The organism is Streptomyces sp. NPDC048270 (genome assembly GCF_040652335.1).
GTDB lineage: Bacteria > Actinomycetota > Actinomycetes > Streptomycetales > Streptomycetaceae > Streptomyces.
This window is the reverse complement of sequence record NZ_JBEZLV010000002.1, coordinates 171537-227186: the sequence shown is the minus strand read 5'-3', so window position 1 is coordinate 227186 and position 55650 is coordinate 171537. Positions and strand designations below refer to the sequence as shown.

Below are 55650 nucleotides of genomic sequence, written 5' to 3'. Positions count from 1 at the left end.
GGAGGGCTTCCGTGCGGCGCTGACGGGTCTGGTCAACCGGTACGCGCGGGACAAGAAGCTGCTGCGCGAGAAGGACGACAACCTCGCCGGCGAGGACATCCGCGAGGGTCTGACGGCGATCATCTCGGTGAAGCTGGGCGAGCCGCAGTTCGAGGGCCAGACGAAGACCAAGCTGGGCAACACGGAGGCGAAGACCTTCGTGCAGAAGGTCGTGCACGAGCACCTCAACGACTGGTTCGACCGCAACCCGAACGAGGCCGCGGACATCATCCGCAAGTCGATCCAGGCCGCCACCGCGCGCGTCGCGGCCCGCAAGGCCCGTGACCTGACGCGCCGCAAGGGCCTGCTGGAGAGCGCCTCGCTGCCGGGCAAGCTGTCCGACTGCCAGTCGAACGACCCGACCAAGTGCGAGATCTTCATCGTCGAGGGTGACTCAGCCGGTGGCTCCGCGAAGTCCGGCCGCAACCCGATGTACCAGGCCATCCTGCCCATCCGCGGCAAGATCCTGAACGTCGAGAAGGCCCGGATCGACAAGATCCTGCAGAACACCGAGGTCCAGGCGCTGATCAGTGCCTTCGGCACGGGCGTGCACGAGGACTTCGACATCGAGAAGCTCCGCTATCACAAGATCATCTTGATGGCGGACGCCGACGTCGACGGCCAGCACATCAACACCCTGCTGCTGACCTTCCTGTTCCGCTTCATGCGGCCGCTGGTCGAGGCGGGTCACGTGTACCTGTCCCGCCCGCCGCTGTACAAGATCAAGTGGGGCCGCGACGACTTCGAGTACGCGTACTCGGACCGCGAGCGCGACGCCCTGGTCGAGCTCGGCAAGCAGAACGGCAAGCGGATCAAGGAAGACTCGATCCAGCGCTTCAAGGGTCTGGGCGAGATGAACGCCGAGGAGCTGCGCGTCACCACCATGGACGTGGACCACCGCGTGCTCGGCCAGGTCACCCTGGACGACGCGGCGCAGGCCGACGACCTGTTCTCGGTGCTGATGGGTGAGGACGTCGAGGCCCGGCGCTCCTTCATCCAGCGCAACGCCAAGGACGTTCGGTTCCTCGACATCTGAGTCGGCTCAGCTGACCGCCTGAAAGGATTTCTGACCAGCAATGGCCGACGAAACCACCCCCACCGCAGAGAACGCCGAGAACACCGCGGAGGAGCAGCCCGTGCTGCGCATCGAGCCCGTCGGGCTCGAGACGGAGATGCAGCGCTCCTACCTCGACTACGCGATGTCCGTCATCGTCTCGCGTGCGCTGCCCGACGTGCGGGACGGCCTCAAGCCGGTCCACCGCCGCGTGCTGTACGCGATGTACGACGGCGGTTACCGGCCCGAGAAGGGCTTCTACAAGTGCGCCCGCGTCGTCGGCGACGTCATGGGCACCTACCACCCGCACGGCGACTCCTCGATCTACGACGCCCTGGTCCGCCTGGCCCAGCCGTGGTCGATGCGCATGCCGCTGGTGGACAGCAACGGCAACTTCGGCTCTCCGGGCAACGACCCGGCGGCCGCGATGCGCTACACCGAGTGCAAGCTGATGCCGCTGGCCATGGAGATGCTCCGGGACATCGACGAGGAGACCGTCGACTTCACGGACAACTACGACGGCCGCAACCAGGAGCCGACGGTCCTTCCGGCGCGCTTCCCGAACCTGCTGGTCAACGGCAGCGCCGGCATCGCGGTCGGCATGGCGACGAACATCCCGCCGCACAACCTGCGCGAGGTCGCGGCGGGCGCGCAGTGGGCGCTGGAGCACCCGGAGGCCACGCACGAGGAGCTGCTCGAGGCGCTCCTGGAGCGGATCAAGGGTCCTGACTTCCCGTCGGGCGCCCTGGTCGTGGGCCGCAAGGGCATCGAGGAGGCGTACCGGACCGGTCGCGGCTCCATCACGATGCGCGCGGTGGTGGAGGTCGAGGAGATCCAGAACCGCCAGTGCCTGGTGGTGACGGAGCTTCCGTACCAGACCAACCCCGACAACCTCGCGCAGAAGATCGCGGACCTGGTGAAGGACGGGAAGGTCGGCGGCATCGCCGACGTCCGTGACGAGACCTCGTCGCGCACCGGTCAGCGCCTGGTGATCGTCCTGAAGCGCGACGCCGTCGCCAAGGTCGTGCTGAACAACCTGTACAAGCACACCGACCTGCAGACGAACTTCGGCGCGAACATGCTGGCGCTGGTGGACGGCGTGCCGCGCACGCTGTCGGTCGACGCGTTCATCCGGCACTGGGTGCAGCATCAGATCGAGGTCATCGTCCGCCGTACGCGCTTCCGCCTGCGCAAGGCGGAGGAGCGCGCGCACATCCTGCGCGGCCTGCTCAAGGCGCTGGACGCCATCGACGAGGTCATCGCGCTGATCCGGCGCAGCAACACGGTCGAGATCGCGCGCGAGGGCCTGATGGGCCTGCTGGAGATCGACGAGATCCAGGCGAACGCGATCCTGGAGATGCAGCTGCGCCGCCTGGCGGCCCTGGAGCGGCAGAAGATCGTCGCCGAGCACGACGAGCTGCAGGCCAAGATCAACGAGTACAACGCGATCCTCGCCTCGCCGGAGAAGCAGCGCTCGATCGTCAGCGACGAGCTGGCGGCGATCGTCGAGAAGTACGGCGACGACCGGCGCTCCAAGCTGGTGCCCTTCGACGGTGACATGTCCATCGAGGACCTGATCGCCGAAGAGGACATCGTCGTCACGATCACGCACGGCGGCTACGTCAAGCGCACCAAGACCGAGGACTACCGCTCGCAGAAGCGCGGCGGCAAGGGTGTGCGCGGCACGAAGCTGAAGCAGGACGACCTGGTCGACCACTTCTTCGTCTCCACCACGCACCACTGGCTGCTGTTCTTCACGAACAAGGGCCGGGTCTACCGGTCCAAGGCGTACGAGCTCCCGGACGCCGGCCGGGACGCACGCGGGCAGCACGTGGCGAACCTGATGGCCTTCCAGCCGGACGAGAAGATCGCGCAGATCCTCGCCATCCGCGACTACGAGGCGGCTCCGTACCTGATCCTGGCCACCAAGGGCGGCCTGGTGAAGAAGACGGCGCTCAAGGACTACGACTCGCCCCGTTCGGGTGGTGTCATCGCGATCAACCTCCGGGAGACCGAGGACGGCAGCGACGACGAGCTGATTGGCGCCGAGCTGGTGTCCGCCGAGGACGACCTGCTGCTGATCAGCAAGAAGGCGCAGTCGATCCGCTTCACGGCGACCGACGACGCGCTGCGCCCGATGGGCCGCGCCACCTCGGGCGTGAAGGGCATGAGTTTCCGCGAAGGTGACGAGCTGCTGTCCATGAGCGTGGTGCGGCCGGGTACGTTCGTCTTCACCGCGACCGACGGCGGCTACGCCAAGCGGACGCCGGTCGACGAGTACCGCGTCCAGGGTCGTGGCGGTCTGGGCATCAAGGCCGCGAAGATCGTGGAGGACCGCGGGTCGCTCGTCGGGGCGCTCGTGGTGGACGAAACGGACGAGATTCTCGCCATCACGCTCGGCGGTGGTGTGATTCGTACGCGCGTCAACGAAGTCAGGGAGACCGGCCGTGACACCATGGGCGTCCAGCTGATCAACCTGGGGAAGCGCGATGCCGTGGTGGGCATCGCCCGTAACGCCGAGGCCGGTCAGGAAGCTGACGAGGTCGTGGGCGACGAGACCGAGACCGAGGCGGCCGAAGGACAGGCCGCCGAGGCCGCCGAGGGCACGCAGCCCTCGGCCGGGGAGCACGAGGAGTAAGTCGTGAGTGGAGCCACGGGCGCCGGACCGGCCAAGACTGGAGAGAACGGTGCCCGTGGCCCTGCCGCGGACTCCCAGGGGGGGACTGTGACGGATACCCGAGAACCGCAGCCGCAGCCGCAGGCCGGCGCGGCCCCCGCGCAGCCGTACCACCCGCCGCAGGCCTACTCGGCGCCCTCGGGCCCGGGTGCGCCGCGCGGCGGCGGGACGGCCACCGCGCAGCGCAAGCCGCGTACGGGGGCCCGGATGGCGCCCAGGACGCGCAAGGCGCGCCTGCGGGTGGCCAAGGCCGACCCGTGGTCGGTCATGAAGGTCAGCTTCCTGCTGTCGATCGCGCTGGGCATCTGCACGATCGTGGCGGCGGCGGTGCTGTGGATGGTCATGGACGCCATGGGCGTCTTCTCGACCGTCGGCGGCACGATCAGCGAGGCGACCGGCTCGAACGAGAGCAACGGGTTCGACCTCCAGTCGTTCCTCTCGCTGCCGCGCGTCCTGATCTTCACGTCGGTCATCGCGGTGATCGACGTGGTGCTGGCGACGGCTCTGGCGACGCTGGGCGCGTTCATCTACAACCTGTCGGCGGGCTTCGTCGGCGGTGTGGAGCTCACGCTCGCCGAGGACGAGTGACCTGCGCAGACGTCTCCCGCAGCGTCCAGGGGGGCTTCGCCCCGGGCGATTTTGGAGCTCCCGGGTCTGTGCGCTAACCTTCAGGAGTCAGCGCGCAGCGCGGATGGGGCTATAGCTCAGTTGGTTAGAGCGCATCCCTGATAAGGATGAGGCCACAGGTTCAAATCCTGTTAGCCCCACAGTGTCGAAGACCCCCAGGCCCAAGGCCTGGGGGTCTTCGTCGTAGGGCCAGTTGGCCGGTTCCCAGATAACCGATCGGTATCGGTCGGTGTGTATTGTTGGCTGCCAGAAGTCCCCTACGTCAACGAAAGACGAGGTCGCGCGGTGAAGAAGCTGCTCCTGGTCGCACTGGCCGCCATCGGCGGGCTCCTCGTGTACCGCCAGATCCAGGCGGACCGCGCCGAGCAGGACCTGTGGACGGAGGCAACCGACTCCGTGCCCTCTGGTTCCGGTGTGTGAGACCCAAGGCTGATCGCATGAAGCCCCGGCTGCCGCTGCGGCCGGGGCTTTGTGCTGTTCTGTGACGAAAAGTTACGTTATGCAAAGATTTGGCTTGCGCTAGCAAACTCGGGGTGGGCGTGATGGGTCGGGTACGGACGACAGTGCGGACGGGGGCCGCGGCGGGGGTGGCGGCCCTGGCCGTGGCGGCGGGGCTGCCGGGGGCCGCGCAGGCGGCGACGGCGCCGCAGCCGGTCCCGACGTACCGCGCTGCGGACGGCGCCAAGGCCGTGGCCGGCAAGCCCTCCACGGCGGACGCCCCGCTCCTGGAGGCGGGCGGCGTCTACCAGGACGAGATCGCCCCCGGAGAGCGCGTGTACCGGCTCGTCCTGGAGAAGGACCGGTCGAACGTCTACGTCTCCGCCGTGGTCCGGCCCGGGCCGGGAGCCAAGGTCACGGGCAGTGACGGCATCGAGGTGGAGATCATGACCACCGCGGGCCGGTCCTGCCAGGGCAGCACCGGGCGGGCGAACTTCGGCTACGACCCGGTGCCCCTCGGTGCCGCGGGCGTCCGCTGGGGCTCGGAGGACGCCGAGTGCGCGCCGGGCGGGGTCTACTACGCCAAGGTCACCCGAACGTCCGCCAAGGGCTCCGACCAGAGCCCCTGGCCGGTCGAGCTCAAGGTGCAGCGCGAGCCCGGCCGTACGTCCGGCGGGCCCACCGCGGCCCCCGGAGGCTGGGCGTCGGGCGCCCCGACCCTCCCGGGCACCGAGGCGGTCGCCCGGACCGGCGGGACGGGCTTCAACGACGCCCGCGCCCTGGGCGGCGGGGTGTGGCGCGACGAACTGCGGCCGGGGCAGACCCGCTTCTACCGGGTGCCGCTGGACTGGGGGCAGCAGCTGGGCCTCAGCGCCGAACTGTCCGCCGCCAAGCTGACCAAGGAGTACGGGTCCGCCTCCAACGGGCTCACCGTCTCGCTCTACAGCCCCTACCGGCGCCTGGTCTCCTACGAGGACGTCTCCTACGACGGCAAGCAGGCCGGGGCCACGCTGGAGAAGACCCCGCCCGTCGCCTACGAGAACCGCTTCGCGAGCGACGCGGAGGTCAAGTCCGCGGGCCTCGCCGGCTGGTACTACATCGCCGTGACCATGGGCGCGAAGGTCGCCGACTTCACCGAGGACGCGACCCCCGTGCCGCTGACCCTGCGCACGGAGGTGAGCGGCACCCCCAAGAAGGCGCCCGCCTACGCCGAGAGCCTGACCGCGGCCGGGTTCGGGGTCGGCGGCGAGGACCGGGCCGCGGCCCAGGAGGGGCTCACCGCCCCCGAGGCCGCCGACGCCGCCAGGAACGGCTCGGTGATGCGCGTGGTGGCGGGCGCCGGGTTCGGCACCGGGACCCTGCTGCTGCTCGTGCTGGGCGGCTGGATCCTGCTCGCCCGGCGGGGCCGGGGCGCCGCTACAGCCGGGTGAGGGCCCAGACCCCGACGGCGAAGCAGAGCAGCGCGGCGGCGAGGAGCCCGGCCTTCACCCCGGCCGGGGGCGGGGCGATCGGGCCGCCGGCCCGCGCGGGCGCCTGGGGCGGGGCCTGGGGCGCCGGCGGGGCGAGGTGGAAACTGCCGGTCTCCAGGGGGCCGTACGCGGCCACGGGGGCGGTCCGGCCGGTGCCGCGCGGATCCGTACGGGCGGCCTCCGCCACGGTCGCCGCGGAGGCGTACGGGGTCGCGTACGGGCCGGTGTGCGGGGGACCGTACGGGGACGGGGCCTGCGCGGGGGGCGGGGTCTGCGCCGGCGTCGGGTACGGGGTCGTGGACGGCGTCGTGGACGGGGTCGCGGGTCCGGTCGGGGTCGTGGCGGCCGTGGGCGCCTCCGTGCCCGCCGGCCCGCCCGCCGCCGCCGTCGGCGCCGAGGGCCCCTGGGGTCCGAAACCGGCCGGGAGCGGGCCGAGTTGGTCGGACACCTCCACCGCGGCCTCGTCCGGCGTGGGCGGGGCGAGCAGCTCCACGGCCTCGGCAAGGGCCTTGCGCGCCCCTGTGGCGGTCTTGAACCGGCTGTGCGGGTCCGGCTGCAGCAGACTCGCGATGACGTCCCACAGCGGCGCGGGGACGCCTTCCGGTGCGCTGGGCGTGCCGTGCGCCAGGAAGTGCTCCACCAGGGCCCGGGAGTCGGGCTTGCGCCCCTGGAGCAGGTACAGGGCGACCAGACCGACGGCGAAGAGGTCCGCGGGGAAGTCCGGCTCGGCACCCAGCAGTTGTTCGGGGGCGAAATAACCCGGCGTGCCGACCACGTAGTCGGTCTCGGTCAGCCGCGGCTCGCCCTTGCGCATGGAGATGCCGAAGTCGGACAGCCGCAGGTGCGGCCGCCCGGTCCCGGTGGCCTCCATCAGGATGTTGGCCGGTTTGATGTCGCGGTGGACGACGCCCTCCGCGTGCACCGCGGCCAGCCCCGACAGGAGCTGGTCGAGCAGCGTGCACACGAACCGGGGCGGGAGCGGACCGTAGTCCCCGATCACGTGGGCGAGGGAGCCGCCGCTGACCAGGTCCATGGTGAACAGGACCTTGTCGTCGTCGGCCGCCCAGCTGGCGGGGGCCAGTACGTGCGGGTGATCGATCCGCAGGGCCTGCTCCCGCACGAAGCGCAGGAGCGTGTGGGCGTCGCTCTGCAGCAGCACCTTCGCGGCGACGTACCGGCGGCGCCGGTGGTCCCAGGCACGCCACACGGCGCCCGCGCCCCCGCGCCCGATCGGATCGACCAACTCGTACCGACCGGCGAAGACCTCACCCATCGCTGTGCCCGTCCCCCGTCACCCGTAGTCGCCCCGGCCCGCCTTCGCGCGCGTCAGTTCTGGTGGGCCTCGTAATGGGCCACCGCGTCCGCGGTGCGGCCCGCGCCGTACACCCGGAGGAACTCTGCCAGTTCCGGGTGGCTGGGGGCGAGCGAGTCCGCCGCGTCGATGATGTCGCCCGCCGCGGAGACCGAGCGCAGCAGCGACTGGATCTCGCGGACGACGCGCTTGACGGTGGGTGCGCCCGAACTGATGGGGGTCTGGCCGCTGTTGCTGAGGACGGAGCCTCCCTGGGTCTTCTTGATCTCGTCCATCCGGTCGGTGGCCTCCGCCGCGCTGACGCTCCCGTCGGCCACCTGGCCGGCGAGGTCCTGGAGGGCCTGGACGCGCTGCACCACGGCAGGGTTACCGATCTTGGCGCGCTGGCCGCTCATCAGCTGGGACAGCATGGGCGCCGACAGTCCGAGGACGGCAGCGAGGCGAGCCTGGTTGAGGCCGAGGTCATCTATGAGCCGGCGGAAGAGCGCTCCCAAAGGCTCCCCGTACCAACTGCGCTGAAGCTCTCTGGCTCTGGCCGTGGCCTCTTGCTGTACTGCGTCCACTCTTCCTACTCCCCTTCGCTGGTGCGAACCTCGCGAGCATCTTACGGAGCGTGGTCGCGGGGCGGGAGTCCCTATCATTTTGCGGGATGAGGGGGTACACCCGGTACTCTGTTCTGCGGAACACCCGCTCCCCGCAAGGGGACAGGCGCGTCCGTACCCATGGGGCCTTAGCTCAGTTGGTAGAGCGCTGCCTTTGCAAGGCAGATGTCAGGAGTTCGAATCTCCTAGGCTCCACAAGCAAGACCCCCCTTGACCTGCGAAAACGCGGGCGAGGGGGGTCTTTTTGCGTCCAGTGTCAGGGAGCCCTGCGGCCCTTGGGGGAGGTCGGCCAGAGGTCGATCCAGTAGCGGCGCTTGGGCCCGATCAGGGTCTCGCGGACGTCTTCCAGGACGCCGCCGCCGCGCTCGATCGTGCGGACCGAGGCGGTGTTGCCGGGGTCGCAGGTCAGCAGGACCCGGTCCATGCCCATGACCCGCGCCTCGTGGAGCACCGATCCGAGCGCCCGTCCGGCCAGTCCGCGCCCTCGCGCCGAGGGCCGCACGCTGTAGCCGATGTGGCCGCCGGCGTCGAGGAGGAAGGCGTTCAGGTGGTGGCGCAGGTCTATCGCGCCCAGGTAGGTGTCGCCGTCGGCGATCCACCAGTACGTCGCGTGCACCCGGCCCTGCTCGACCGGCAGGGTGCGGTCCGCGCGGCGGTGCAGCGTGTCCACCCAGGCGGCGAAGCCCTCCGGGCTGTCCACGTCGTCCTCCGAGCCGAGGCCGGCGCCGTCCATGTCCCCCCCGTCCCCCCACTCCTCGCGGGCGGCGAGCCAGGAGGAGCGCAGGCGGGGGGTGGGCGCGATCAGCTCGGACATGCCCGGACGCTATCAGCCGGGCCGGAGCGGGCCGGGGGCCCGACGTCAGCGGCGTTCGGAGCGGGCCCCCTCGCCGACGCGGACCGCACCGCCCTGCTGCGGGTCCTCGGGCTGCTCGTCCGGGGCGACCTGGCCGCCCCCTCCGACAGCCCCCGTCCGGCACGCCGCGCGCGTCGGTGCCGGGCGGGGCCGGGTGCGCGGGTCCCCCGGATGGCCCCGTCACAGGGCCGCCCGGAGCCCCGTGTCCGAGAGTGGGGGAAGGCGCCGCGCCCCGAGGGCGCCGCCCAGGGGGAAACACCACGCCGGAGGCGTACGCACATGGGACTCTTCGACTTCCTGAAGTCCGACAAGAAGAAGGCACACGAGGCCGCCGAGAAGGCGAGGGAGCAGGTCCAGCAGCAGGCCTCGGCGGGGCCCGCCACGAGCCAGGCCGCCGACGCCGCCTCGGCCACCCGGGCGGCCGCCGAGCGGATGGCGGCGGCCGCGCCGCCCAAGCCCGCCCCCGCGACCCCGACGCCCGGCTCGGCCGCGCACAAGGCGGTGCCCGCGCCCCCCAGGCCCGCGCCGATGCCCAAGCCCGGCGCGGCGGCCCTGGCCTCGCCCGGCGCCGCGCACACCCCGACGCCCGGCTCGGCCGCGCACAAGGCCGTTCCGGCGGCGCCGGCGCCCGCGCCGAAGTCGGCGCCGAAGCCGGCGCCCGCCGCCAAGAAGCGCACCTACACGGTCAGGCCCGGTGACTCGCTCTCCGCGATCGCCCGCCGCGAGCTCGGCAACGAGGCCCGCTGGCGCGAGCTCTACGCCATGAACAAGGGCGTCGTCGGCTCCAACCCCGACCTCATCCGCCCGGGCATGGTGCTGACGCTCCCCCACTGACACCCGCCCCGCCCGCAGGGCGGACCCGGACAGGCGCAAGGGCCCGGATCCTGCTGGATCCGGGCCCTTCCACCGCTCACCCGCCTGCCGGTCAGGGCTGCTTGTCGTCGGCCGCCGAGCCCGTTTCGCGCTCCTTGGCCGCGAGCTCGTCGTCGAAGCTCGCCGGCTCCGCCGGCACCTCCGTGGCCGCCGGCGGCTCGACCAGCCAGTCCGGGTTCGACTGCTGGTCCCACCACTTCCACGCGGCGAAGGCGGCGCCCGCCAGGACACCGACCACGGCGATCCCGCGCAGCGCCCGGCCGCAGCGCGCCCGCCGCTCGTGTCGCCGGGTGAGCCGCTGGATCTCCTCGGGCGTCACCTGGCCGCGCAGCGCCGCGAAGGCGGCCACCGACCGCGAGGCGGCCTCCTCGGCCACCGGCGTGGCCGCGGCGATCGCGCTCTCGATCCGCGGCTGCGTGTAGTCGGCCGCCTGGCGCGCGGCCCGGCGCGTCTGCTTCACCGCCTTAGTGGCCGCCCGGTCCACGTTCGGCGGCACATGCGCACGCGCCGCCTTCACACGGGGATGCAGGTGGGTGTCGTACGTGGTCCGTGCCTGCCGTGCGGCCTCGTTGGCCGCATGGGAGACCTTCGGCGCGAGCACCTGATTGGCCTCATGCGCGTAGTGCGACACGGCGTCCTTGGCGGTCCCTGCGTACGGTGCCACCACTTCCGACGCGTGCCGCACGGTCTCCCTGGCGCTTTCCGCAGCCGCGAGCACGCTGTCCTTGCGGGTCACAGGATTCCTCCTTCTCGGTGGCGGACACAGTTCACCTTTCCACCCTTTGTCGGATCATGCCTGGCAAGACACCGCCGGGCATGCGTGACAGTGCATACGGGTGGAGCATTTCCGTCCGCTGCTTCCCCCCGTGGGAGGATCTGAACCGACAGTGATGACTATGGAAGGCAGAACTGTGGCCGAGAAGCTCTACGCCACCCTGAAGACCAGCCACGGCGACATCGAGATCGAGCTGCTGCCGAACTTCGCTCCGAAGACCGTCCGGAACTTCACCGAGCTCGCCACCGGCGCCCGTGAGTGGACCCGTCCCACCGACGGCCAGAAGACCACGGACCCGCTGTACGACGGCACCGTCTTCCACCGCGTCATCAGCGGCTTCATGATCCAGGGCGGGGACCCGCTGGGCAACGGCACCGGCGGCCCGGGCTACCAGTTCGGCGACGAGTTCCACCCCGACCTGGCCTTCACCAAGCCCTACCTGCTCGCCATGGCCAACGCCGGCCCGGGCACCAACGGCTCGCAGTTCTTCATCACCGTCGCCCCCACCGCCTGGCTGACCCGCAAGCACACGATCTTCGGCGAGGTCACCGACAAGGCCAGCCGGGCGGTCGTGGACGAGATCGCCTCGCTCCCCACCAACGCGCGCACCGAGCGCCCGGTGCAGGACGTGATCATCAAGTCGGTCGTCGTCGAGAAGCGCTGACCCCCGCGCTCCCACCCCCGCGCTCCGACCCCCGCGCTCCGACCCCCGCGCTCCGACCCCCGCGGTCCGACCCCCGCGCCCGGAAGCCCGCGCCCGCCGCCGGCGCCCCGCGTGCCCCGGCCGGGAACCTTTCCGCCCCGCTCGTCCGTCCTGGATACATACCGGACCGGCGGGGCGTCCCCCTGCCCCGCCGCCGATCGAGGGGACCGATGGACACCGAACGTCTGCCGGGCTGCTACCGCCACCCGGACCGCGACACGGGGATCCGCTGCGCCCGCTGCGAGCGCCCCATCTGCCCCGAGTGCATGATCAGCGCCTCGGTCGGCTTCCGGTGCCCCGAATGCGTCCGCTCCGGTTCCGGCACCGGACACCGGCCGGCCGCGAACGCGCCGCGCACCCTCGCGGGCGGGGTGGTCGCCGCCGACCCCCAGCTGGTCACCAAGATCCTGATCGGCCTCAACGCCGCCGTGTTCCTGGTGGGGCTGCTGGCTCCGGCGGTCGTGGTGCAGCTGGAGCTGCTCGGCCGGTACGTGGAGTTCTACGGGGCCCCCGTCGAGGGCGTGTCCACCGGCCAGTACCACCGCCTGCTGACCTCGGTGTTCCTGCACGTCGAGTGGTGGCACATCATCGGCAACATGATCGGCCTGTGGGTGATCGGCGGCCCGCTGGAAGCGGCGCTGGGCCGCGCCCGGTACCTCGCCGTCTACCTGCTCTCGGGGCTCGGCGGCAGCGCCCTCGTCTACCTGCTGACCGCACCGAACACCCCGACCCTCGGCGCGTCCGGCGCCGTCTTCGGCCTGCTCGGCGCCACCGTCGTCCTCGCGCGCCGGCTGCGCTACGAGATGCGGCCGGTGATCGTGATGGTCGTGCTGATGCTGTTCCTGACCTTCGTGCCGCTCGGCGGCAGCCTCAACGTGTCCTGGCAGGCGCACGTGGGAGGCCTGGTCACCGGCGCCCTGGTGGGCCTGGGCATGCTCCAGCCCAACGCCGGCAAGCACCGCACGCTCGTCCAGGCGGGGACCTGTGTGGTGGTGTTCCTGCTGGCGGCAGCGGTGGTCATGCTCCGGACCGCGGAACTCACCTGATCACACCGGCGTCAACTCTCCACAGAGTTATCCACAGATCTTCTGTCTTTTCCTCAGGTGTGGATGACGCTGTGGATAACTCATGGGGAGAGCTTTTATCCGGGAGGGTTTAGTGCTACTTCCACTGCGTCGAGACGCCGAATCCCGCCGCGATGAAGCCGAAACCGACCACAATGTTCCAATTGCCCAGCGCTTCGATCGGCAGCTGGGTCTCGGTCACGTAGAAGACGACGATCCACGCGAGACCGATCAGGAAGAGTGCCAGCATGACCGGGGCGACCCAGCTGCGGTTGGTCAGCCTGATGGACTGCGGCTGCCGCGTGGGCGGCGGCGTGTAGTCGTCCTTCTTGCGGATACGTGACTTCGGCACGAGGGGCTCTCCTGTCGATGCGCTGGGGACCTTGCCTGCCCCGGGCGTCCGTTAGCGTAGTGGACCTGTGGCGTTGAAGGAGAAGGGTACGTTGAGCAATTCCGACGACTCCTCCGCGGGTCCCCGTCGCCGGGCCAGGCCGGTCCGGCTGCTGACGGCCGCCGTCTTCGCCCTGGCCGGGCTGCTCTTCGTCACCAGTTTCAACACCTCCAAGGGTACGAACATCCGGACCGATGCGTCGCTCCTGAAACTGTCCGACCTCATCGAGGAACGCAGTCAGAGCAACGCGGCGCTCGAGGAGAGCCTCGGACCGGTGCGCAGCCGCGTCGACGCGCTCGCCGACCGGGACGACGGCAGCACCAAGGCCGAGGACGCCAAGCTGGCCGCCCTGCGCGTGGCCTCGGGCACCGAGGAGCTGACCGGCAAGGGCCTGACCGTCACCCTCAACGACGCCCCGCCGGGCGCCACCGCCCGGATCCCCAACGTCCCCGAGCCGCAGCCCAACGACTTGGTGATCCACCAGCAGGACCTCCAGGCCGTGGTGAACGCCCTGTGGCAGGGCGGCGCCCAGGGCATCCAGGTCATGGACCAGCGGCTCATCTCCACCAGCGCGGTCCGCTGCGTCGGCAACACCCTGATCCTCCAGGGCCGGGTGTACTCGCCGCCGTACAAGGTCTCGGCGGTCGGCGACCCGGGCGCGTTGCGCAAGGCCCTCGCCGCCTCCCCGGCCCTGCAGAACTACCAGCTGTACGTGAACGCCTACGGGCTCGGCTGGAAAGTGGACGAGCACAAGGCGCTGACACTTCCCGGCTACTCCGGCACAGTGGACCTCCACTATGCGAAGCCGGTGGATCCCTCGTCCTGAGGCATGGCGGCCCGACGTCGTACTGCGCCTGGTGGTACGGACGTTCAGCGAGCTGTGCCTGACGGCGGGCACCCTCATCGTGCTCTTCGTGGCCTACGTCCTGCTGTGGACCGGGGTCAAGGCCGACCGGGCCATGGACGGCGAGATGACCCGGCTGCGCGACGACTGGGCGGCGGCCGGCGCGCCGGCCGCGGCGCCGGAACGGGCCGCGGCTCCCCGGCCCGCCGAGCCCCCCGAACCGGTCGGCCACCCCCCGGGCCGCGCCTTCGCCGAGATGTACGTCCCGCGCTTCGGCAAGGACTGGAAGAAGCCCGTCCTGGAGGGCACCGGTACCGAGCTGCTGAAGAAGGGCCTGGGCCACTACCGCGGCACCGCGGCCCTCGGAGCCACCGGGAACTTCGCGGTGGCGGGCCACCGGCGCACGTACGGGGACCCCTTCAAGGACTTCCCCGAGCTGCGCCCCGGAGACGCCGTGATCCTCAAGGACGCGGCCGCCTGGTACACGTACACGGTGCGCGGCGGGCCGCTGCGCACGCTGCCCACGGACATCGGGGTCGTGGACCCGGTGCCCCGGAAGTCGCCGTTCACCGTGCCCGGCCGGTACCTGACGCTGACGACCTGCGATCCCGAGTGGGGCCACAGCCACCGGCTGGTCGTCTGGGCGGAACTGACCGGCACCCGAGCCGCGGGGCAGGGCAGGCCGGAGGGTTTGCCGAGCTGACCCACCCGGCCGGGCCGCTGCCTTTAGTCTGTTGGCGTACCGCCCCTGCGGTGCGTGGAACGAACGTGGACGAAAAGGAAACAGGCGGCATGTACGGCTGGATCTGGCGGCATCTGCCGGGCAACGCGTGGGTACGCGCGCTGATCTCACTCGTACTGGTCCTCGCGGTGGTGTTCGTGCTGTTCCAGTACGTCTTCCCGTGGGCCGAGCCGCTCCTGCCGTTCAACGATGTGACCGTGGACGAGGGATCGGGAGCCACTCCGTGAGCGCGCGCATTCTGGTTGTGGACAACTACGACAGCTTTGTCTTCAACCTGGTCCAGTACCTCTACCAGCTCGGTGCCGAATGCGAGGTGCTGCGCAACGACGAGGTCGAGCTCTCGCACGCGCAGGACGGCTTCGACGGCGTGCTGCTCTCCCCCGGGCCCGGGACGCCGGAGGAGGCGGGGGTCTGCGTCGACATGGTCCGGCACTGCGCCGACACGGGCGTGCCCGTCTTCGGCGTGTGCCTCGGCATGCAGTCGATGGCGGTCGCGTACGGAGGGGTCGTGGGCCGGGCGCCCGAGCTGCTGCACGGCAAGACCTCGCCCGTGGTCCACGCGGGCCTCGGGGTCTTCGAGGGCCTGCCCTCCCCCTTCACCGCGACCCGTTACCACTCCCTGGCCGCCGAGCCCCAGACCCTGCCCGGGGTGCTGGAGGTCACGGCGCGCACGGAGGACGGGATCATCATGGGCCTGCGCCACCGGGAGCACGACGTCGAGGGTGTGCAGTTCCACCCCGAGTCGGTGCTCACCGAGTGGGGGCACCGGATGCTCGCCAACTGGCTCGTGCGCTGCGGTGACGCGGGTGCGGTGGAGCGCTCGGTGGGGCTGGCCCCGGTGGTGGGCAAGGCCGTCGCGTGACCGCGCTCGCGCCGTCCGCGCCCACGGGGGGCCGGGCCGCGCGGCGCAGGGCGGCGCAGGAGGCCGCGAAGCGGGCCGCCAGGAACTCCCGGCGCCGGGGCGGGCGGCGGCGCAGGCGGCCGGCCTCGGGCGGACCGCTGGTCGTGGCGAGCCGGCTGGGCGGGGAGCTGTTCATCACGGCGGGCCTGGTGATGCTGCTGTTCGTCGCCTACCAGCTCTGGTACACGAACATCGTCGCGGAGCGGGCCGCGGACGGCGCCGCGGGCACGCTCCAGCAGACCTGGCAGCGCGACGCGGGCACGGACGGCGGCGCGGCGGCCGAGCCGCCCGTCACGGCCTTCGAACCCGGCCAGGGCTTCGCCATCCTGCACATCCCCAAGCTGGACGTGAAGGTTCCGGTGGCGGAGGGGATCAGCAAGCCGAAGGTGCTCGACCGGGGCATGGTCGGGCACTACGCCGAGGGCGCGCTGAAGACGGCGATGCCGGCGGACGCGCAGGGCAACTTCGCGGTGGCGGGCCACCGCAACACCCACGGGGAGCCCTTCCGCTACATCAACCGGCTCGTGCCGGGGGATCCCGTCGTGGTCGAGACGAGGGACGCGTACTACACGTACGAGATGACCTCGGCGCTGGCGCAGACGCCGCCGACGAACGTGGCGGTGATCAAACCGGTGCCGGAGGGCTCGGGGTTCACCGCACCCGGCCGGTACATCACGCTGACGACCTGCACCCCGGAGTTCACCAGCACCTACCGGATGATCGTATGGGGCAGGATGACCGACGAACGCCCCCGCGGCGAGGGCCCTCCGCCCGCGCTGACCAGTTAAGGACGAAACAGCAGTGTCACGTGCCCGCCGCCGCTCCGCGGCGCCGCCCGCCCCCGCCGGCAGCCGCAGTGTGCTCGCCGGGTTCCTGAGCCTGCTGGGCGAGCTCCTGATCACGGTCGGGCTCGTGCTGGGCCTGTTCGTGGCGTACTCGCTGTGGTGGACGAACGTGCTCGCGGACCGGCAGGCGTCGGCGCGGGGCGACCAGATCCGCCGGCAGTGGCAGGCGCCGGGCACGGAGACGAAGCCCGCGGAGCCGGGTGCGCTGGACACCGGGGACGGCGTCGGCTTCCTGCACGTGCCCGCGATGAAGAACGGCGAGGTGCTGGTCAAGCGGGGCACCGACCCGCAGACCCTGGACGACGGGGTCGCGGGCTACTACACGGAGCCGGTGAAGTCGGCGCTGCCGTGGGACGAGAAGGGCAACTTCTCGCTGGCCGCGCACCGGGACGGCCACGGCGCGAAGTTCCACGACATCGACAAGGTGAACAGCGGCGACGCGATCGTCTTCGAGACCAAGGACACCTGGTACGTGTACAAGGTCTTCGCCGAGCTGCGCCAGACGTCGAAGTACAACGTGGACGTGATCAGCCCGGTCCCGAAGGAGTCGGGCAAGACGGCCCCGGGCCGCTACATCACGCTGACCACCTGCACGCCCGTGTACACCTCGAAGTACCGGTACATCGTGTGGGGCGAGCTGGTCCGGACGGAGAAGGTGGACGCGCAGCGGACCCCGCCGGCCGAGCTGCGCTGACCGAGCGCCCGCAGCCTCGCCCCGCAGCCCGCCCCCCAGCCCGCCCTCCAGGCCCCCAGGAGCCCCTGTGGACGGCTGGGACGCCCCGGCGGGCGCCCCTGGCCGAGGATGCACGGCTGAACCCGCAGGCGGCCGCGTGGCCGCCCGGGAGAAACGGGTCCGGCCCCTCTCCCGCGGGAGAGGGGCCGGACCCGTATCGCGTGCCGGTGGGCGTCAGCCGCCGAGGCCTCCGATGAAGCCGCGGCCGCCGCCGTTGTTGTTGCCGCCGTCCTGCTGGCCGCCGCCCTGCATGGTCATCACGTTGACCACCGTGCCCGTCGGGACCTGCTTGCCGGCCGGCGGGTCGGTGAACACCACGCGGGCGTTCTCGTCGGCCGGTCCGGAGACGACGGCGCCGAAGGTCAGGCCCTTGGAAGCCAGTTCCGCCCTGGCCTGGGCGACCGTCTTGTTCCCCAGGTTGGGCACCTGGACCTGCTGCGCGGCCTTGGCGATGGTGATGTTGACCGTCTTGCCGACCTCCAGCTGCGATCCCGCCTGCGGCTGGTGGTCGATGACCGTCTTCGGCGGGGCTCCGGGGGAGTCGACCTCGGTCACGCTGCCGAGCTTGAGGTTGACGGCCTTGAGGGCCTTCTCGGCGTCTTCCTTGGTCTTGCCCTTGAGGTCCGGGACGATCGCCTTGGACTGCTCCTTGGCCACCGTCAGGGTGATGACGGAGTTCTTCTCCGCCTCCCCGCCGGCCTTCGGGTTCTGCTCGAGGACGGTCCCGGCGGCCCGCTCGGACTCCTGGGCCTTGCGGTCGACCTGGAAGCCCTTGTCCTTCAGGGCCTTCTCGGCGTCCTCGTACGTCAGGTTCACCACGCTGGGGATCGGCACCTTGGCCGCGCCCGTGGAGATGGTCACCGTGACCGTGGAGTCCCGCGCGACCTTGGTGTCGGGCGCCGGGTCCTGCTTGCAGACATTGCCCTTGGGCTGGTCCTCGCAGGGTGCCTCGGTTCCCTTGACCACCTTGAGCCCGACGTTCTCGCCGCTCCTGACCGCCTGCTCGAGGGTGGAGCCGATGAGCTTGGGCACGGCGGGGCGGTTGTCGGCGGTGCCGCTGAACAGGGAGCGGCCGATCAGGATCGCGCCGACCAGGACGAGGACGCCGGCCGCCACGAGCAGGATCGTGGACGCCTTGCTCTTCTTCTGGCGGCGGCCCTGCCCCTGGTCGTAGCCGCCGTGGCCCTGGTCGCCGTACCCGTAGCCGCCGTCGCCCGGGGGCATCGGCGGCATCATCGAGGTCTGGCCGGCGTCGGCGGTGCGCAGTGCGGTGGTGGGCTGGTCGTAGCCCTGGTGTCCGTAGCCGCTGTTCTGGTCGTGCGGGTAGCCGTAGCCGGCCGCGCCCATGGCGGCGGTGGCGGCGACGGGCTGGCCGTCGAGGCAGGCCTCGATGTCGGCGCGCATCTCGTCCGCGGACTGGTAGCGGTAGTCGGGGTCCTTGACCAGCGCCTTGAGGACGATCGCGTCCATCTCGGGCGTGATCTCGGGGTCGAAGTTCGACGGCGGCTGCGGTTCTTCCCGTACGTGCTGGTAGGCGACGGCCACGGGGGAGTCGCCGACGAACGGGGGCCGGACGCTGAGGAGCTCGTACAGCAGGCAGCCGGCGGAGTAGAGGTCGGAGCGGGCGTCGACCTGCTCGCCCTTGGCCTGCTCCGGGGAGAGGTACTGGGCGGTGCCGATGACGGCGGCGGTCTGCGTCATGGTCATGCCGGAGTCGCCCATGGCGCGGGCGATGCCGAAGTCCATCACCTTGACCTGGCCGGTGCGGGTCAGCATCACGTTGGCGGGCTTGATGTCACGGTGCACGATGCCGGCGCGGTGCGAGTACTCGAGGGCCTGGAGGATGCCGATGGTCATTTCCAGGGTGCGCTCGGGCAGCAGCTTGCGCCCGGAGTGCAGCAGCTCGCGCAGGGTGGATCCGTCGACGTACTCCATCACGATGTACGGGATGGAGATGTTGTCGACGTAGTCCTCGCCGGTGTCGTAGACGGCGACGATCGCCGGGTGGTTCAGCGACGCGGCCGACTGGGCCTCGCGGCGGAACCGGGCCTGGAAGGACGGGTCGCGGGCGAGATCGGCGCGCAGGGTCTTGACGGCGACGGTACGGCCGAGCCGGGTGTCGTGGGCGAGGTAGACCTCGGCCATGCCACCGCGGCCGAGCACGTGGCTCAGCTCGTACCGGCCGCCGAGGCGACGCGGCTCTTCCATAACGTTGCAGCCCTCTCCGTCAGTCCCGACCGCACCTGTGTGTGGTCCGGCGGTGTGCTGTTCGCGCAAAGGCTACCGGCCGATCGTCTGTGATCGGTTCGCGGCCACAGGCTGATACAGGACCGGTACCGTACGCTCGGACCCGGCCGGGACCAGTGGCGGGGATCACGTCACTGCGGCCGTCCGTCATCTCCGGCTCATCCCTGGGTCTTGAGGACCGCTTCCATGACGGCCTTCGCGACGGGGGCGGCGAGGCCGCCGCCGCTGATGTCCTCGCGGTCCGCTTCGCTGTCCTCGATGACGACGGCGACGGCGACCGGGGAGCTGCCGTCCTTGCCCTCGGCGTAGGAGATGAACCAGGCGTAGGGGCGCTTCTTGTTGCCCTCGCCGTGCTGGGCGGTGCCGGTCTTGCCGCCGACCTTCACGTTGTTGATCTTCGCCTTGGTGCCGGTGCCCTTCTCGACGACGTTGACCATCATCTCCTGCACCTTCTGCGCGTTGGCGGCGGAGAGCGGCCGGCTCATCTCCTGCGGCGAGTGCTTCTCGATGACGTCGAGGTTCGGCGAGGCGACGTGGTCGACCATGTACGGCTTCATCAGCTTGCCGTCGTTGGCGATCGCGGCGGTGACCATGGCCATCTGCAGCGGAGTGGCGGCGGTGTTGAACTGCCCGATGGAGCTCTGGGCGTTGCCGTCCTTGCCCATCTTCTTGTCATAGACGCTGGCGAAGGCGCGGACCGGGATGTCGATCTTGTCGTTGTTGAAGCCGAACTTCTCGGCGGTCTCCACCATCTTGTCGCGGGTGACCTTGTCGCCGAGGTTCGCGAAGACGGAGTTGCAGGAGACGCGCAGGGCGTCGTTGAGGCTCGCCTCCTTGCAGCCGCTGGCGTGGTTGACCATCTCGGTCTTGGTGCCGGGCAGGAAGTACGGGTCCGGGGTGTCCGTCGGGTCGTTGATCTCCTTGACCACGCCGTGTTCGAGGGCGGCGGCCGCGGTGACCACCTTGAAGGTGGAGCCCGGCGGGTAGGTCTCGCGCAGGGCGCGGTTGACCAGGTTCTTGTCCTCGCTGTCCTTGAGCTCGACCCAGGCCTTCTCGTCGTCCTTGGAGTTGCCGGCGAAGCGGGAGGGGTCGTACGAGGGGGTGGAGACGAGGGCCAGGACGGCGCCGGTGCGCGGGTCGATCGCGGCGGCCGCGCCCTTGTTGTTGCCGAGCGCCTTGAAGGCGGCCTTCTGGGCCTCGGGGTTGAGCGTGGTGACGACGTTGCCGCCCTGCTTCTTCTCCCCGGTGAACATGCCGATGGTGCGGTCGAAGAACAGCCGGTCGTCGTTGCCGGTGAGGATGCCGTCCTCGAGCGATTCGAGCTGGGTGGACCCGAAGGCCTGCGAGGCGTAGCCGGTGACGGGGGCCCACAGGGGGCCGTCCGTGTAGGTCCGCTTGAACTTGTAGTCGCTGCCGTCGGTGACCGCGGAGCCGGTGATGGGCTGCCCCGCCACGATGATGTTGCCGCGCTCGGTGGCGTACTGGGCGATCTGGACCCGGCGGTTCTCCTTGCGGGTGCTGAGTTCCTCGGCCTGGACGTACTGCAGCCAGTTGGTCCGGATCAGCAGCGCGAGGACGAGCAGCCCGCAGAACAGCGAGATGCGGCGCAGGGGCTTGTTCATGACGGGCGGACCACCTGGGTCATCTCGGAGTCGGGGGACGGGGCGGGGGCCGGGGCAGGTCGGCGTGCGGTGTCGCTGATCCGGATGAGTACGGCGATGAGGATCCAGTTCGCGAGGACGGAGGAGCCGCCGGACGCGAGGAAGGGCATCGTCATGCCGGTGAGGGGGATGAGGCCCATGACGCCGCCGGCGACGACGAAGATCTGGAGGGCGAAGGCGCCGGACAGGCCGATGGCGAAGAGCTTGCCGAACGGGTCGCGGGCGGCCAGGGCGGTGCGGACGCCCCGCTCGATGATGAGGCCGTAGAGCAGCAGGAAGGCCATCACACCGGTGAGGCCGAGTTCCTCGCCGACGGTGGAGAAGATGAAGTCGGAGTTGGCGGCGAAGCCGATGAGGTCGGAGTTGCCCTGGCCCCATCCGGCGCCGAGCACGCCGCCGGAGCCGAAGCTCATGATCGACTGGCCGACCTGCTCGCAGGCGCCGGAGGTGGTGTAGCAGCCGAAGGGGTCGAGCCAGGCGTTGACGCGGGCCTGTACGTGGCTGGCGAAGGAGGCGACGACGACGGCGCCGCCGACCGACATGAGCAGGCCGATGACGATCCAGCTGGTCCGCTCGGTGGCCACGTACAGCATGATCACGAACATGCCGAAGAAGAGCAGCGAGGTACCGAGGTCGTTCTCGAAGACGAGGACGAGCAGGCTCATCGCCCAGATCATCAGGATCGGGCCGAGGTCGCGGCCGCGCGGCAGGTAGAGGCCCATGAAGCGGCGGCTGGCCAGGGCCAGGGCGTCACGTTTCACCATGAGGTAGCCCGCGAAGAAGATGGCGATGACGATCTTCGCGAACTCGCCGGGCTGGATGGAGAAGCCGCCGACGCTGATCCAGATCTTGGCGCCGAAGACGTCGGCGCCGAGGCCCGGGATGACCGGCAGGATCAGCAGGACCAGGGCTCCGGCCATGGAGATGTACGTGAAGCGCTGCAGGACGCGGTGGTCCTTGAGGATGAGCAGGACCGCGGCGAACAGGGCGATGGCGAGCGCCGTGTACATCATCTGGCGGGGCGCGGAGGGGGTGAAGGCACCGAAGGAGCGTTTGGCGAGGTTCTGCAGCCGGTCCGACTGGTCGAGCCGCCAGATCAGCACGAGGCCGAGCCCGTTGAGCAGGGTGGCCAGCGGCAGCAGCAGCGGGTCGGCGTACTTGGCGTAGCGGCGTACGACGAGGTGCGCGACCCCGGCGAGGGCGCCGAGGCCCAGGCCGTAGAGCACCATGCCGGGCGGCAGGCTGCCGTTGATCGCGAGGCCCACGTTGGCGTAGGCGAACATCGGGATGACCACGGCGAAGCCGAGCAGCATCAGCTCGGTGTTCCGCCGGCTCGGCAGCTCGATGGCGCCGATGGTGGTCGTGTTGGTGACAACGCTCATGGTGTGGCAGGCCCCCTGTGCCCGCGGGTGTCTACTGCTTTCCGCACAGGCTGACCACTTGCTGCTCCGCGGGAGTCAGCGTGGCGCCGGGTGGCTGGTTCTGCGCCTCGGCGTTGCGGCGCTCTTCGTCCTTCTTGCAGGCGGAGACCTGGACGCCGAGGTCGTCGAGCTTCTCGCGGGCACCGTCGAGGCTGCCTTCGCTGATGGTGGCCTCGACCTGCTTGCGCTTGAAGGGCGGGAGGTACTTCAGTTCGATGTCGGGGCGGTCGGTCTCCACCTTGGAGAGCTCCAGCGGTCCGAGCTTCTGGCTGATGCCGCGGAAGAGCGCGACGTGCTCGCCCTTGACGCCCACGTAGTACTGGGTCTGGGTCCAGCGCCAGCCCGCGTAGAGGCCGCCGCCGACGACGCCGGCGACCAGGAGCAGGGTCAGCGTGCGGGTGGCCCACTTGCGCCCTTTGCCCCGGTGCCTGCGGGGGTGGTCGTACGTGTCCTCGTACTCGGCGTCGCCGTCGTAGGCCTCGGCTTCGCCGAAGCTGCCGTACGCGCCGCCGCCCTGGCCCTGGTCGGAGTACCCGTAGCCGTTCGCCTCGCCGCTGCCGGGGGGCCCGAAGGCGCCGGCGGGCGGGCCGCCCTGGCGGCCGAGGCCCGAGGCGCGGCCGGCCGGGGTCTGCATGGCGTTGCCGCCGTCGAAGAGCTGGTGCTGGTTCTCGGCGACCGCGCCGACGACGACCGGGGTGTCGTTGACCTGGGCGGCGAGGGTGTCGCCGCTGTCGGTGTCGAGGACGTCGGCGACGATGCAGGTGATGTTGTCGGGTCCGCCGCCGCGCAGGGCGAGCTGGATCAGCGACTGCACGGTCTCGCGGGGGCCGTGGTAGTCGGCGAGGGTCTCCTCGAGGGTCTGGTGGGAGACCACGCCGGAGAGGCCGTCGGAGCAGATGAGGTAGCGGTCGCCGGCGCGGACCTCGCGGATGGAGAGGTCGGGCTCGACGATGTCGCCGCTGCCGAGCGCCCGCATGAGCAGGGAGCGCTGCGGGTGGGTGGTGGCTTCCTCTTCGGTGATCCGGCCTTCGTCGACGAGGCGCTGCACCCAGGTGTGGTCCTGGGTGATCTGGGTGAGGACGCCGTCGCGCAGCAGATAGGCACGGGAGTCGCCGACGTGGACGAGGCCGAGGCGCTGGCCGGTCCACAGCAGGGCGGTCAGGGTGGTGCCCATGCCCTCGAGCTGGGGGTCCTCCTCGACCATCACGCGCAGCTGGTCGTTGGCGCGCTGCACGGCCGTGGCGAGGGAGGTGAGGATGTCGGAGCCCGGGACGTCGTCGTCGAGCTGCACGAGGGTGGAGATCACCTCGGAGCTCGCGACCTCGCCGGCCGCCTGGCCTCCCATGCCGTCGGCGATCGCGAGGAGGCGGGGCCCGGCGTAGCCGGAGTCCTCGTTGCCCTCGCGGATCATGCCCTTGTGCGATCCGGCGGCGAACCGCAGGGACAGACTCATGCGCACCTCGCCGGTCGGCTCCGGGTACAACCGGTCTCGAGCCACACTGCCCACCCTCCGGTCGGGAGCGCGCGCGTGTCCGTGTCCTCGGTGGGACGGATCACCGCCGCGTGCTCGCTCCGCTCGCTCATTCTCGTACTACTTCCGCAGCTCGATGACGGTCTTGCCGATGCGGATCGGGGCGCCCGGCGGAATGGGCGTCGGGGTGGTCAGGCGGGTCCGGTCGAGATACGTGCCGTTGGTGGACCCGAGATCCTCGACGATCCACTGGCCGTCACGGTCGGGATAGATCCTGGCATGGCGGCTGGACGCGTAGTCGTCGTCCAGCACGATGGTGGAGTCGTGGGCGCGGCCCAGGGTGATCGTCTGGCCGGCGAGGGCCACCGTGGTTCCCGTGAGGGTGCCCTCGGACACGACGAGCTTGGTGGGCGCACCGCGGCGCTGGCGCTGCTGCGGAGGCGCGGCCTGCCGGCCCGCCTGCTGCTGCTGCGGCGCGGTGCCGGCGCCGCCGCGGCGGGAGCCGCGCTGCGTGACTCTCGTTCCGAAGAGGTCGCTGCGGATGACCTGGACGGCCACGATGACGAACAGCCACAGAACGGCTAGGAAACCCAGCCGCATGACCGTCAGGGTCAGCTCTGACATTGCCCCCGCTTCACCCTTCGGCTTGCCGGTAAATGATGGTCGTGCTGCCCACGACGATCCGCGAGCCGTCGCGGAGCGTAGCGCGGGTGGTGTGCTGCCCGTCCACCACGATGCCGTTGGTGGACCCGAGATCCTGGATCGTCGAGGGCGTTCCGGTCCGGATCTCACAGTGCCGGCGCGATACGCCGGGGTCGTCGATCCGCACGTCGGCTTCGGTGCTTCGGCCGAGTACGAGCGTGGGGCGCGAGATCTGGTGGCGGGTGCCGTTGATCTCGATCCAGTGGCGCCGCGAGGCGCCGGAGGCCGGTACGGGTGCGGCCGGGCCGGCTCCGCCGGCGGGCCGCCGGGCGCCTGGTCCGCCGGGTGGCGGGGCGCTCGGCATGGGCGGGGCGGCGACCGGGGGGTAGCCGTAGCCGCCCTGGCCCGCCGGACCGCCCTGCGGCCGGCCCTGGGGCGGCTGCGGCTGGGAGGTGCTGGCGGCGAGGGTGCGGCTGCGGACCCGGTAGAGCCCGGTGTCGAGGTCGTCGGCCTTCTCCAGCTGGACCTTGATGGGGCCCATGAAGCTGTAGCGCTGCTGCTTGGCGTAGTCGCGGACGAGGCCCGCGAGCTCGTCGCCGAGCTGCCCGGAGTAGGGGCTCAGGCGCTCGTAGTCGCCGGTGCTGAGCTCGACGATGAAGTCGTTGGGCACGACCGTCCGCTCGCGGTTCCAGATGGTGGCGTTGTTGTCGCACTCCCGCTGGAGGGCTCCGGCGATCTCCACCGGCTGGACCTCGGACTTGAACACCTTGGCGAAGGTGCCGTTCACCAGACCTTCGAGTCGCTGCTCGAACCGCTTCAGAACTCCCATGGGGCACCTCCTCCGTCGTTGTCGCCCTGTACTGCTTACTGATCGTATCCACGCGTGGCGGATTCGGGTGGTTCCCCATCGGTCCTGTGAGGACGAGTGTTGGTCCTCACAGGGGATCGTAGGGGGGCCTCAGGGACAGTGTCCCGCACCGGGAGCGGAGTGCGGGAGGGGCCGTCCGCGGCGGGGGCCGGGGGTGCCGGGAAAGCGATGTGATTCCACCCCGTCCGCCGTGCTAATGTTTCGACGTCGCCAGGGGAACGGCCCGAAAGGGAAGAACCACTGGGACGCTGCTCGGGCGAGTGGCGGAACGGCAGACGCGCTGGCTTCAGGTGCCAGTGTCCTTCGGGACGTGGGGGTTCAAATCCCCCCTCGCCCACATCGACGAAACGGTCGTCATCGCGAAAGCGGTGGCGGCCGTTTCGTGTTGCGCGCTCCTCGGTGTCTCCCGCGATCAACTGGCCTGCCCGGTACGGGCCGTCGGGTCGGCGGCGGCCAAGGAGTGATCCAGGACACGTTGTTCGTGTCGGCCGTGCGACTTTCGTCGCGCGGGGCGCGACGAAAGAGAGCGGCGGGCGGTGTGCCGGGGTGTCTAGGGTCGGCCGGGTGGATGCGAAGGCGATGACGCGGGCGGGCCGGCACTGGCTGACGGGGCCGGAGCCCTGGACCCGGCGGATGCTCGTGGGCGACCTCGCGATCGCCGGGCTGCTGGCGCTGCTCGGATTGGGCGTCGAGGAGCTCGACAACGGTTCCGGGTGGCGGATGGCCGCGAGCGCCCTGGCCGTGGTGTTCCTCACCCTGCTGCGGCGCAGGCTGCCCGTGGCCACGCTGGTCGTGGGTTCGGCCGTGAGCGTGTTCCTGCCGGGCTCGTTCCTGGTCACGACCGTGCTGGGCTGGTCGGCGGGCCGCCGGATCGTCGGGGTCGGGCGGGCGGGGGCCGCGTTCACGCTGGCGTTCGTCGCGGCGGTCGGCCTCAGCGTGCTGCACGAGTGGGAGCAGATGCGGCCCCTGCTGGTGATGGTCTTCTCCACCCTGATGTTCCTGGCGATGACCGTGATGCCCGGTCTGGCCAGCCGGTACTGGTCGCAGCGCCGCACGCTGCTGAGCGCGCTCCAGGAGCGCAACGGGCAGCTGATGCGCGAGCGGGCGATGGTCGCCGGGCAGGCGAGGCTGCGCGAGCGGCAGCGGATCGCCCAGGACATGCACGACAGCCTCGGCCACCAGCTGGCGCTGATCTCGGTGCACACCGGTGCGCTGGAGGTGGACCCGAAGCTCACCGACCGGCAGCGCGAGGCGGTGGGGGTGCTGCGGCAGGCCTCGGTGGCGGCGATGCACGAGCTGCGCGAGGTCGTCGGGATCCTGCGGGACGGGGTGGAGGCCCCGGTCCCCGTGGAGGAGCCGGCGCAGCCGGCTGCGCGCGGGGTGGCCGGGATCGCCGGGGTGGTGGAGGCGGCGCGGGGCGCGGGCACCGACGTACGGCTGTCCGCCTCGGGTCCGCCGCGGCCGCTGGCCGCGGCCTGCGACCACGCGGCCTACCGGATCGTGCAGGAGGCCCTGACGAACGCGTACAAGCACGCGCCCGGGGCGCCGATCACGGTGGAACTGCGGTACGAGGACGACTCCCTGGTGGTGGAGATCGCCAACGGGCCGGCCGCCGGTCCGGGGGCCGGCGAGGTGGTCTCGGGCGGGCAGGGGCTGACGGGACTGCGCGAGCGGGCGCGGCTGGTCGGCGGGATGGTGCACGCGGGCGCGACGGAGGGCGGCGGCTTCCGGGTGGCCGGGGTGCTGCCGTACGGCGCGGAGCCGGCCGGGGCGGCGGCCGTGGCCGACGACTTCGGGCAGCAGGCCCAGGCGCGGGGGCTGCGGGGCGCGCCGCCGATGGACTGGAGCGTGGTGGACCGGGAGCTGGCCGTGCCGCGGCGCGGCCCGGTCGGCGGGCTGGCGCTGGGCTGCGGCATCGCGTTCGCGGCGGCGGTGCTGCTGGTGATCGTGCTGGGGGCGGGGATGCTGCTGGTGGTGGGCTCGCTGGGCGACTCGATGCTCGACCGGGACGGTTACGAGGCGGTGCGGGTGGGAGAGCCGGAGCAGGCCGTACGGGACCGGCTGCCGAGCGGCGACAATTTCCTGACGGCCGGGGCGGAGCGCAAGGGCCCGCCGCGGCCGGAGGGTGCGGACTGCCTGGCGCTGTTGGCGGAGGACCAGCCGGACTCGCTGGGGGTGGACCTGGTCTACCGGTTCTGCTTCAAGGACGGAACGCTCGTGGACAAGCAGGCTTACGAGGTCGAGCAGTAGGAGCACGGGTGACAGCCGAAGTGATCCGCGTGGTGATCGCCGACGACGAGCCGCTGATCCGGGCGGGGATCAGGATGATCCTGACCTCGGCGCCGGACATCGAGGTCGTGGCGGAGGCGGCGAACGGCCGGGAGGCGGTGGACCTGGCCCGCGCGCACGCGCCGGACGTGGTGCTGCTGGACATCCAGATGCCGGTGATGGACGGGCTGACCGCGCTGGGGGAGCTGGGGCGGGCCGCGCCACAGGTGCGTGCGCTGATCCTGACCACCTTCGGGGAGAAGGAGAACGTGCTGCGGGCGCTGGGCGAGGGCGGTGCCGGGTTCCTGCTGAAGGACTCGGCGCCGGGCGAGCTGATCGGCGCCGTACGGGCGGCCGCGGCGGGCGACGCGTACCTCTCCCCGGCGGCGACCCGGCACGTGGTCGACCAGCTGGCGTCGGGGAAGGCCGTGGTGCGGGGCGAGCAGGCCCGGCGGCAGGTGGCGGAGCTGAGCGAACGCGAGCGCGGGGTGCTCGCGCTGCTCGGGGAAGGGCTGTCGAACGCGGACGCCGGGCGGCGGCTGCACATGAGCGAGGCGACCGTGAAGACGTACGTGAGCCGGATCCTGGCGAAGCTGGGCTGCGAGAACCGGGTCCAGGCGGCCTTGCTGGCCAGGGACGCCGGGCTGTAGATACGGTCAGCGCGTTCGAGGCGATCAACGTACGGGTGGGGGCGGCGCACATGGCGGCGGTAGTGGGACGGCGGATCCCGGAGGTGGCGGGTTTCGCGCCGCGGGTGGCGGACGGCTCGCCCAAACAGGACGGCAAGGCGCTGCGGCAGCGGGTGGCGCGGTCGGCGCACGCCGCCTTCGAGGCGCCGTCCGGGCGGCCGGACGCGGTGCGGGCGGTGGAGGAGTCCAACGCCGGCCGGGTCGCCGAGCTGGCGCCGATACGCGTGGGCCGGATGGCGGCGAACCCCTTCGCGTTCCTGCGGGGCGCGGCCGGGCTGATGGCCCACGACCTGTCCGGCGGGCCGGTGACCGGGATCGGCGCGCAGATCTGCGGTGACGCGCATGCGGCGAACTTCGGCCTGTACGGGGACGTGCGCAACCGGCTGGTCATCGACCTGAACGACTTCGACGAGACCGTGTTCGGCCCGTGGGAGTGGGACCTGAAGCGGCTGGCGACCTCGCTGGTGCTGGCCGGGCGGGTCTCGGGCGCGGGCGAGGACGCCTCCCGGGCGGCCGCGCTGGACGCGGCGGGCGCCTACCGGCGGACCATGCGGCTGCTGTCCCGGATGTCGGCCAGTGACGCGTGGAACGCCATCGCCGACGAGGAGCTGGTCTCGTACACCGATGCCCGGGACCTGCTGGGGACCCTGGAGCAGGTGGCGGAGAAGGCCCGCAACAACACCTCCGCGCGGTTCGCCGCGAAGTCGACCGAGGCGGCGGAGGACGGCAGCCGGCGCTTCGTGGACGCGCCGCCCGTGCTGCGCCGGGTCGGGGACGGGGAGGCCGCGGCCGTGGCCGCCTCGCTGGGCCCGTACCTGAAGACCCTCCAGGCCGACCGGCTGCCGCTGATGGCCCGGTACGCGATCCACGACGTGGCGTTTCGCGTGGTGGGGACGGGCAGCGTCGGAACCCGTTCGTACGTGGTGCTGCTGCTGGACCACGCGGGCGAGCCGCTGGTGCTGCAGGTGAAGGAGGCACGGCCCTCGGTGCTGCTGCCGCACCTGCCCGCGCTGGGCTTCCATTCGCCGCCCGAGGAGCACGAGGGGCGCCGCGTGGTGGCCGGCCAGAAGCAGATGCAGGTGGTCTCGGACATCATGCTGGGCTGGACCACGGTGGAGGGGCGGCCCTTCCAGGTGCGCCAGTTCCGCAACCGCAAGGGCAGTGTGGACCCGGCGGCGCTGACCGCCGACCAGCTCGACGACTACGGGCGGATGACCGGTGCGCTGCTGGCCCGGGCGCACGCGCACAGCGTCGATCCGCGGCTGCTGGCCGGGTACTGCGGGAAGAACGAGGAGCTGGACGAGGCGATGGCCGCGTTCGCCGTGGCCTACGCGGACCGGACCGAGGCCGACCACGCCGATCTGGTGGCGGCGGTGCGGGCCGGGCGGATCGCGGCGGAGTCCGGGGTCTGAGGCGCCGGGCCCGGCGGGGCCCGGCCTTGCGGCCCGCGCGGGGGTGCCCGGGCCGGCGGGCCGTAGGCTGGCCGGGTGAGCGAGCAGACCGGACACACAGTTCCCGACGACGAACGCCCCGAGGCCCGTCTCGAGCGGGCCGTTCGGGCCGCCGAGCAGGCGCTGATCGAGTTCGAGATCGCGGTGGAGACCTTCCGGGTCGAGGTGGAGAACTTCTCCCGCCTGCACCACCAGAAGCTCGGCCCGATGTACACGCGGCTCGACGAGCTCGAGGCGCTGATCGCCGAGGCGAAGGCGGCGCGCACCGGGGACCAGGACGACCTGCGGCGGGCCAAGGAGGCCCGGGCGCTGGTCATGCCGATGCCCGGGGTGGAGGAGCTGTTCCACGACTGGCTGGACTCGGACGGCATCTCCGACGACGCGGGCGCGATGCTCACCGAGCGGCCCGTGCGGCCGCCGGAGCGGGTGCGGCCCTCGGAGGAGGTGCGCCGCCTCTACCGCGAGCTGGTCCGCAAGGCCCACCCGGACCTCGCCCAGGACGAGGCCGAGCGGGAGCGCCGCGACGCCTTCATCGCGCGGGTGAACGCCGCGTACGGGCGGGGTGAGGAGCAGCTGCTGCGCGAGCTGGCCGAGGAGTGGGCGGCGGGTCCGGAGCCGGAGCGTGCGGAGCCGGAGGAGAGCGGGGAGCTGTACGCCCGGCTGGAGTGGCTGGCGCGCCGCAAGGAGCTGCTGTCGCTGGTGGCCAAGGAGCTGGAGGACAGTGCCATCGGGTCGATGCTGAGGATGGCTCCCGACGACCCGGACCGGCTGCTGGAGGAGATCGCGGAGCAGCTGCTGGCGCAGGTCGCCGAGCGCGAGGCGGAACTGGCGGCGGAGCGCGCCGCGGGCTGAGGCGGGGCCGGATCGCCGCCCGGCCGGCCGGGGGCGTCGGATAGGTTGGAAGTCGGATCTGTGATGAGAGAAGGCGACGCATGAACTTCGGACCGCTTCCCTCGGTGGACGCCGCCGCGGTGCCCTCCGAAGGCTTTGTCCTGGACGTCCGCGAGGACGACGAATGGGCGGCCGGCCACGTCGAGGGTGCTCTGCACATCCCGATGAGCGATTTCGTGGCCCGCTTCGGTGAGCTGACGGAGGCCGTCGAGGACGGCCGCCGGGTGCACGTGATGTGCCGGGTCGGCGGGCGCTCCGCGCAGGTGACCCAGTACCTGGTGCGCCAGGGCGTCGACGCCGTGAACATCGACGGCGGCATGCAGGCGTGGGACGGGGCCGGGCGCCCGATGGTGACGGACAACGGGAACCCGGCCTTCGTGCTGTAGCCGTTGCGGCCGTTCCTCCCCGTCAGGCCAGGGGATGGGCGGCCAACAGGTCGCCGAGGGCCTCCTCGTGCGCGGCGGCGGGGCCGAGCTGGAGCTCCAGCTGCTTGGCCCACGCGTGGTACCGGTGCAGCGGGTAGTCGGTGTCGGCGCCGAAGCCTCCGTGCAGGTGCTGGGCGGTCTGCACGACCCGGCGCACGCCTTCCGACGCCCAGATCTTTGCTACTGCGACGTCTCCCGAGCTCGGCAGCGGGCCGCCCGCGCCGCCGGTCGCGGCGTCCAGGCGCCAGGCGGCCTGCCAGAGGGTGACCTCCATGGCGCGCAGGTCGATGTAGCGGTCGGCGGCCTGGACGGCGACGGCCTGGAAGGTGGCCACCGGGAAGCCGAACTGCTCGCGCTTGCTCGTGTACTGGCTGGTCATGGCGAGGACGCCCTCGCCGAGGCCGAGGGCGAGGGCGCAGGTCCCGGTGGCCAGGAGCTGGCGCAGCCGCTCCCAGGCGACCGGGTCGCCGATCAGGTGGGTCGGGGCCACGCGTACGCCGTCCAGGGCGAGTTCGGCGAGGCGCTCCCCGTTGGTGGATACCTGCTCGGCGAGGGCGAGGCCCTCGGCGGGGCGCGGGACGAACGCGAGGACGGCCTCGCCCTCGCCGGTGTGCGCCGGTACGGCGATCCAGTCGGCGCTCTGCGCCCAGGGGACGGCCGTCTGCGTGCCGTCCAGGATCCAGGCCTCCCCGTCGCGGCGGGCGGTGACGGCGAGTTCGGCCGGGTCGTGGCCGGAGCGGCCGTGGGCGGCGGCGGTCAGCACGATCCGGCCGCTGCCGGCGCCGGGCAGCAGGGCGGCGGCCAGTTCGGGGCTGCCGTGGGCCTGTACGGCCATGGCGGTGGCGCAGTGCTCCAGCAGCGGCACGCGGGCCAGCACCTTCGCGGCCTCGCGCAGCACCAGGCACAGGGCGATGGTGTCGAGGCCGGCCCCGCCGTGCTCCTCGGCGAGGACCAGGCTCAGCAGGTCGGATCCGGCGAGCCTGGCCCACAGCGGGCGGTCGAAGTCGTCGGCGACGGCCCCGGGGGTGAGCGCGGGGCTGGGCACCCCGTCGGGCGCGACGTCCGCGAAGACGGCTCTGGCCGCCTCGACGGCCGCCTGCTGCTCCTCGGTGAAGGTGAAGTCCACTGCCGGTCCTCCCGTTCTGGTCTGACGGTGCGTCAAGATAGAACAGGTTCTGGAAAATGGACAGGGGCCGGGGCCGGGCCGCGGCCGTCCCCGGGGCTACCGGTCGAAGTCGATCTCCACTTCCTCCGTCACCGGGTGCGACTGGCAGGCGAGCACGAATCCGGCGTCGGTCTCCTCGGCCTCCAGGGCGAAGTTGCGGTCCATCCGGACCTCGCCCGCCACCACGAACGCCCGGCAGGTGCCGCACACCCCGCCCTTGCAGGCGTACGGGGCGTCCGCGCGGTTGCGGAGCACCGCGTCCAGCAGCGACTCCCCGTCCCGGACGGGCCAGGTGCCCGAACGTCCGTCGAGGCGCGCCGTGACGCGGCTGTCGGAGGGGGCGGCGGCGGTGGCGGCGGGGGCCGGCGCCGAGGTGTCCTCGACGTGGAAGATCTCCTCGTGCACCCGGGTCCGGGCGACGCCGAGCGCGGCCAGGGTCCGCTCCGCGCCCTGCACCAGGCCGTACGGCCCGCACAGGAACCAGCCCGTCACATCGGCCACCGGCAGCAGCGCGGGCAGCAGGACGGCCAGCCGCTCCCCGTCCAGGCGCCCGGAGGGCAGCCCGGCCTCCTGCTCCTCCCGGGACAGCACCGTGACCAGCTGGAACCGGGACGGATAGCGGTCCTTGAGGTCGGCGACCTCCTCGAGGAACATTGTGGAAGCCGCCGTGCGGTCGCTGCGCACGAGGCAGAACCGGGCGTCGGGGCGGGCGGCCAGCAGGCTCGCGGCGATCGAGAGCACCGGGGTGATCCCGCTGCCGCCGACGATCGCCGCGTAGTGCCCGGCGGCCGGGGCCGCGGCCGGGTCCAGGACGAACCGGCCGGCAGGGACCATCACGTCCAGCACGTCCCCGGCGGCGATCTCCTTGTGCGCGAAGGTGGAGAACTCCCCGCCCTCCACCAGCCGCACGCCGACCCGCAGCTGCGCCGGGCCCGGGCCGTCGGCCGCGGGCGCCGGGGAGCAGATCGAGTAGGTGCGCCGGACCTCCGTGCCCTCGGGGGCGCTGCGGCGCAGGGTCAGGTGCTGGCCGGGGGCGTGCCGGTAGTCCTCGCGCAGCTCCTGCGGGACCCGCAGGGTCAGTGCCACCGAGTCGTCGGTGAGCCGGTCGACCGCAGCCACCGTCAGCGGGTGGAACGCGCCGTGGCGGGGTGCGGCCATCTACAGCTCCTTGAAGTGGTCGAACGGTTCGCGGCAGGCGGTGCAGCGGCGCAGCGCCTTGCAGGCGGTGGAGGAGAACCGGCTGAGCAGCTCGGTGTCGGTGGACCCGCAGTTCGGGCAGCGGACCGACAGGGTCAGCGGGACCGGCCCGCCGGCCGCGTGCGGGCGGGGCGGGGCGATGCCGAACTCGGCCAGCTTGCGGCGGCCTTCGGCGCTGATGTCGTCGGTGGACCAGGCGGGGGCCAGCACGGTGGTCACCCGGACCTCCGGTATCCCGTGGCCGGTCAGGACCCGCTCGATGTCGGCGGACATGGCCTCGATGGCCGGGCAGCCGGTGTAGGTGGGGGTGAGGGTGACCTCGGCGCGGCCTTCCGCGTCCACCCGCACCCCGCGCACCACGCCGAGCTCGCCCAGGGTGAGCACGGGCAGTTCGGGATCCGGGACGGAGCCGGCCAGCTCGGCCAGTTCCGCCTCCAGGCGGGTGGTCCCGGTGCGGGCGGTCACCATGACGCCCCCGGGTGGCTGCGGTGCAGGTGCTGCATCTCGGCGAGCAGCCGGCCGAAGGGCTCGGTGTGCAGGCCCTGGCGGCCGGCTCCGGCCGCCCAGGCGCCGGTGCGCGGCCCCGCGGGCAGGGAGAGCCCGGCCCGCTCCAGGACGCCGGTCACCTCGGCCAGCCAACGCCCTTCGAGGGCGGCCCAGTCCAGGCCTTCGAGGCCGTCCACCGGCTGGAACATCTCGCCGGTGTACTTCCACAGGGCGTCCAGGCCGGCGCGCATGCGCGCCCGGCTCTCCTCGGTGCCGTCGCCGAGCCGCAGGGTCCACTGCTCGGCGTGGTCGCGGTGGTAGGCGGTCTCCTTGACGGCCTTGGCCGCCAGCGGCGCGAACGGGCCCTCCCCGCGGGCCAGTTCCCCGTACAGCTCGTGCTGGTAGAAGGAGAAGAAGAGCTGGCGGGCGATGGTGTGGGCGAAGTCGCCGCCCGGCTGCTCGACCAGCTGGAGGTTGCGGAAGGAACGTTCCTCGCGCAGGAAGGCCAGCTCGTCCTCGTCGCCGGCCATGGTCAGCAGGAGGCGGGCCTGGCCGAGCAGGTCGAGGGCGATGTTGGCGAGCGCGACCTCCTCCTCCAGCACGGGGGCGTGGCCCGCCCATTCGCCGAGGCGGTGGGAGAGGATCAGGGCGTCGTCACCCAGGGCGAGGGCCACCGCGGTGGTGGTGGTGTCCGTGCCGGTCACAGGTGGCTCACTCCCTCCGGGATGTCGTAGAAGGTGGGGTGCCGGTAGGGCTTGTCGGCGGACGGGGCGAAGAAGGGGTCGCGCTCGTCGGGCGAGGAGGCGGTGATCTCGGTGGAGGGCACCACCCAGATCGAGATGCCCTCGCCGCGCCGGGTGTAGAGGTCGCGGGCGTTGCGCAGGGCCATCTCCGCGTCGGGGGCGTGCAGGCTTCCCGCGTGCGTGTGCGAGAGGCCGCGCCGCGAGCGCACGAACACCTCCCACAGGGGCCAATTGCGCGTCATACCCGTGCCTCCTCGTTCTGTGCGGCGTGCGCCGCCTGCTTCTCCGCATACGCCGCGGCCGCGTCGCGCACCCAGGCGCCTTCCTCGTGGGCCCTGCGCCGCTGGCTCAGGCGCTGTTCGTTGCACGGCCCGTTGCCCTTGAGCACGTTCCAGAACTCCGCCCAGTCGATGGCGCCGAAGTCGTGGTGGCCGCGCTCCTCGTTCCACTTCAGGTCCGGGTCGGGCAGCGTCAGGCCGAGGGCCTCGGCCTGCGGGACGGCGATGTCCACGAACCGCTGGCGCAGCTCGTCGTTCGAGTGCCGCTTGATCCGCCAGGCCATCGACTGCGCCGAGTGCGCCGACTCGTCGTCCGGCGGGCCGAACATCATCAGCGAGGGCCACCACCACCGGTCGACCGCGTCCTGGGCCATGGCGTGCTGTGCCTCGGTGCCCTTCGACAGGGCCATGAGGAGCTCGAACCCCTGGCGCTGGTGGAAGGACTCCTCCTTGCAGATCCGGACCATGGCGCGGGCGTAGGGGCCGTAGGAGCAGCGGCAGATCGGCACCTGGTTGGTGATCGCCGCGCCGTCCACGAGCCAGCCGATGGCGCCGACGTCCGCCCAGGTCAGGGTGGGGTAGTTGAAGATCGAGGAGTATTTCTGCTTCCCCGAGTGGAGCTTGTCGAGCAGCTCGTCGCGGCTGGTTCCCAGGGTCTCGGCGGCGCTGTAGAGGTACAGCCCGTGGCCGGCCTCGTCCTGCACCTTGGCCATCAGGATCGCCTTGCGGCGCAGCGAGGGCGCCCGCGTGATCCAGTTCGCCTCGGGCTGCATGCCGATGATCTCGGAGTGGGCGTGCTGAGCCATCTGGCGGACGAGGGAGGCGCGGTACTCCTCGGGCATCCAGTCGCGCGGCTCCACGCGCTCCTCCGCCGCGACCGCCGCGTCGAAGGCCGCCGCGAGCTGTGCGTCGAGGTCAGCAGCCATGCCTGTGCCGTCCGTCCCGTCTGTCCCGAGGGCCGTCTCCGGCCCCGTCTCCGGGGTCACTGCCACCATCCCGGTCCCCTGTCCGCGTGTGTCGGCGAGCCGTCTGCCCGCCCGACCGACCGATCGTTCGGTTCATCCTCTTCAATGGTGGGTCGGCGGCCCGTAGGGTGTCAACCTCTGAGGTCAACCCTGTGGATGCCGGACGATCGGGGCGGGATGGATGCGAACGAGCGGGAGCCCGCCGCGGCGACCCCGCCGCCACCCCCGCGGGCGCCCGGGATCGCCGGTCTGTCCACCCCGTACCGGGCGCTCGCCGCCCTCGCCCTCGGGGCGGTCGGCGTGGCCGCCTGCACGCATCTCGCGTTCGTCTTCCTGCACGTCGCCCCGTCCAACACGGTCAGCAAGCAGCACGCGCGGACGGTCGACGCGTGGATCTATCCCGAGTTCGAACAGAACTGGAAGCTCTTCGCGCCGAACCCGCTCCAGCAGAACATCGCGGTGGAGGTGCGCGCGCAGGTGCGGACGGCCGCCGGCGAGCTGGTCACCACGGACTGGCGGAACCTGAGCGCCGAGGACGGCGCGGCCATCCGCCGCAGCCTGCTGCCGAGCCACACCGAGCAGAACGAGCTCCGCCGGGCCTGGGACTTCTTCACCGGCTCCCACGACGAGGAGAACAAGCCGAACGGCGAGCGCGGCGAGCTGTCCGAGCAGTACCTGCGGCGGATCGCGGTGGACCGGCTCACCCCGGACCACCCCGGCGGGGACATCCTGCGGGTCCAGCTGCGCTCGGCGACGACGGCCGTGGCCGCGCCGGAGTGGAGCGACGAGACGACCGACACCGAGACCTACTACCGGGAGCTGCCGTGGTGGACGGTGTGAGAACCGCTCTGGCGGCCGCTCTGGCCAAGGTCACCGGGCAGGCGCTGGGCCCGTACCAGAGCGCCGTGGTCCGCATCGGCTTCGCCGGGACCTGGCTCTTCTTCCTGCTGCGCGAGTTCCCGCACCGCCACGAGCTGTACGGGCCGGACGGGCCGTGGAGCTGGACGCTGGCGGAGCGGCTGATCGCCTCGAACGGGGCCTTCTCCGTCCTGATGTGGTCGGACTCGGCGGTGTGGTTCGAGATCGTCTACGCGCTCGCCGTGCTGGCGAGCGTGGGGCTGCTGCTGGGCTGGCGGACCCGGGCCGCGTCCGTGCTGTTCATGGTCGGGGTGCTCTCCCTGCAGAACCGCAGCGTGTTCATGGGCGACGGCGGGGACAACGTCATCCACCTGATGGCGCTGTACCTGGTGCTGACCCGGTGCGCGCGGGTGTGGTCCCTGGACGCCCGGCGGGCCCGGCTGCGGGGGTCGGCCTCCGCGGGGGCCGCCGGGCCGGTGCTGTGGGGCGTACTGGGCGCGGTGTTCGCCTACGGGGTGGTGGCCGGGCGGTTCAGCGCCGGCTGGCTGGCGGCCTTCGCGGCGGTGTGGGTGGCCTGCGGCCTGTGGTGGCTCGTGGACCGGCACGACGCGCAGGGCGAGGGCCGGGCCACGCTGGACGTGCTGGCCAACGTGCTGCACAACGCCGGGATGCTGGTGATCATGGCGGAGGTCTGCCTGATCTACGCGACGGCGGGCTGGTACAAGGTCCAGGGATCGCGGTGGCAGGACGGGACCGCGCTGTACTACCCGCTCGGGCTGGACTACTTCACCCCGTGGCCGGGGCTGTCCGCACTGCTGGCGGGCAGCGGGACGCTGGTGATGCTGCTGTCGTACGGGACGGTGGCGGTGCAGGTGGCGTTCCCGTTCACGGTGTTCAACCGGCGGATCAAGAACGTGCTGCTGGCCGTGATGATGCTGGAGCACGCGGGGATCGCGGTGCTGCTGGGGCTGCCGTTCTTCTCGCTGGCGATGATCGCCGCCGACGCGGTGTTCCTGCCGACGGTGTTCCTGGTGTGGCTGGGAGCCAGGGTCGCGGCGCTGCGGCCCGGCCGTCGCGAGCGGTCCCCGGCGCTGGCCTCCGCGGAGCCGAGCCCGGCCCTCCCCCGCTGATCCGGACCCCGGCGGCGGTGCGCTTAGGGTCGGGGTATGCGTGACGAGTGGAGTTCCGAAGAGGTCCTGCGGCAGTGGCGGGAAGGCGTCGGGCAGGGGCTGGTCCTGCTGGACGGGTTCCACGCGCTGAAGCACGCGCTGCGGTTCGGGGCCGAGGTGCGGATCGTCCTCGCCGAGGACCCCGCGGCCGTACGGGCGCTGGCCGCCGAGCTCGCTCCGGACGTCGAGCCCGACGTGGCCCGGCTGGCGCGGCCGGCGCGGCTGGCGGGGCTGCTGCCCCGAGTGCACCCCACCGGCGTCGCCGCCCTGGCGGTACGCCCCGGCCGGGCGGCGGGCCTCGCGGCCCTCGGGAGCCTGCCGCGCCCCGCGCCCGTCGTCGTGCTCGACAACCCCCGCAACCTCGGCAACGTCGGAGCCGTCGTCCGCCTCGCAGCGGGCTTCGGCGCCACCGGCGTGGTCACCCGGGGCGACCTCGACCCCTGGCATCCGAACGTGGTCCGGGCCGGGGCCGGGCTGCACTACGCCACCACCGTCGAGCGGATCACGCTCGAGACCCTGCCGCCCGGGCCGCTGTACGCGCTCGACCCGGAGGGTGAGGACATCCGTGCCCTCACCCTCCCGGACGACGCGCTGCTCGCCTTCGGCTCGGAGCGCCACGGCATCTCACCCGAGCTGCGGGATCGGGCCGACCACCTGGTGTCCCTGCCGATGCGCCCGCAGGTCTCCAGCTACAACCTGGCGACCAGCGTGGCCATGGCCCTCTTCCACTGGGGAGGGCCGGCGGCCGGCCAGGAGGGCCCGGCCTGACCGGCAGGGGACCGGCCTAGGCCTGGCGGCGGACCTCCACCACGCGGAAGCGGTTGGAGACGAAGGCCCCGTCGCACAGCGCGGCGTTGGCCGCCGGGTTGCCGCCCGAGCCGTGGAAGTCGGAGAACGCCGAGGTCTGGTTGACGTACACCCCGCCGGTCAGGTTCAGCGAGAGCTGCGCGGACTCCTCCAGGCAGACCTCCTCGATGGCCCGCTCGGTGTCGGCGGAGGTCGTGTACGCGCCCACCGTCATGGCGCCCTTCTCGCGGACGGTGCGGCGCAGCAGCTCCAGCGCGTCCGCCGTGGAGTCCACGGCCACCGCGAAGGAGACCGGGCCGAAGCACTCCGAGAGGTAGGCCGCGTCCGGGTCCGGCTTGGACGCGTCCAGCTTGACCATCACCGGGGTGCGGACCACCGCGTCCGGGAACTCGGGGTTGACGACCTCGCGGGAGGCCAGCGCGACCTCGCCCAGCGCGGCCGCCGCCTCCAGCCGCGCCTTGACGTCCGGGTTGACCAGGGCGCCGAGCAGGGCGTTGGCCCGTGCGTCGTCGCCCAGCAGGCCGCCGACCGAGGCCGCGAGGTCGGCGACGACCTCGTCGTACGTCTTGTGCCCGGCATCCGTCGCGATGCCGTCGCGCGGGATCAGCAGGTTCTGCGGGGTGGTGCACATCTGGCCGCTGTAGAGGGAGAGGGAGAACGCGAGGTTCGCCAGCATGCCCTTGTAGTCGTCGGTGGAGTCCACGACCACCGTGTTGACGCCGGCCTTCTCCGTGTAGACCTGCGCCTGGCGGGCGTTGGCCTCGAGCCAGTCGCCGAACTCCGTGGAGCCGGTGTAGTCGATCAGCTTGATCTCGGGGCGCAGCGCCAGGGTCTTGGCGATGCCCTCGCCCGGACGCTCCACGGCCAGCGCGACCAGGTTCGGGTCGAAGCCGGCCTCGGCGAGGACCTCGCGGGCCACCTGGACCGTGAGCGCCAGCGGGAGGACGGCCCGCGGGTGCGGCTTGACCAGCACCGCGTTGCCGGTGGCCAGGGAGGCGAACAGGCCCGGGTAGCCGTTCCAGGTGGGGAAGGTGTTGCAGCCGATCATCAGGGAGATGCCGCGGGGCACCGCCGTGAAGGTCTTGCCGAGGTCCAGCGGGTCGCGCTTGCCCTGCGGCTTCGACCAGTCGGCCTGCCCCGGGACCCGCGTCTGCTCCTCGTACGCGTAGGCCACGGCCTCCAGGCCGCGGTCCTGCGCGTGCGGTCCGCCCGCCTGGAACGCCATCATGAAGGCCTGGCCGCTGGTGTGCATGACCGCGTGGGCGAACTCGTGCGTCCGGGCTCCGATCCGGGCCAGGATCTCGACGCAGACCAGGGCGCGCGCCTCGGGGCCCGCGTCGCGCCAGGCGGCCATGCCCGCCTTCATCGCGGGCAGCAGCACGTCCGGGTCCACATGGGGGTACTCGACGCCGAGCTCCGGGCCGTACGGGGACACCTCGGCGCCGGTCCAGCCGTCGGTGCCGGGCTGGCCCAGGTCCAGCCGGGTGCCGCGGACGGCCTCGAAGGCGGCGAGCCCGTCGGCCGGGGCGGTTTCGCCGTAGGCCTTGGGGTGCTCGGGATGCGGGGACCAGTAGGCGCGGCTGCGGATAGCCGACAGGGCCTGGTCCAGGGTGGGCCGGTGCTTGGCGGACAGCTGGGGGACGGTGAGCTCGGCGGCCATCAGGGACCAACTCCTCGTTGAGCCGGGCGAAGGAGAGCAGACTGGAGTTAGAGTAACCGAACGATCGGTCGGGACAAGAGGGCCCGGCGGACCTGTGGACAAGTCGGTGCGGGAGGATCAGGGCATGACAGCAATCGAACGGTCCCGCACTGTGGCGGTCGTCGGCGCGGGCACCATGGGCCAGGGCATCGCCCAGGTCGCCCTTCTCGCAGGTCACCGCGTGCTGATCTACGACATCGACGCCGCCCTCGCCGCGGACGGCGCGGGCATGGTGCAGGACCGCGTCGAGCGGATGGCCGCCAAGGGCCGCCTCGACCGCGCCGAGGCCGAGGACGCGATCGGCCGGATCGCTCCGGCGGGCGCGCTCGCGGACCTCGCCGGGGCCGCCCTCGTCATCGAGGCGGTGGTCGAGAACGTCACCGTCAAGCAGGCGCTCTTCGCCGCACTCGAAGAGGTGGTCGCGCCGGACGCGCTGCTGGCCACCAACACCTCCTCACTCTCCGTCACCGAGCTCGCCGCCGGCCTCGCGCACCCCGGCCGCTTCGTCGGCCTGCACTTCTTCAATCCGGCCCCGCTGCTCCCCCTCGTCGAGGTGATCAGCGGTTTCGCGACCGAGCCGGCCGCCGCCGAGCGCGCGTACCGCACCGTCCTCGGCTGGGGGAAGACGCCGGTCCGCTGCGCCGACACCCCCGGCTTCATCGTCAACCGGATCGCCCGCCCCTTCTACGCCGAGGCCTTCTCGGTCCACGAGGAGCAGGGCGCCGACCCGGCCACCATCGACGCCGTGCTCCGCGAGAGCGGCGGCTTCAAGATGGGCCCGTTCCAGCTGACCGACCTGATCGGCCAGGACGTCAACGAGGCCGTGACCCGCTCGGTGTGGGAGTCCTTCTTCCGCAGCCCCAAGTTCACCCCCTCCCTCGCGCAGCGCCGGCTGGTCCAGTCGGGCCGCCTCGGCCGCAAGTCGGGGCACGGCTGGTTCCCGTACGGCCCGGACGCCGTGCTGCCCCAGCCGCACACCGCCGCTCCCGAGGAGGCCCCGGACAAGGTCACGGTGGTCGGCGACCTCGGGCCGGCGGCCGAGCTGGCCGACCTGCTGGAGGAGGCCGGGATCGCGGTCACCGCCACCGAGCACGGGGGCCCGTACATCCAGCTGCCGGGCGAGGGCCAGCTGGTGCTCGCGGACGGGAAGACCTCCGTCGAGTTCGCCGACGTCGTCTACTTCGACCTCGCCCTCGACTACCGGGGAGCCACCCGGATCGCGCTCTCCGCCAGCGAGGACACCAGCGAGCGGACCCTCGCCGAGGCGGTCGGCCTGTTCCAGAAGCTGGGCAAGAAGGTCTCCGTCATCGGCGACGTCCCCGGCATGATCGTCGCCCGGACGGTCGCGATGCTGATCGACCTCACGGCCGACGCCGTCGCCCGCGGCGCGGCCACCGCCGAGGACATCGACACGGCGATGCGCCTCGGCGTCAACTACCCGCTGGGTCCCTCTGAATGGCACGAGCGGCTGGGCCGGGACTGGGCCTACGACCTGCTGCACCACCTCGACGAGCGCTGTCCCGGAGGCCGGTACGCGCCCTCGCTGGCGCTGTTCCGGCTGGGCTACGCCGCAGGGGAAGACGAAGACGAGACGGGGGAGAGCGCATGACCACGGCGAAGCGGGACACCTACACCCCCGAGACACTGCTGTCGGTCGCCGTGCAGGTCTTCAACGAGCGAGGCTACGACGGCACCTCGATGGAGCACCTCTCCAAGGCCGCCGGCATCTCGAAGTCCTCGATCTACCACCACGTGACGGGCAAGGAGGAGCTGCTGCGCCGGGCCGTCAGCCGCGCCCTCGACGGGCTCTTCGCCGTCCTGGAGGAGCCCGGCGCGGTCCGGGGGCGGGCGGTCGAGCGCGTCGAGTACGTCACGCGCCGCACGGTGGAGGTGCTCGTCGGCGAGCTGCCGTACGTGACCCTGCTGCTGCGCGTGCGCGGCAACACCCGGACCGAGCGCTGGGCCCTGGAGCGCCGCCGCGAGTTCGACCACCAGGTCGCGGACCTCCTCAAGGCGGCGGCCGCCGACGGGGACCTGCGGGCGGACGTGGACATCCGGCTCGCCACGCGCCTGCTCTTCGGGATGGTGAACTCCCTGGTCGAGTGGTACCGCCCGCATCCGGGCACGGGGCCGGACCAACTCGCCGACGCGGTGGTGCACATGGCCCTCGACGGCCTGCGGACGGTCCGCTGACCCGCGGGTTCCACCCCCTGCGGGACGCCGGCGGGCGGTTCTGTACCCTGAGCGGGATTTCGGCCTTGAGCGCGTTCAAAACCGCGCGCCCAGGCCATCGCACCGAACGAAAATGGGGGAACCGGTGCGCAGTCGCCGTCTCGTGATCTCATCCGCCGCCATCGTCGCGGCCGCCATCGGTCTGCTGCCGGGCACGGCCCAGGCCGCGGATCCGGCAGCGCCGGACGTCCGCCGGGTCGCCAAGCCGTCCGACCCGAAGCAGGCCGCGGCGTCCCGCTTCCAGACCTTCACCAGCGGCGCCGACAAGTCCGTCCGGAGGGAGGCCTCCGCGGCCGCCCGGGCGGCGGGCGCCGCCGTCGGGAACCCGGGCCTGAAGGTCGCCCTGGGCGCCACCAACACCGGCGCGCACTCGCTCCAGCTGGACGCGGACATCACCAGTGCCGACGCCCCGCTCGAAGTGAGCGTCTCCTGGGGCGACGGGAGCGAGGTGGAGCTGCTCGCCGCCTCCGGCTCCACCATGCTGATGCCGACGCACACCTACGCGGAGGTCGGCGAGTACAAGATCAAGGTCGGCGTGAACGACGTCGCCAACAAGGTGTACGTCGAGAACGAGCTCACGGTCGTGACATCGGGCTCCGAGTTCACGCCGTACGAGCCCACGCGTCTGCTGGACACCCGCGAGGGGTTCCGTGCTCCGAAGGCCAAGGTCGCCCCGTACACCGCCGCGCGGGTGAAGGTCGGCGGCTACGGCACGATCCCGGCCGACGTGCAGGCCGTCGTCCTCAACGTCACCGTCACCAACACCACCAGCGCCGGGCACATCACGGCCTATGACGCGGGCAACCGGCGGCCGAACTCGTCGAACGTGAACTTCGAGGCGGGTGAGACCGTCCCGAACCTGGTCGTCGTACCGGTCGGCGAGGACGGCTCCGTCGAGCTGTACAACGGCGGCTGGGAGTCGGTCGACCTGATCGCCGACATCACCGGCTACTTCACGCAGAGGGCGGCCAGCGGCTACACCCCCGTGGCGCCGGTCCGCTTCGTCGACACCCGCGAGGGCCTCGGCACGGCCAAGGGCCAGGTCGCCGGACAGACCAGCTTCGGTACGCGGATCAGCGGACTGCGCGGGGTGCCCCAGGGGGTCAAGGCCGTGGCGCTCAACGTGACGGTGACCGGCCCGAAGGAGGCCGGCCACCTGATCGTCCACCCGAGCGGCGGGCGGATCCCGCTCGCGTCCAGCGTGAACTTCACCGCGGGGCAGACCGTCGCCAACGCGGTGATCGTGCCGGTCGGCCCCGACGGGAGCATCAGCATCCGCAACAACGCCTGGGCCGGAACCGACGTCGTGGTGGACGTCGTCGGCTACTACAGCCCCGAGAGCAAGGGCGCTTTCATGGCGCTCTCGCCGATGCGCTGGCTCGACACGCGCGACCCCGAGGGCACCATCAGCGAGATCAGCGGGGCGATCGCCGGCCGGGACTACCTCCCCGTCCCGTTCTTCTCCGACGACGCCGAGACCGCGTACGTGCTGAACACCACCGTCACCAACACGGGCGGCGCGGGCTTCCTCTCGGTCGCCCCGGACCCGAACTCGGCCGAGCAGTACGAGAAGGGCACCGCGGTCACGCCGGCCCGGCCCGGCGCCTCGACCCTCAACTGGACGAAGGGCAAGACCGTCCCGAACCTGGTCCAGGCGAGCGCGGGCCTGCACGGCATCGTCGACTTCTGGAACCAGGGGTGGGAGAAGGCCGACCTCGTGGTCGACATCTCCGGCTACTACGAGGAGCCGGTGCTCAAGCCGTAGGCGACGCGCACAGCGCCCCGGGACCGGCCGAGATCCGTCCCGGGGCGCTGTGCGCTTTCGGGACGGACTGGCTTGGGGGGCAGGCGCCCTGACCTGCCATCAGGCGGCTCTGTAATCTGAGCGGGACGTCGATCTTGAGCGCGTTCAAATAGGCGTGTTCAAGACAAGTGTGCTCAAAATCGAACAACGGGGGAGGGCCGGTGCGTAGTCGCCGTCTCGTCATTTCTGCTGCCGCCATCGTCGCGGCCGGCATGGGTCTGCTGCCGGGGGTGGCCCAGGCCGCGGATCCGTCCGCGCCGGGCGCCCATCGGGTGGCACCCGGTCCGGACCTGAAGAAGGCCGGTACGCCGAAGGCCAAGACCTTCACGAGCGGAGCCGACAAGACCGTCGGCAAGGCGGGCTCCGCCACCGCGCAGGCGGAGGGTGCCGTCACCGGCAACCCGGACCTGAAGATCGGCCTGACCGCGGTGAACACCACCGCGCGCGGAGTCCACCTGGAAACGGTCATCACCAGCGTCGACTCCAAGCTGAGCATCGTCATCAACTGGGGCGACGGCGTCCTGGAGCGGATCAGCGCGGGCGGCTCCGTCACGCTGAAGAACGAGCACGTCTACGAGAACCCCGGCGCGTACGAGGTCTCGGTCGGCGTGGACGACCCCGCGAACAAGGTGTACCGCGAGAACGCGGTCACGTTCACGACGCTGGGCTCCGAGTTCACCCCGCACGTGCCCACGCGCCTGCTGGACACCAGGGACGGGTTCCGCGCGCCGAACGCCAAGGTCGCCCCGCGCGGCACCGCCCGGGTGCAGATCGCCGACTACGGCATGATCCCGGCCGACATCACCGCGGTGGCCCTCAACGTCACCGTCACCAACACCACCAGCGGCGGGCACATCACCGCCTACCCCGCCGGCACCGTCCGGCCGGACGCGTCGAACGTGAACTTCGAGGCGGGCGAGACCGTCCCGAACCTGGTCATCGTGCCGGTCGGCGAGGACGGCTCCGTCGACCTGTTCAACGGCGGCTGGGAGGCGGTCGACCTGGTCGCCGACATCACCGGCTACTTCAGCCAGAAGGGCGCCAGCGGCTACACCCCGATGGACCCGGTCCGCTTCGTCGACACCCGCGAGGGCCTCGGCACCGCCAAGGGCCAGGTCGCCGGACAGACCAGCTTCGGCACCCGGATCAGCGGACTGCGCGGGGTGCCCCAGGGCGTCACCGCCGTGGCGCTCAACGTGACGGCCACCAACCCGAAGGAAGCCGGCCACCTGGTCGTCTACCCGAGCGGCGGCCGCATCCCGCTCGCGTCCAGCGTGAACTTTACCGCGGGCCAGACGGTCGCCAACTCGGTGATCGTGCCCGTCGGCCCGGACGGGACCATCAGCATCCGCAACAGCGCGTGGGCCGCCACCGATGTCGTGGTGGACGTCGTCGGCCACTACAGCCCCGAGGGCAAGGGCGCCCTCATGCCCTTCTCGCCGCTGCGCTGGCTGGACACGCGCGAGCCCGACGGCGCGTTCGGCCGGATGGACGCGCGCAGCTACCTGGCCACGCAGCTGTCCGGCTGGGAGCCGGGCGACACCGGGATCTCCGGCTTCGTCCTGAACACCACCGTCACCAACACGGCCGGCGCCGGGTTCCTCTCGGTCGCCCCGGACCCGAACTCGCCGGAGCAGTACGAGACGGGTACCCAGGTCCAGCCCGCACGGCCCTCCTCCTCCGCCCTGAACTGGACGAAGGGCAAGACCGTCGCGAACCTGGTCCAGGCCGCCTCGGGCCCGCACGGCATCGTCGACTTCTGGAACCAGGGCTGGGAGGAGACCGACCTGGTGGTCGACCTCTCCGGCTACTACGACACCCAGTGATCCACCGGTAGTCGCCCGTAGGCGCAGCGCCCCGGGAACGGCCCTCCAGGCCCTTCCCGGGGCGCTGTCGCGCGTACGGCCTAGTCCTCGGTGAGCGGCGGGGGGCCGGCCGGGCCGGGGCCGGCGTCCAGCAGGTCCGTTTCCTCGAACACCAGCAGGGTGCGGGTCGAGAGCACTTCCGGGATGGACTGCAGGCGGGTCAGGACCAGCTCGCGCAGGGTCCGGTTGTCCGGGGTGTGGACCAGGAGCAGGACGTCGAAATCCCCGCTGACCAGGGCGATGTGCGCGGCCCCGGGCAGCTCGCGGAGCTTCTCGCGGACCGTCCGCCAGGAGTTCTGGACGATCTTCAGGGTGATGTAGGCGGAGGCGCCCTGGCCGGCCCGCTCGTGGTTGACGCGGGCCGTGAAGCCCCGGATCACCCCGTCGTCGATGAGCCGGTTGATCCGGGCGTAGGCATTGGCGCGGGACACGTGGACCTGTTCGGCGACCGACCGTATGGACGCGCGGCCGTCCGCCTGGAGCAGCCGCATGATCGACCGGTCGATCGGGTCCAGGGGGCGGGGCGGGACGGAAGGTGCCGGTGCCGACGGATTGACCTGCCCGGGGGTGCCCCCCGGCGGGACCGGTGCGGAGCCCGCTCCGGCCATTTGTTCATCCGGCATTGCCCGATGCCTCCCTCTCCTGGACGTCCTGCATCCATCCCAGGGCCCCGGCGCCAGTTTGTCCACAGCCTGGAGCCGCCTGTAGCCAAATTGCGCGGACAACCGAACAATCGGTAGGTGAAGCGCCTCACACCCGGGGCTCTCCTCCCCCAGCTACCGCTGGGAGGTACCCAGCCCGCTTCCCACGAGGAGGTGTACGCCGCCATGACGGTCCAAGAGCTGCCCGGTGCCGGTGCGTCCCACCGACCCACCCCGCCGCCCGCCTGGAGGCCCCGTACGGACGCCGCTCCGCTGCTCCCGGACGCCGAGCCCTACCGGGTGCTCGGCACCCCGGCGGCGGACCGGCTCGACCCCGCGCTGATGCGCCGCTGCTACGCCGAGCTGGTGCGCGGCCGCCGCTACAACGCGCAGGCCACCGCGCTGACCAAGCAGGGGCGGCTCGCCGTCTACCCGTCCACCGTCGGCCAGGAGGCCTGCGAGATCGCGGCGGCGATGGTGCTCGAGGACCAGGACTGGCTCTTCCCGAGCTACCGCGACACCCTCGCGGCCGTGGCCCGCGGACTGGACCCCGTACAGGCGCTGACCCTGCTGCGCGGCGACTGGCACACCGGCTACGACCCGCGCGAGCACCGGATAGCCCCGCTGTGCACCCCGCTCGCCACCCAGCTGCCGCACGCGGTCGGCCTGGCGCACGCGGCCCGGCTGCGCGGCGACGACGTCGTGGCCCTGGCCATGGTCGGCGACGGCGGCACCAGCGAGGGCGACTTCCACGAGGCCCTGAACTTCGCCGCCGTCTGGCAGGCCCCGGTGGTCTTCCTCGTGCAGAACAACGGCTTCGCGATCTCCGTCCCGCTCGCCAAGCAGACCGCCGCCCCCACGCTGGCCCACAAGGCCGTGGGCTACGGAATGCCCGGCCGGCTGGTCGACGGCAACGACGTGGCCGCCATGCACGAGGTCCTCACCGAGGCCGTCCGGCGGGCCCGGGCGGGCGGTGGCCCGACCCTGGTCGAGGCCGTCACCTACCGGATGGAGGCCCACACGAACGCCGACGACGCCACCCGCTACCGCGGCGACGCCGAGGTCGAGGCCTGGAAGGCGCACGACCCGGTCGAGCTGCTGGAGCGCGAGCTGACCTCGCGCGGCATCCTCGACGAGACGGGCATCCAGGAGGCGCGCGACGCGGCCGAGACGATGGCCGCCTCGCTGCGCGAGGGGATGAACGCGGACCCGGTGCTGGACCCGATGGACCTCTTCGCGCACGTCTACGCGGAGCAGACCGACCGGCTGCGCGAACAGGCCGCCCTGCTGCGCGCCGAGCTGGACGCGGAGGGAGACGCATGACGACGGTGGCGGCGAAGGCGGCCAAGCCGGGGGCCAAGCCCGCGACGATGGCGCAGGCCCTGACGCGCGCGATGCGCGACGCGATGGCCGAGGACCCGACGGTCCACGTCATGGGCGAGGACGTCGGGACGCTGGGCGGGGTCTTCCGGATCACGGACGGGCTCGCGAAGGAGTTCGGCGAGGACCGCTGTACGGACACCCCGCTCGCGGAGGCCGGGATCCTGGGCGCGGCGGTGGGCATGGCCATGTACGGGCTGCGGCCCGTCGTGGAGATGCAGTTCGACGCGTTCGCCTACCCGGCCTTCGAGCAGCTGCTCTCGCACGTGGCCAAGATGCGCAACCGCACCCGGGGCGCGATGCCGCTGCCGATCACCATCCGGGTTCCGTACGGCGGCGGGATCGGCGGGGTGGAGCACCACTGCGACTCCTCCGAGGCGTACTACGCGGCCACGCCCGGACTGCACGTGGTGACCCCGGCAACGGTCGAGGACGCGTACGGGCTGCTGCGCGCGTCCATCGCGAGCGACGACCCGGTGGTCTTCCTGGAGCCCAAGCGGCTCTACTGGTCCAAGGCCGACTGGTCGCCGCAGGCGCCGGCGGCGGTGCCGGGCATCGGCAAGGCCCTGGTCCGGCGGACGGGCACGAGCGCGACGCTGATCACGTACGGCCCCTCGCTGCCGGTGTGCCTGGAGGCGGCCGAGGCGGCCCGCGAGGAGGGCTGGGACCTGGAGGTCGTGGACCTGCGCTCGCTGGTCCCCTTCGACGAGGAGACGGTCGTCGCGTCGGTGCGCAGGACCGGGCGCGCGGTGGTCGTCCACGAGGCCGCCGGCTTCGGCGGGCCGGGCGCGGAGATCGCCGCCCGGGTGATGGAGCGCTGCTTCCACCACCTGGAGGCGCCGGTGCTGCGGGTGACGGGCTTCGACATCCCGTACCCGCCGCCGATGCTGGAGAAGCACCACCTGCCCGGCGTGGACCGGATCCTGGACGCCGTCGCCCGCCTGCAGTGGGAGAACTGATGCCGCAGGTCATGGAATTCAAGCTGCCGGATCTCGGTGAGGGCCTGACGGAGGCCGAGATCGTGCGGTGGCTGGTCGCGGTCGGCGATGTCGTCGCCATCGACCAGCCGGTCGTCGAGGTCGAGACGGCCAAGGCGATGGTGGAGGTGCCCTGCCCGTACGGCGGTGTGGTCACCGCCCGCTTCGGCGAGGAGGGGCAGGAGCTTCCGGTCGGGGCCCCGCTGATCACCGTGGCGGTGGGTGCGCAGTCGCTGCCCGCCGGTGCCGTGGAGGCCCCGGAGGGGGGAGCCGAGGGCTCCGGCAACGTGCCCAGGCCGCTGATCGGCTACGGAGCGGACGAATCGCGTCCGGCGCGTCGGCGACGGGTGCGACCCGTCACCGCCGCGGTCTCGGCGCCCGTCGCGGCCCCGGCCCCCGCCGTCGCCGCCCCGGCGGCGCCGCCGGCTCCGGCCGTCTCCGCCGGGCCGGTGCCCGTCATCTCTCCGCTGGTGCGCAAGCTGGCCAAGGACCACGGGGTCGACCTGCGCGCGCTGCACGGGTCCGGCCCCGAGGGCCTGATCCTGCGGGCCGACGTCGAGGCGGCGCTCGCCGCCCTGCGGGCGCCCGAGCCGGTCCGGGCCCCCGCCCCCGCGGCGGTGGCGGCGCAGGGCGAGCGGATCCCGCTCAAGGGGATCCGCGGGGCGGTCGCCGAGAAGCTGTCGCGCAGCCGGCGGGAGATCCCGGACGCGACCTGCTGGGTCGACGCGGACGCCACCGAGCTGATGGCGGCCCGGGCGGCGATGAACGCCGTCGGCGGCCCCAAGATCTCGGTGCTCGCGCTGCTGGCGCGGATCTGCACGGCCGCGCTGGCCCGCTATCCGGAGCTCAACTCCACCGTGGACCTGGCGGCGGGCGAGATCGTCCGGCTGCCAGCCGTGCACCTGGGCTTCGCCGCGCAGACCGAGCGGGGCCTGATGGTCCCGGTGGTCCGGGACGCGCAGGGCCGCAGCCCCGAGTCGCTGTCGGCGGAGTTCGCCCGGCTGACGGAGCTGGCGCGGGCCGGGAGGCTGGCCCCGGCGGATCTGACGGGCGGGACGTTCACCCTGAACAACTACGGGGTCTTCGGGGTCGACGGCTCCACGCCGATCATCAACCACCCGGAGGCGGCGATGCTCGGGGTGGGCCGGATCATCCCCAAGCCGTGGGTGCACGGCGGGGAGCTGGCGGTCCGCCAGGTCGTACAGCTGTCGCTGACCTTCGACCACCGGGTCTGCGACGGCGGCACGGCGGGCGGCTTCCTGCGCTACGTGGCCGACTGCGTCGAGTCCCCGGCGGTCCTGCTGCGCAGCCTCTAGCTCCGTGGCGCGGGGGAGGCCACCGCTCGCGCGGAGGCTCCCCCCGGCCCGGCGGCCGGGGCCGTCGGGCGGACGCCCGCGGCCGGGGCTGTCGGGCGGGCGCCCGCGGCCGGGGTCCTGCCGCGCTCAGACCGTGAGCAGCAGTTTGCCCACGTGGCTGCCGGACTCCAGGACCCGGTGGGCCTCGGCGGCCTGCGGCATCGGGAAGGTCGCGTGGACCACCGGGCGTACGCGGCCCGCCGCCACCAGCGGCCACACATGCTCGCGGACCGCGGCGATGATGGCCGCCTTCTCCTCCAGCGGACGCGCCCGCAGCGAGGTGGCGGTGATCGCGGCCCGCTTCGACAGCAGCGCGCCCAGGTTCAGTTCGGCCTTCACCCCGCCCTGGAGGCCGATGACCGCCAGCCGGCCGTTCACGGCGAGGGCGTCCACGTTCCGGGACAGGTACTTGGCGCCCATGATGTCCAGGATCACGTCGGCCCCGGATCCGCCCGTCGCCGCCCGCAGCTCGGCCGTGAAGTCCTGCTCGCGGTAGTCGATCAGGATGTCGGCGCCCAGCTCCTTGCAGCGGGCCAGCTTCTCCGGGCCCCCGGCCGTGACGGCGACCGTCGCGCCCACCGCCTTCGCCAGCTGGACGGCCATCGTCCCGATCCCGCTGGCTCCGCCGTGCACCAGCAGGGTCTCGCCGGGCCGCAGGCCCGCCACCATGAACACGTTGGACCACACCGTCGCGACGACCTCGGGCAGCGCGGCCGCCGTCACCAGGTCCACGCCCGCGGGCACCGGCAGCAGCTGGCCCGCCGGCACGGCCACCTTCTGCGCGTACCCGCCGCCCGCCAGCAGGGCGCACACCTCGTCGCCCACCGACCAGCCCGACACCCCCGGCCCCACCGCGGAGATCCGCCCGGAGCACTCCAGGCCGGGGTGGCGCGAGGCACCGGGCGGCGGATCGTAGAACCCCTGGCGCTGGAGGACGTCGGCACGGTTCACGGCGCTCGCCGCGACCTCGACGAGGACCTCGCCCTCGCCCGCCACCGGATCGGGTACGTCGGTCCACACGAGGGCCTCGGGACCGCCCGGCTGCTCGATCGTGATCGCATGCATGGCCCGGAGGCTACGCGATCCAGGGGGCGTTGTGCCGATCAGGCCGGGCGCGCGGCGTGATCGGCAGGACAACCCGGCTCAGTCCGGAGACGGCAGCGTCACCGGGGGTCCGGCCGGCGGCGTCGCACGGACGATGGTGATGAGACGGTCCGTCAGCTGGATGGGGCTGGCGTGCGGATCGTGGTACGGCAGCAGCCGGTGCCCGCGCAGCACGCTCACGACCAGGTCGTCGGTCTCGCGCACCGACTTGCCCACCTCGGAGCGGTTGGCGGGCCGTTCGATGATGTCGAGGCCGCTGCCCTGCTGGATCAGGTCCTCCATCACGGTGCCCGCGCTCGGGCTGAGGACCGACAGGCCCAGCAGCCGGCCCGCGGCGCTCGCACTGGTGATGACCGCGTCCGCACCCGACTGGCGCAGCAGCGGGGCGTTCTCCTCCTCGCGCACCGCCGCGACGATCTTCGCGCCGCGGTTGAGCTGCCGCGCCGTCAGCGTGACCAGTACCGCCGTGTCGTCGCGCTGGGTGGCGATGATGATCCGCCGGGCCTTCTGGACCTCGGCCCGCAGCAGGACGTCGGAGCGGGTGGCGTCGCCGACCACCCCGGTGAAGCCCTCCGCGTTGGCCGTGTCGATCACCTTGGCGCTCGGGTCGACGATGACGACCTGCTCCCTGGACAGGCCGGTGGCCAGCAGGGTCTGCAGGGCCGAACGGCCCTTGGTGCCGAAGCCGACGACCACCGTGTGCTCGCGCAAGTTCTTCCTCCAGCGGCTCAGCCGCCACTCTTCCCTCGTGCGCTCCGTGAGCACTTCCAGGGTGGTACCGACCAGGATGATCAGGAACAGGACGCGCAGCGGGGTGATCAGCAGGACGTTCACCAGCCGCGCGCTGTCGCTGTACGGGACGACGTCGCCGTAACCGGTCGTCGACAGCGTGACGGTGGCGTAGTAGAGGCAGTCGAGGAAGTCGACCGACTCGTTGGCGTTGTCGTGGTACCCCTTGCGGTCCAGCCACACGATGAGGACCGTCAGGAACAGCACGAACAGGGCCATCAACAGGCGTTTTCCGACCTGTTGCAGCGGCTTCTCGACGATCCGCCGGGGCAGTTTGATGCGCCGGGAGACGAGTTTCTCGTCGGCGCCCCGGGCCATGGCGTCGCGTGCGTGAAGTTTCACGTGAAACATCCCCCTGAGGCCCACGGCAGATCGAGGATTTCCAGTTCCTGCCCGGAGCGCGCACCGTGCGGAGGTACGACGGCGAGCGCGTCGGCGGCCGCCACGCCGCGCAGCATCGCGGGGCCGTTGTAGCGCAGCGGCTGCGCCTGCTCGCCGCTCAGCAGGACCGGGACCAGCCGGGTGTCGTGCGGGTGGCCCGGTACGTCGCCCTGGACCGCGGCCGTGTAGCGGTGGCGCGGGCGGCGGCCGGCGAGGGCGCGCAGCAGCGGCTCGGCCAGCGTCAGCAGCCCGGAGACCGCGGCGAGGGGGTTCCCGGGCAGCCCGACCAGGTGCCGGCCCTCCCCCGGCTGCCCGATCCTGGCCAGCAGCATCGGGTGGCCGGGGCGCACCGCGACGCCGTCGACCAGGAGTTCGGCCCCGGCCCGGAGCAGGACGGGGTGGACGTGGTCGACGGGCCCGGAGGCGGTGCCGCCGGTGGTGACGACGACATCGGCGGCGGAGGTGGTGACGGCCTGGAACAGGGCTTCGGCCCCGGCGGGGTCGTCGCCGAGCCGCCGCGTGCCGATGACCTCGGCGCCGAGGCGGGTGAGCCAGGGGCCGAGCATCGGGCTCAGGGCGTCGCGGATCAGCCCGTCCTTCGGGAGGCCCTCGGTGAGGAGTTCGTCGCCGAGCACCAGGATCTCCACGCGGGGGCGGGGCCGGGTGGTCAGCCCGTCGTAGCCGGCGGCTGCCGCCAGGCCCAGCACGGCGGGGGTGACCAGCGACCCCGCGGGCAGCAGCAGGTCGCCGGAGCGGCACTCCTGGCCGCGCGGGCGGATGTCCTGGCCGGTGAGGACGGGCCGGTCCGCGAAGAGCTGGCTGCCGCTCTCACGGCAGTGCTCGCTGCGCACGACGGCGGTGGTGTCCGCGGGGATCCGGGCCCCGGTGGCGATCCGCACGGCCTCGCCGTCCGCGAGCGGTGCGGGCCCGTCGGAGCCGGCGAGCACCCCCTCGCCGGCGCGGACGCTCCACGGGCCGGGGCCGGCGACGGCCCAGCCGTCCATGGCGGAGGTGTCGAAGGACGGCAGGTCGGTCAGGGCGTCGAGGGGCTCGGCCAGCACCTCGCCGAGGCCCTCGGCGAGGGGCACCTGGCGGGTGCGGGCCCGCGCGCCGGCGGCGCCGCCGGCGCGGGCCGCCGTGTCCCGGGCGCGCGGCCAGGGGGCGGCGCGGTGGCCGACGCCGGCGCCGGCGCCCTCCGGGGCACGGCTGACCAGGGCCAGGGCCTCGTCCAGGGCCTGTTCGGCGGGGGTCGCGGGGGTCATCCGGAGCCGTTCTCTCGGGAGGCGTCGGGGGAGTCGGCGGCCTTCGCCTCGGCGGCCCAGCGCAGCGCCAGATCGGCCGCCTTGCGGGAGGCTTCGGCGACGGCCTGGGCGGGGTCGGCCCCGGCGGCCTCGGCCCGGGCCGCCGCATAGCCGACCAGGAACGTGGTCAGCGGTGCGGCGGGCCGGTCGACGCCGTGGGCGGCGTCACGGGCGAGGTCGAGCAGGGCCTTGACGTCGACGGGGAGGTCGATGCCGAGCTCGGTCTTGACGGCGGTGATCCATTGGTCCAGCACGGTTCCATGCTCCCTGATCCGGGCGCGGGCGGCGGCGAGATCGTCCCAGGTGTCGCAGTCGAAGGAGGCGAACGGCGGTGCCGCGACACGGGTGAGGTCCAGTTCGGCGGTGAGCGCGCGCAGCGGGAGCCCGGCGAGGCCGCCGTGTTCGGTGGCCAGGAGGGCCAGCTCGCGGCGGAGCGGCTCGCTGCGGTAGGCGGCGATGAGCGGCTGGTCCCGGCCGTCCGGGTCGCGCAGCAGAGCGCCCTCGTGCCCCCCGCCGGGGGCGGCCAGCAGGGCCCGCACGGTCTCCCGGTCCAGGAAGGGCAGGTCCGCGGAGAGGACGAGGACCAGCTCGGCGTTGGTCTGCCGCAGTCCGGCGTCCAGAGCGGCCACGGGACCCCCGCCGGGCGGATCCTCCCGGGTCCAGCGCACCGGGCGGGCGGTGGGGCGGCGGCCGCCGACCACGGTGGTGGCGGCGGCGTCGGCGCACGCGTCGAGGACGCGGTCGAGCAGGGAACGGCCGCCGACGCTCAGGGCGGGCTTGTCCGCCCCGCCGAGGCGCTGCGCGCTGCCGCCGGCCAGGACGATCGCGTCGTAGCTCATGCCCCTGAGTATGCGTCGGTCATGTCCCCGGCGGGGAGCCCCGTTCACCTGCGGCTCATCTGCGGGCCGGCGTCCGGACCCGGGGCTCCGTGCGGATCCCCGGGTCCCGGACGCCGGCGGTGCGGTGCGGGCTTCCTGCCTACAGGTACGGACCCGAGCGGACCGGCCCGTGGTGGTCGTCGTCGTCGGCGGTGGAGCCGGGCGGGAGGGCGCGGCGCATCTGCTCGAGCTGGGCCCGCGCCGCCATCTGCTGTGCGAACAGGGCCGTCTGGATGCCGTGGAAGAGGCCCTCCAGCCAGCCCACCAACTGCGCCTGGGCGATGCGCAGTTCCGCTTCCGAGGGGATGGCCTCCTCGGTGAACGGGAGGGACAGGCGCTCCAGCTCCTCCACGAGCTCGGGGGCCAGGCCGTCCTCCAGCTCCTTCACCGAGGCGGCATGGATGTCCTTGAGCCGCACCCGGCTCGCCTCGTCGAGAGGCGCGGCGCGTACCTCTTCCAGGAGTTGCTTGATCATGCTGCCGATCCGCATGACCTTGGCGGGCTGTTCGACCATCTCCGTCACCGGGACCTCGCGCGACTCGTCATCGGCGCCGCCGACCGCCATCCCGTCCTGTCCCACGATCAGGACGTGCGGGGGAC

Annotated in this window: 52 protein-coding genes, 3 tRNA genes and 1 pseudogene (2 of these 56 running past the window's edge); 32 read left to right on the top strand and 24 right to left on the bottom strand. The window is 72.3% G+C overall.

Translation table 11 applies throughout. The features are described from left to right. From gyrB to AB0D66_RS02470, 6 genes are all read left to right on the top strand, one after another. A protein-coding gene (gene gyrB, locus AB0D66_RS02495; RefSeq protein WP_362295856.1) for a DNA topoisomerase (ATP-hydrolyzing) subunit B crosses the window boundary here: on the top strand, positions 1 to 1075 show its 3' portion. The gene continues 947 nt to the left of window position 1, outside the view; only the last 1075 of its 2022 coding nucleotides appear in the window; its start codon lies beyond the left edge, outside the window; its stop codon occupies positions 1073 to 1075. 40 nt (positions 1076 to 1115) lie between these two features. Continuing rightward, positions 1116 to 3731, top strand: a complete 2616-nt coding sequence (gyrA, locus tag AB0D66_RS02490; protein ID WP_362295436.1) for a DNA gyrase subunit A — start codon at positions 1116 to 1118, stop codon at positions 3729 to 3731. Between the two features lie 87 nt (positions 3732 to 3818). Continuing rightward, complete coding sequence (locus tag AB0D66_RS02485; RefSeq protein ID WP_362295433.1) at positions 3819 to 4358, top strand: DUF3566 domain-containing protein; 540 nt, start codon at positions 3819 to 3821, stop codon at positions 4356 to 4358. A 105-nt stretch (positions 4359 to 4463) separates the two neighbouring features. Beyond that, positions 4464 to 4537 (top strand) — tRNA-Ile (locus AB0D66_RS02480). A 145-nt stretch (positions 4538 to 4682) separates the two neighbouring features. Then, positions 4683 to 4817 (top strand): DLW-39 family protein, encoded by a 135-nt coding sequence (locus tag AB0D66_RS02475; RefSeq protein WP_208809277.1) that lies wholly within the window; start codon positions 4683 to 4685, stop codon positions 4815 to 4817. Positions 4818 to 4939: 122 nt separating this feature from the next. Next, positions 4940 to 6265 carry a hypothetical protein gene (locus AB0D66_RS02470; protein ID WP_362295430.1) on the top strand — a complete coding sequence of 442 codons (1326 nt, stop codon included), beginning with the start codon at positions 4940 to 4942 and terminating at the stop codon, positions 6263 to 6265. Here the strand turns inward: AB0D66_RS02470 and AB0D66_RS02465 are convergent. Beyond that, entirely contained in the window at positions 6252 to 7577 is a 1326-nt protein-coding gene (locus tag AB0D66_RS02465) for a serine/threonine-protein kinase (RefSeq protein WP_362295427.1), read from the bottom strand. The genes AB0D66_RS02470 and AB0D66_RS02465 overlap by 14 nt on opposite strands. 53 nt (positions 7578 to 7630) lie before the next feature. Continuing rightward, on the bottom strand, positions 7631 to 8179 hold the full coding sequence (locus tag AB0D66_RS02460; RefSeq protein ID WP_362295424.1) for a DNA-binding protein: 549 nt from the start codon (positions 8177 to 8179) through the stop codon (positions 7631 to 7633). A 161-nt stretch (positions 8180 to 8340) separates the two neighbouring features. On the opposite strand from AB0D66_RS02460, the gene AB0D66_RS02455 reads away from it, so the two are divergent. Beyond that, a tRNA-Ala gene (locus tag AB0D66_RS02455) sits at positions 8341 to 8413 on the top strand. A gap of 61 nt (positions 8414 to 8474) precedes the next feature. Here the strand turns inward: AB0D66_RS02455 and AB0D66_RS02450 are convergent. Continuing rightward, entirely contained in the window at positions 8475 to 9032 is a 558-nt protein-coding gene (locus AB0D66_RS02450; RefSeq protein ID WP_362295421.1) for a GNAT family N-acetyltransferase, read from the bottom strand. Positions 9033 to 9350: 318 nt separating this feature from the next. On the opposite strand from AB0D66_RS02450, the gene AB0D66_RS02445 reads away from it, so the two are divergent. After that, the gene (locus AB0D66_RS02445) at positions 9351 to 9905 is read left to right on the top strand and encodes a LysM domain-containing protein (protein ID WP_362295418.1); all 555 of its coding nucleotides are present in this window, start codon (positions 9351 to 9353) and stop codon (positions 9903 to 9905) included. Positions 9906 to 9996: 91 nt separating this feature from the next. Here AB0D66_RS02445 and AB0D66_RS02440 read toward each other — a convergent pair whose 3' ends face one another. Next, complete coding sequence (locus AB0D66_RS02440) at positions 9997 to 10680, bottom strand: DUF5324 family protein (RefSeq protein WP_362295415.1); 684 nt, start codon at positions 10678 to 10680, stop codon at positions 9997 to 9999. A gap of 175 nt (positions 10681 to 10855) precedes the next feature. Between AB0D66_RS02440 and AB0D66_RS02435 the strand changes: the two genes are divergently transcribed. Further along, positions 10856 to 11383, top strand: coding sequence for a peptidylprolyl isomerase (locus tag AB0D66_RS02435; protein WP_362295852.1), 528 nt, complete (start codon positions 10856 to 10858; stop codon positions 11381 to 11383). A 209-nt stretch (positions 11384 to 11592) separates the two neighbouring features. Further along, entirely contained in the window at positions 11593 to 12468 is an 876-nt protein-coding gene (locus AB0D66_RS02430; RefSeq protein ID WP_362295412.1) for a rhomboid family intramembrane serine protease, read from the top strand. A gap of 115 nt (positions 12469 to 12583) precedes the next feature. On the opposite strand, the gene crgA is transcribed toward AB0D66_RS02430, so the two are convergent. Further along, positions 12584 to 12838, bottom strand: coding sequence for a cell division protein CrgA (crgA, locus tag AB0D66_RS02425; protein WP_069921049.1), 255 nt, complete (start codon positions 12836 to 12838; stop codon positions 12584 to 12586). A 91-nt stretch (positions 12839 to 12929) separates the two neighbouring features. Between crgA and AB0D66_RS02420 the strand changes: the two genes are divergently transcribed. The 6 genes and pseudogenes from AB0D66_RS02420 to AB0D66_RS02395 all read left to right on the top strand — a co-directional run bounded on the left by AB0D66_RS02420 (position 12930) and on the right by AB0D66_RS02395 (position 16903). Next, on the top strand, positions 12930 to 13703 hold the full coding sequence (locus tag AB0D66_RS02420) for a DUF881 domain-containing protein (RefSeq protein ID WP_362295408.1): 774 nt from the start codon (positions 12930 to 12932) through the stop codon (positions 13701 to 13703). After that, positions 13675 to 14424 carry a class E sortase gene (locus AB0D66_RS02415; RefSeq protein ID WP_362295406.1) on the top strand — a complete coding sequence of 250 codons (750 nt, stop codon included), beginning with the start codon at positions 13675 to 13677 and terminating at the stop codon, positions 14422 to 14424. The genes AB0D66_RS02420 and AB0D66_RS02415 overlap by 29 nt, the downstream gene beginning before the upstream one ends. 89 nt (positions 14425 to 14513) lie before the next feature. Then, on the top strand, positions 14514 to 14690 hold the full coding sequence (locus tag AB0D66_RS02410; protein ID WP_030011120.1) for a hypothetical protein: 177 nt from the start codon (positions 14514 to 14516) through the stop codon (positions 14688 to 14690). Then, on the top strand, positions 14687 to 15325 hold the full coding sequence (locus AB0D66_RS02405) for an aminodeoxychorismate/anthranilate synthase component II (RefSeq protein ID WP_362295403.1): 639 nt from the start codon (positions 14687 to 14689) through the stop codon (positions 15323 to 15325). Before AB0D66_RS02410 ends, AB0D66_RS02405 begins: the two co-directional genes overlap by 4 nt. A gap of 134 nt (positions 15326 to 15459) precedes the next feature. Continuing rightward, positions 15460 to 16152 (top strand): annotated as a pseudogene (locus tag AB0D66_RS02400) (class E sortase); the annotation flags it as partial. A gap of 13 nt (positions 16153 to 16165) precedes the next feature. After that, complete coding sequence (locus tag AB0D66_RS02395; RefSeq protein ID WP_362295400.1) at positions 16166 to 16903, top strand: class E sortase; 738 nt, start codon at positions 16166 to 16168, stop codon at positions 16901 to 16903. Positions 16904 to 17116: 213 nt separating this feature from the next. On the opposite strand, the gene pknB is transcribed toward AB0D66_RS02395, so the two are convergent. The 6 genes from pknB to AB0D66_RS02365 form a co-directional block, all read right to left on the bottom strand. After that, positions 17117 to 19150 carry a Stk1 family PASTA domain-containing Ser/Thr kinase gene (gene pknB / locus AB0D66_RS02390; RefSeq protein WP_362295397.1) on the bottom strand — a complete coding sequence of 678 codons (2034 nt, stop codon included), beginning with the start codon at positions 19148 to 19150 and terminating at the stop codon, positions 17117 to 17119. Between the two features lie 197 nt (positions 19151 to 19347). Then, positions 19348 to 20811, bottom strand: a complete 1464-nt coding sequence (locus AB0D66_RS02385; RefSeq protein WP_362295393.1) for a penicillin-binding protein 2 — start codon at positions 20809 to 20811, stop codon at positions 19348 to 19350. Next, positions 20808 to 22232 (bottom strand): FtsW/RodA/SpoVE family cell cycle protein, encoded by a 1425-nt coding sequence (locus AB0D66_RS02380; protein ID WP_362295390.1) that lies wholly within the window; start codon positions 22230 to 22232, stop codon positions 20808 to 20810. The genes AB0D66_RS02385 and AB0D66_RS02380 overlap by 4 nt, the downstream gene beginning before the upstream one ends. A gap of 31 nt (positions 22233 to 22263) precedes the next feature. Further along, complete coding sequence (locus AB0D66_RS02375) at positions 22264 to 23724, bottom strand: PP2C family serine/threonine-protein phosphatase (protein WP_362295387.1); 1461 nt, start codon at positions 23722 to 23724, stop codon at positions 22264 to 22266. Between the two features lie 138 nt (positions 23725 to 23862). Next, positions 23863 to 24366, bottom strand: a complete 504-nt coding sequence (locus AB0D66_RS02370) for an FHA domain-containing protein (protein WP_362295384.1) — start codon at positions 24364 to 24366, stop codon at positions 23863 to 23865. 10 nt (positions 24367 to 24376) lie between these two features. Then, the gene (locus AB0D66_RS02365; protein ID WP_362295381.1) at positions 24377 to 25213 is read right to left on the bottom strand and encodes a DUF3662 and FHA domain-containing protein; all 837 of its coding nucleotides are present in this window, start codon (positions 25211 to 25213) and stop codon (positions 24377 to 24379) included. Between the two features lie 293 nt (positions 25214 to 25506). On the opposite strand from AB0D66_RS02365, the gene AB0D66_RS02360 reads away from it, so the two are divergent. The 6 genes from AB0D66_RS02360 (at position 25507) to AB0D66_RS02335 (ending at position 30937) form a co-directional block, all read left to right on the top strand. Then, a tRNA-Leu gene (locus AB0D66_RS02360) sits at positions 25507 to 25589 on the top strand. Between the two features lie 242 nt (positions 25590 to 25831). Continuing rightward, positions 25832 to 27502 (top strand): sensor histidine kinase, encoded by a 1671-nt coding sequence (locus AB0D66_RS02355; RefSeq protein WP_362295849.1) that lies wholly within the window; start codon positions 25832 to 25834, stop codon positions 27500 to 27502. Positions 27503 to 27510: 8 nt separating this feature from the next. Continuing rightward, a complete protein-coding gene (locus AB0D66_RS02350) occupies positions 27511 to 28170 on the top strand; it encodes a response regulator transcription factor (protein WP_361750259.1) in 660 nt (219 codons plus the stop codon). A gap of 50 nt (positions 28171 to 28220) precedes the next feature. Beyond that, positions 28221 to 29621 (top strand): DUF2252 domain-containing protein, encoded by a 1401-nt coding sequence (locus AB0D66_RS02345; RefSeq protein ID WP_362295377.1) that lies wholly within the window; start codon positions 28221 to 28223, stop codon positions 29619 to 29621. Positions 29622 to 29696: 75 nt separating this feature from the next. Then, on the top strand, positions 29697 to 30512 hold the full coding sequence (locus tag AB0D66_RS02340) for a J domain-containing protein (RefSeq protein WP_362295374.1): 816 nt from the start codon (positions 29697 to 29699) through the stop codon (positions 30510 to 30512). Positions 30513 to 30592: 80 nt separating this feature from the next. Beyond that, positions 30593 to 30937, top strand: a complete 345-nt coding sequence (locus AB0D66_RS02335) for a rhodanese-like domain-containing protein (protein ID WP_030153119.1) — start codon at positions 30593 to 30595, stop codon at positions 30935 to 30937. Between the two features lie 22 nt (positions 30938 to 30959). On the opposite strand, the gene AB0D66_RS02330 is transcribed toward AB0D66_RS02335, so the two are convergent. The 6 genes from AB0D66_RS02330 to paaA all read right to left on the bottom strand — a co-directional run bounded on the left by AB0D66_RS02330 (position 30960) and on the right by paaA (position 35771). Continuing rightward, the gene (locus AB0D66_RS02330; RefSeq protein ID WP_362295371.1) at positions 30960 to 32102 is read right to left on the bottom strand and encodes an acyl-CoA dehydrogenase family protein; all 1143 of its coding nucleotides are present in this window, start codon (positions 32100 to 32102) and stop codon (positions 30960 to 30962) included. A 96-nt stretch (positions 32103 to 32198) separates the two neighbouring features. Beyond that, on the bottom strand, positions 32199 to 33299 hold the full coding sequence (paaE, locus tag AB0D66_RS02325) for a 1,2-phenylacetyl-CoA epoxidase subunit PaaE (protein WP_362295367.1): 1101 nt from the start codon (positions 33297 to 33299) through the stop codon (positions 32199 to 32201). Then, entirely contained in the window at positions 33300 to 33806 is a 507-nt protein-coding gene (paaD, locus tag AB0D66_RS02320; protein WP_362295364.1) for a 1,2-phenylacetyl-CoA epoxidase subunit PaaD, read from the bottom strand. After that, on the bottom strand, positions 33800 to 34528 hold the full coding sequence (gene paaC, locus AB0D66_RS02315; protein ID WP_362295361.1) for a 1,2-phenylacetyl-CoA epoxidase subunit PaaC: 729 nt from the start codon (positions 34526 to 34528) through the stop codon (positions 33800 to 33802). The genes paaD and paaC overlap by 7 nt, the downstream gene beginning before the upstream one ends. Continuing rightward, on the bottom strand, positions 34525 to 34809 hold the full coding sequence (paaB, locus tag AB0D66_RS02310) for a 1,2-phenylacetyl-CoA epoxidase subunit PaaB (RefSeq protein WP_362295358.1): 285 nt from the start codon (positions 34807 to 34809) through the stop codon (positions 34525 to 34527). The genes paaC and paaB overlap by 4 nt, the downstream gene beginning before the upstream one ends. After that, the gene (paaA, locus tag AB0D66_RS02305; RefSeq protein WP_362295355.1) at positions 34806 to 35771 is read right to left on the bottom strand and encodes a 1,2-phenylacetyl-CoA epoxidase subunit PaaA; all 966 of its coding nucleotides are present in this window, start codon (positions 35769 to 35771) and stop codon (positions 34806 to 34808) included. The genes paaB and paaA overlap by 4 nt, the downstream gene beginning before the upstream one ends. A 216-nt stretch (positions 35772 to 35987) precedes the next feature. Between paaA and AB0D66_RS02300 the strand changes: the two genes are divergently transcribed. From AB0D66_RS02300 to AB0D66_RS02290, 3 genes are read left to right on the top strand one after another with little or no spacing between them, the layout of a single operon-like run. After that, positions 35988 to 36650 (top strand): DUF5819 family protein, encoded by a 663-nt coding sequence (locus AB0D66_RS02300; protein ID WP_362295352.1) that lies wholly within the window; start codon positions 35988 to 35990, stop codon positions 36648 to 36650. Beyond that, positions 36647 to 37798 carry an HTTM domain-containing protein gene (locus AB0D66_RS02295; RefSeq protein ID WP_362295846.1) on the top strand — a complete coding sequence of 384 codons (1152 nt, stop codon included), beginning with the start codon at positions 36647 to 36649 and terminating at the stop codon, positions 37796 to 37798. Before AB0D66_RS02300 ends, AB0D66_RS02295 begins: the two co-directional genes overlap by 4 nt. Positions 37799 to 37834: 36 nt before the next feature. Beyond that, positions 37835 to 38605 carry a TrmH family RNA methyltransferase gene (locus AB0D66_RS02290; protein WP_362295349.1) on the top strand — a complete coding sequence of 257 codons (771 nt, stop codon included), beginning with the start codon at positions 37835 to 37837 and terminating at the stop codon, positions 38603 to 38605. 16 nt (positions 38606 to 38621) lie between these two features. Here AB0D66_RS02290 and paaN read toward each other — a convergent pair whose 3' ends face one another. Further along, positions 38622 to 40304 (bottom strand): phenylacetic acid degradation protein PaaN, encoded by a 1683-nt coding sequence (paaN, locus tag AB0D66_RS02285; RefSeq protein WP_362295346.1) that lies wholly within the window; start codon positions 40302 to 40304, stop codon positions 38622 to 38624. 124 nt (positions 40305 to 40428) lie between these two features. On the opposite strand from paaN, the gene AB0D66_RS02280 reads away from it, so the two are divergent. From AB0D66_RS02280 to AB0D66_RS02265, 4 genes are all read left to right on the top strand, one after another. Continuing rightward, on the top strand, positions 40429 to 41952 hold the full coding sequence (locus AB0D66_RS02280) for a 3-hydroxyacyl-CoA dehydrogenase (protein ID WP_362295343.1): 1524 nt from the start codon (positions 40429 to 40431) through the stop codon (positions 41950 to 41952). Continuing rightward, the gene (locus tag AB0D66_RS02275; protein WP_362295340.1) at positions 41949 to 42536 is read left to right on the top strand and encodes a TetR/AcrR family transcriptional regulator; all 588 of its coding nucleotides are present in this window, start codon (positions 41949 to 41951) and stop codon (positions 42534 to 42536) included. Before AB0D66_RS02280 ends, AB0D66_RS02275 begins: the two co-directional genes overlap by 4 nt. Positions 42537 to 42678: 142 nt before the next feature. Next, on the top strand, positions 42679 to 44340 hold the full coding sequence (locus tag AB0D66_RS02270; RefSeq protein WP_362295338.1) for a hypothetical protein: 1662 nt from the start codon (positions 42679 to 42681) through the stop codon (positions 44338 to 44340). A gap of 200 nt (positions 44341 to 44540) precedes the next feature. Continuing rightward, entirely contained in the window at positions 44541 to 46205 is a 1665-nt protein-coding gene (locus AB0D66_RS02265) for a hypothetical protein (protein ID WP_362295335.1), read from the top strand. A gap of 80 nt (positions 46206 to 46285) precedes the next feature. Here AB0D66_RS02265 and AB0D66_RS02260 read toward each other — a convergent pair whose 3' ends face one another. Further along, on the bottom strand, positions 46286 to 46867 hold the full coding sequence (locus AB0D66_RS02260) for an Lrp/AsnC family transcriptional regulator (protein ID WP_362295333.1): 582 nt from the start codon (positions 46865 to 46867) through the stop codon (positions 46286 to 46288). Between the two features lie 204 nt (positions 46868 to 47071). Here AB0D66_RS02260 and pdhA point away from each other — a divergent pair, with 204 nt between their 5' ends. Genes pdhA through AB0D66_RS02245 form a run of 3 tightly spaced genes read left to right on the top strand, consistent with a single transcriptional unit; the run spans position 47072 to position 50558 of the window. Next, positions 47072 to 48208, top strand: coding sequence for a pyruvate dehydrogenase (acetyl-transferring) E1 component subunit alpha (gene pdhA / locus AB0D66_RS02255; RefSeq protein WP_362295330.1), 1137 nt, complete (start codon positions 47072 to 47074; stop codon positions 48206 to 48208). Beyond that, positions 48205 to 49224, top strand: coding sequence for an alpha-ketoacid dehydrogenase subunit beta (locus AB0D66_RS02250; RefSeq protein ID WP_362295327.1), 1020 nt, complete (start codon positions 48205 to 48207; stop codon positions 49222 to 49224). The genes pdhA and AB0D66_RS02250 overlap by 4 nt, the downstream gene beginning before the upstream one ends. Beyond that, a complete protein-coding gene (locus AB0D66_RS02245; RefSeq protein ID WP_362295324.1) occupies positions 49224 to 50558 on the top strand; it encodes a dihydrolipoamide acetyltransferase family protein in 1335 nt (444 codons plus the stop codon). The genes AB0D66_RS02250 and AB0D66_RS02245 overlap by 1 nt, the downstream gene beginning before the upstream one ends. A 126-nt stretch (positions 50559 to 50684) precedes the next feature. Here AB0D66_RS02245 and AB0D66_RS02240 read toward each other — a convergent pair whose 3' ends face one another. The 5 genes from AB0D66_RS02240 to AB0D66_RS02220 form a co-directional block, all read right to left on the bottom strand. Next, positions 50685 to 51662, bottom strand: coding sequence for an NAD(P)H-quinone oxidoreductase (locus AB0D66_RS02240; protein WP_362295321.1), 978 nt, complete (start codon positions 51660 to 51662; stop codon positions 50685 to 50687). Between the two features lie 78 nt (positions 51663 to 51740). Further along, positions 51741 to 52841, bottom strand: a complete 1101-nt coding sequence (locus AB0D66_RS02235) for a potassium channel family protein (protein ID WP_362295318.1) — start codon at positions 52839 to 52841, stop codon at positions 51741 to 51743. Next, a complete protein-coding gene (locus AB0D66_RS02230) occupies positions 52829 to 54133 on the bottom strand; it encodes a molybdopterin molybdotransferase MoeA (protein WP_362295315.1) in 1305 nt (434 codons plus the stop codon). The genes AB0D66_RS02235 and AB0D66_RS02230 overlap by 13 nt, the downstream gene beginning before the upstream one ends. Then, complete coding sequence (locus AB0D66_RS02225; RefSeq protein WP_362295312.1) at positions 54130 to 55011, bottom strand: NTP transferase domain-containing protein; 882 nt, start codon at positions 55009 to 55011, stop codon at positions 54130 to 54132. Before AB0D66_RS02225 ends, AB0D66_RS02230 begins: the two co-directional genes overlap by 4 nt. Before the next feature lie 139 nt (positions 55012 to 55150). Continuing rightward, positions 55151 to 55650 carry the 3' portion of a bacterial proteasome activator family protein gene (locus AB0D66_RS02220; protein WP_362295309.1) on the bottom strand. It continues 34 nt past the right edge of the window, so only the last 500 of its 534 coding nucleotides appear in the window; its start codon lies beyond the right edge, outside the window; it ends in the stop codon at positions 55151 to 55153.

What these genes read in the sequence shown, in the direction of transcription:
- gyrA (WP_362295436.1), top strand. Translation starts at nt 1,116, where the DNA reads ATGGCCGACGAAACCACCCCCACCGCAGAGAACGCCGAGAACACCGCG.
- AB0D66_RS02470 (WP_362295430.1), top strand. Translation starts at nt 4,940, where the DNA reads ATGGGTCGGGTACGGACGACAGTGCGGACGGGGGCCGCGGCGGGGGTG.
- AB0D66_RS02465 (WP_362295427.1), bottom strand. Translation starts at nt 7,577, where the DNA reads ATGGGTGAGGTCTTCGCCGGTCGGTACGAGTTGGTCGATCCGATCGGG.
- AB0D66_RS02450 (WP_362295421.1), bottom strand. Translation starts at nt 9,032, where the DNA reads ATGTCCGAGCTGATCGCGCCCACCCCCCGCCTGCGCTCCTCCTGGCTC.
- AB0D66_RS02445 (WP_362295418.1), top strand. Translation starts at nt 9,351, where the DNA reads ATGGGACTCTTCGACTTCCTGAAGTCCGACAAGAAGAAGGCACACGAG.
- AB0D66_RS02430 (WP_362295412.1), top strand. Translation starts at nt 11,593, where the DNA reads ATGGACACCGAACGTCTGCCGGGCTGCTACCGCCACCCGGACCGCGAC.
- AB0D66_RS02415 (WP_362295406.1), top strand. Translation starts at nt 13,675, where the DNA reads ATGCGAAGCCGGTGGATCCCTCGTCCTGAGGCATGGCGGCCCGACGTC.
- AB0D66_RS02410 (WP_030011120.1), top strand. Translation starts at nt 14,514, where the DNA reads ATGTACGGCTGGATCTGGCGGCATCTGCCGGGCAACGCGTGGGTACGC.
- pknB (WP_362295397.1), bottom strand. Translation starts at nt 19,150, where the DNA reads ATGGAAGAGCCGCGTCGCCTCGGCGGCCGGTACGAGCTGAGCCACGTG.
- AB0D66_RS02385 (WP_362295393.1), bottom strand. Translation starts at nt 20,811, where the DNA reads ATGAACAAGCCCCTGCGCCGCATCTCGCTGTTCTGCGGGCTGCTCGTC.
- AB0D66_RS02380 (WP_362295390.1), bottom strand. Translation starts at nt 22,232, where the DNA reads ATGAGCGTTGTCACCAACACGACCACCATCGGCGCCATCGAGCTGCCG.
- AB0D66_RS02375 (WP_362295387.1), bottom strand. Translation starts at nt 23,724, where the DNA reads ATGAGTCTGTCCCTGCGGTTCGCCGCCGGATCGCACAAGGGCATGATC.
- AB0D66_RS02370 (WP_362295384.1), bottom strand. Translation starts at nt 24,366, where the DNA reads ATGTCAGAGCTGACCCTGACGGTCATGCGGCTGGGTTTCCTAGCCGTT.
- AB0D66_RS02365 (WP_362295381.1), bottom strand. Translation starts at nt 25,213, where the DNA reads ATGGGAGTTCTGAAGCGGTTCGAGCAGCGACTCGAAGGTCTGGTGAAC.
- AB0D66_RS02355 (WP_362295849.1), top strand. Translation starts at nt 25,832, where the DNA reads ATGACGCGGGCGGGCCGGCACTGGCTGACGGGGCCGGAGCCCTGGACC.
- AB0D66_RS02345 (WP_362295377.1), top strand. Translation starts at nt 28,221, where the DNA reads ATGGCGGCGGTAGTGGGACGGCGGATCCCGGAGGTGGCGGGTTTCGCG.
- AB0D66_RS02335 (WP_030153119.1), top strand. Translation starts at nt 30,593, where the DNA reads ATGAACTTCGGACCGCTTCCCTCGGTGGACGCCGCCGCGGTGCCCTCC.
- paaE (WP_362295367.1), bottom strand. Translation starts at nt 33,299, where the DNA reads ATGGCCGCACCCCGCCACGGCGCGTTCCACCCGCTGACGGTGGCTGCG.
- paaD (WP_362295364.1), bottom strand. Translation starts at nt 33,806, where the DNA reads ATGGTGACCGCCCGCACCGGGACCACCCGCCTGGAGGCGGAACTGGCC.
- paaB (WP_362295358.1), bottom strand. Translation starts at nt 34,809, where the DNA reads ATGACGCGCAATTGGCCCCTGTGGGAGGTGTTCGTGCGCTCGCGGCGC.
- paaA (WP_362295355.1), bottom strand. Translation starts at nt 35,771, where the DNA reads ATGGCTGCTGACCTCGACGCACAGCTCGCGGCGGCCTTCGACGCGGCG.
- AB0D66_RS02300 (WP_362295352.1), top strand. Translation starts at nt 35,988, where the DNA reads ATGGATGCGAACGAGCGGGAGCCCGCCGCGGCGACCCCGCCGCCACCC.
- AB0D66_RS02290 (WP_362295349.1), top strand. Translation starts at nt 37,835, where the DNA reads ATGCGTGACGAGTGGAGTTCCGAAGAGGTCCTGCGGCAGTGGCGGGAA.
- paaN (WP_362295346.1), bottom strand. Translation starts at nt 40,304, where the DNA reads ATGGCCGCCGAGCTCACCGTCCCCCAGCTGTCCGCCAAGCACCGGCCC.
- AB0D66_RS02280 (WP_362295343.1), top strand. Translation starts at nt 40,429, where the DNA reads ATGACAGCAATCGAACGGTCCCGCACTGTGGCGGTCGTCGGCGCGGGC.
- AB0D66_RS02275 (WP_362295340.1), top strand. Translation starts at nt 41,949, where the DNA reads ATGACCACGGCGAAGCGGGACACCTACACCCCCGAGACACTGCTGTCG.
- AB0D66_RS02260 (WP_362295333.1), bottom strand. Translation starts at nt 46,867, where the DNA reads ATGCCGGATGAACAAATGGCCGGAGCGGGCTCCGCACCGGTCCCGCCG.
- pdhA (WP_362295330.1), top strand. Translation starts at nt 47,072, where the DNA reads ATGACGGTCCAAGAGCTGCCCGGTGCCGGTGCGTCCCACCGACCCACC.
- AB0D66_RS02250 (WP_362295327.1), top strand. Translation starts at nt 48,205, where the DNA reads ATGACGACGGTGGCGGCGAAGGCGGCCAAGCCGGGGGCCAAGCCCGCG.
- AB0D66_RS02245 (WP_362295324.1), top strand. Translation starts at nt 49,224, where the DNA reads ATGCCGCAGGTCATGGAATTCAAGCTGCCGGATCTCGGTGAGGGCCTG.
- AB0D66_RS02240 (WP_362295321.1), bottom strand. Translation starts at nt 51,662, where the DNA reads ATGCATGCGATCACGATCGAGCAGCCGGGCGGTCCCGAGGCCCTCGTG.
- AB0D66_RS02235 (WP_362295318.1), bottom strand. Translation starts at nt 52,841, where the DNA reads ATGTTTCACGTGAAACTTCACGCACGCGACGCCATGGCCCGGGGCGCC.
- AB0D66_RS02230 (WP_362295315.1), bottom strand. Translation starts at nt 54,133, where the DNA reads ATGACCCCCGCGACCCCCGCCGAACAGGCCCTGGACGAGGCCCTGGCC.
- AB0D66_RS02225 (WP_362295312.1), bottom strand. Translation starts at nt 55,011, where the DNA reads ATGAGCTACGACGCGATCGTCCTGGCCGGCGGCAGCGCGCAGCGCCTC.